Raw genomic sequence first — 57,311 nt, 5'->3', positions numbered from 1 at the left:
TCATTCGTATGAAGCCCTTCATCGAGCACTGTGCCTTGGCACCCCTGCCTGGCAAGGGTGCATTCGCAGGGGCCATCTTGTCCCACGACTTCGTCGAAGCGGCACTGATGCGCCGCGCGGGTTGGGGGGTATGGATCGCCTATGACCTACCCGGTAGTTACGAAGAGCTGCCACCCAACCTGCTCGATGAACTCAAGCGGGACCGGCGTTGGTGCCACGGTAACCTGATGAACTTCAGGCTGTTCCTGGTAAAGGGCATGCACCCGGTTCACCGGGCGGTATTCCTGACGGGTGTGATGTCCTACCTGTCTGCGCCCCTGTGGTTCTTCTTCCTGGTGCTGTCCACGGCCTTGCTGGCGGTCAATACCTTGATGGAACCTACGTACTTCATGGAGCCACGGCAGCTGTACCCGCTGTGGCCACAGTGGCATCCGGATAAAGCCATTGCCCTGTTCTCCACCACGATCGTGCTGCTGTTCCTGCCCAAGCTGCTCAGCATCATCCTGATCTGGGCTAAAGGTGCGAAAGAGTACGGCGGCGGCATCCGCGTTACGCTGTCCATGTTGCTGGAAATGCTGTTCTCCATGCTGTTGGCACCGGTGCGGATGATTTTCCATACCCGCTTTGTGCTGGCCGCATTCCTGGGCTGGGCGGCGACCTGGAACTCGCCACAGCGCGACGATGACTCTACCCCGTGGGGCGAAGCGGTACGCCGGCATGGGCCACAGACGCTGCTTGGCTTGCTATGGGCACTGCTGGTGACTGCCCTTAACCCAAGCTTCCTGTGGTGGTTGGCGCCTATCGTGGTGTCGCTGATGTTGTCCATTCCCGTGTCGGTGATTTCCAGCCGCACGAACCTGGGGCTTAAGGCTAGAAAGGAGAAGATGTTCCTGATTCCGGAGGAGTACGACACGCCGCAGGAACTGATTTCGACTGACGCCTACACAGAAGAAAACCGGGCTCATGCACTGCACCAGGGCTTTGTACGGGCAGTAGTAGACCCTCGTCAGAACGCCCTGGCCTGTGCCTTGGCCACGTCACGTCACGGTCAGGCGCAGCCAGTGGAAGCCATGCGCGAAGCCATGGTAGGCAAAGCCTTGGCCGGTGGCCCAGGTGCACTGGAGGGCAATGCAAGGTTGTACCTGCTTAGTGACCCAGTGGCTCTGAGCCGTCTGCACCACGAAGTATGGGACTCCCACAGCGAGGTCTGGCTGTCGGCCTGGCGAAATTCAGTAGCTGCAGATCCTCATGCGCCTACGCTGCCTATGCAGCCCAGGGTAGGTGGAACATTGGCCAACGCCTGATCCCAGTAGGCTGAAAAAAGATCGCGGGCTTTTTACGAAGCCCGCGATTTTTTTTTGCGTGCCGAGCGCCATTTTGAGGTGGGCATGTTCCCAGGCTTCGCCTGGTCCAACAGGCAGGCGCGATTGGCCTTACAAGCAGTGAAGCCACCGGCTAAACGTGTAAAACGCCTATTAGAACAACCGTGATACCAATGCCGTCACAGCGGTTTCCACACGCAATATGCGCTCACCCATCTGCACAGGCTGGAGCCCCTCCTCCTGGAGCAGCTCTACTTCATAAGGTATCCACCCGCCTTCAGGGCCGATAGCCAAGGTTACAGAGCCTGGGAGCGCGCGCGGGCAGGGCGGGAAATCGCCAGGGTGAGCGATCAGGCCCTGCGTACCTTGAGCCATGGTGGCCAAGCGGTCCTCCACGAAGGGCTTGAATCGCTTTTCAACGATTACCTCAGGCAGCACAGTGTCCCGGGCCTGCTCCAGACCCAGTACCAGGTTCTCACGGATGCTGTCCGGGTGTAGAAAAGGCGTTTGCCAAAAACTCTTCTCCACACGGTAACTGTTGACCAGAATCAGGCGCGGCACGCCGAGGGTCGCAATGGTCTGGAATACCCGGCGCAACATTTTAGGGCGAGGCAGGGCCAGTATCAGGGTCAGGGGCAGCTTGGAAGGTGGCGGGCGATCGAAGGCAACGCTCAGCTCGGCGTGCTCGGTATCCAGCGCGTGGATCACGCCATCGCCCATAAGCCCGTCAAGGCAGCCCACTCGCACGCTGTCTCCAACGGCGGCCCGATGTACTTCGCGCATGTGGGTGAGGCGGCGGCCTGCCAACCGTACGCGGCCCTGGCCGATGAAGTCGGCTGGCTCAAGCAGCAGCAAGTTCATGGGCGAGTCGCGGGCGGCTGGTCGTTGTGGTTTTCAGCGGCGTCGGCTTCTTCACTGCGCTTGCGAATAAGCGCGCCAAACAGCACACCTATCTCAAACAGCAGCCACATAGGGACTGCCAGCAAGGTCTGGGAAAAGATATCGGGTGGGGTAAGGATCATGCCCACCACAAAACAGGCAATGACGACGTAGGGCCTGGCCTTGCGAAGTGCCTTTACCTCTACCACGCCGATCCAGACCAGCAGTACGACAGCAACGGGAATTTCGAATGCCACCCCGAATGCGAAAAACAGGGTCATCACGAAATCGAGGTAACTGGTGATGTCCGTCATCATCGCTACGCCGTCAGGGGTTGCTGCCGCAAAGAACTTGAACATTAACGGGAAGACGATGAAATACGCGAAGGCCATGCCCGCATAGAACAGAAAAATGCTTGATACCAGCAAGGGAATGGCGATGCGCTTTTCGTGGCGGTACAACCCCGGCGCGATAAACCCCCACACCTGGTGCAGAATCATCGGGATCGCCAGGAACAGCGACACTGTCATGGTCAGCTTGAAAGGCGTGAGGAACGGCGATGCCACGTCGGTGGCAATCATGGTGGCGCCGGGCGGCAGGTAGGCCCTCAGCGGGGCGGACACCAAGGTATAGATTTGCTGCGCGAAGGAAAACAGCCCGGCAAATACCAGAAATACCACAGCAACACAGCGCAGGAGGCGGCTACGCAGTTCAGTAAGGTGGGACACCAGCGGCATGGGCTGGTCGTCTTCAGGAATCTGGCTCATGGGGCGGGTTTTGAATCCTCGGGCGCACGGTGTGCAGGTTGGGGCCCAGGCGCGCTGTTACTGTCGGGCTCGGGGCTGGCCTGCGTAGCCGATACGGGCACCGCTGGAGGGGCAGGCGGTGCTGTGGGTACGCCTGAAGAGGGCGTATGAATTGAAGGTGGTGCCTGGTTGGCCGAATGGGGGTCAAGTAGTTTACGAGCGTCCTGCTCAAGCGAAAGAATATGTTCGTTGTGCAACTGTCGACGAATCTCGTCCGCGCCCAACTCCCGTTCGATTTCGGTCTTGATGGAATTGAAGCTGCGCTTGAGTCGGCCAATCCACAGGCCCGCTGTGCGTGCGGCGCCTGGCAGGCGTTCCGGCCCAAGCACCAGCAGGGCTACCAGCCCTACCAGTAACAGCTCGCTAAAACTGATCCCGAACATTGGCTCAGTCCCTGTTGGCGTCTTTGCGCACAGGTTCGTCTACACGCTGATGCTGGCCATCAAAGGTAGTAGGGGCGGGCGGGATAGGCGAAGTGGCCTGTGGATGAACCGGTTGCTGCGGTTCGGCAGGCTTTTCTTCGTCGTTCATCGCCTTGCGGAAACCCTTGATGGACTCACCCACGTCCGTACCCAGGTTTTTCAGCTTTTTGGTGCCGAATACCAGCACGACCACGATAAGAATGACGATCCAGTGTTTCCAGTCGAAGATACCCATGAACAGCTCCGTAAATGAATTGAGGTTCAGGCTGACGGCTGGCGTGCCGCCTTCTCCGCATGGCCCGACAGGCCAAAGCGGCGTTCGAGTTCGTCCAGTACAGCCTGCGGGTGTTGGCCCAGGGCCGCAAGCATTACCAGGCTATGGAACCACAGGTCAGCGGTCTCGTAGATGACATCGCTGCAATCACCACTACGTTCTGCATCCTTGGCCGCGAGAATCGTTTCGACCGATTCTTCGCCCACCTTTTCCAGAATCTTGTTCAGGCCCTTGTGGTACAGGCTGGCCACGTAGGAACTGTCTGCCGAGGCGCCTTTGCGAGATTCCAGCACTTCAGCCACGCGGGCAAGGGTGTCATTCATGGCTATGCCCCTGATAAATCGCAGCCGGGTCTTTCAGAACCGGTTCGACCGTGTTCCAGGCGCCGTTTTCAAAAACTCGATAAAAACAGCTTTCACGCCCCGTATGGCAGGCGATACCGCCCAGTTGTTCAACAGCCATCACGATAACGTCGGCATCGCAGTCCAGGCGCAGCTCATGGACTTTTTGCACGTGCCCGGATTCTTCACCCTTTCGCCACAGTTTGCTGCGGGAACGTGACCAGTAGATGGCGCGGTTCTCCTGCGCGGTGAGGGCAAGGGCCTCGCGGTTCATCCAGGCCATCATCAGGATACGCCCGGTTTGATGATCCTGGGCAATGGCCGGTACCAGGCCATCGCTGTTCCAGTTGATCTCATCCAGCCAGTCTTTCATCGTCTGCTCCAACACATATTCGGCTAGTGTGCCAGCCTCGTCCGCCACTGGCTATCCGCGCGCCACCAGGTACACCCCGGATGCCAGCATGACCCATGCTGGCCAACCCTCCAGGCTGCTGATGGTGCCGGCGGTCACCGCCATGACCGCACCGGCTGCCACCAGGATACCGCCCACCACACGCAGCGCCATTTCTTCGCTGGTGCGCCGCCAGGGCGGGGGTGGGTCGTGGCGGTGTGGCTGGGACATGCGCTCCAGCAGGTCTCGGGTCATGCCCACAATATGTGGGAGCTGCTCGAGTTGGGTCTGGGCATTGGCCAACAAGGTACGCGGGCTCATGCGCTGGCGCATCCAGCGCTCCAGGTAGGGTTGGGCCGTGGCCCATAGGTCCAGGTCGGGGTACAACTGGCGGCCGAGGCCTTCGATGTTCAGCAGGGTTTTCTGCAGCAGCACCAGTTGAGGCTGCACTTCCATGTTGAAGCGTCGAGCGGTCTGGAACAGGCGCATCAGCACCTGGCCAAAGGAAATGTCCTTGAGCGGCTTTTCAAAGATAGGCTCGCACACGGTCCGAATGGCGGCCTCGAACTCGTTAAGCTTGGTTTCGGCCGGCACCCAACCTGAGTCGATATGCAGCTGGGCGACACGGCGGTAGTCGCGTTTGAAGAATGCGAACAGGTTACGGGCCAGGTAGTCCTGGTCTTCAGGCGTAAGGCTGCCCACGATACCGCAGTCGATGGCAATGTAGCGCGGGTCCCAAGGGCTGACCGTGCTAACGAAGATGTTGCCTGGGTGCATGTCCGCGTGAAAGAAGCTGTCCCGGAATACCTGGGTGAAGAAAATCTCTACGCCGCGCTCGGCGAGCAGTTTCATGTCGGTGCGTTGGTCGGCCAGGGTGGCCATGTCATTGACCTGAACCCCGTAGATGCGCTCCATTACCAGTACTTTGGGGCGGCACCAGTCCCAATAGATCTGAGGCACATACAGCAGGTTGGAGTCTTCGAAGTTGCGCCGCAACTGGCTAGCGTTCGCGGCCTCGCGGAGCAGGTCGAGCTCGTCATAGATGGTTTTTTCATAGTCGGCCACCACATCGATGGGATGCAGCAGCCTGGCATCAGCAGACACGCGCTCTGCCAGCCGTGCCAGGATGAACAGCCAAGCGATGTCCTGGCTGATAATAGGGCGCAGGCCAGGGCGAACCACCTTGACCACGACTTCCTCGCCCGTTTTCAACCGTGCGGCGTGCACTTGGGCTACGGAGGCCGATGCCATGGGCTCTACGTCGAAGCGGCTGAACACGCTGGTGATCTTCATCCCTAGTTGGGACTCGATCAGTTGCATGGACTGCTGCGGGTCGAATGGCGGCACGCGGTCCTGCAGCCGCATCAGCTCATCGGCAATGTCTTCAGGCAGCAGGTCGCGCCGGGTAGACAGGATCTGCCCGAACTTGATGAAGATCGGCCCCAGGTCCTGGAGCGCCAACCTCAGGCAAGCGCCTCGGCTGAGCTGGCGGTTGCGGCGAGGGAAAGCCCGCCACGGCATGCCAAAGCGCAACAGGCGCAGCCACCACGGCAGGGGCAGCTCAAGGATAAGGTCATCGAGGCGGAAACGAATGGCAACGCGCAGGATGCGGAACAGGCGGAGTACGGCGGCGAGCAGCTTCATGCGTTATCGCTGGCTTCAAGGGTTCGGAGCAAACGGTCGAAACGCGCTTGCAGGCGGTCGGTATCCAGCTTGAGCTGGTCCAGCTCACGCAGGCGTGCGTCGGCTTCTCGCTTTCCGACCAGGGTTTGGGTTTCTTCGTTCAAGTAATCGGCCAGCGTGGCAAGCATTCGCTCACCGCCGCGTTTTGCCCATTGCGTATGCAGGCGGACATGGCTGCCCAACAGTGCGGCGGGAACCGGCCCTAGCCAGCGTGAGACTTCGTATTCCCAGTCCAGCGACAGGCCTTCCAGCACCGCCGCCAGTTCCATGAGGGCTGCACTGTCGCCGCTCAGGGTGACGTCAGGCGCGTGGAGTACACGCGTCTTGTCCTTTCGCACTGCCAACTGCACAAGCGTGCCCAGGGGCGCACGCAACGTGCAGTCTGCCGGAGCCTCCCAGTGGCGCGCGAGCGTAAGCCCTTCGGGACCCGGAATCACATACAGGCGCTGCAGGGGCTGCACGCAGTCCACCAGGATGACCTGGCCAGCCAGCCGTGCAAGCCGGGGCAGGGCTGTGCTGTCCAGGCGCAAGGTTGCATTGAGGCCTGCCTCGGCAGCGGCCAGCAGGCCGTCCTTGACCATCAGGGCTTGATGCCCCGGTGCAGGGCCACGATGCCAGAGGTCATGTTGTGGTAGGTCACGCGGTCGAAACCGGCATCACCCATCATGGCCTTGAGGGTTTCCTGGTCTGGGTGCATGCGAATGGACTCGGCCAGGTAACGATAGCTCTCCGAATCGTTGGCGATCAGTTTGCCCATCAGCGGCATGAAGGCGAATGAATAGGCGTCATAGGCCTTGGACATAACCTTGCTGGTAGGCTTGGAGAATTCCAGCACCAACAGGCGCCCACCGGGCTTGAGCACGCGGAGCATGGAGCGCAGTGCGTCTTCCTTATGGGTCACGTTACGCAGCCCGAAGGCAATGGTGACGCAGTCGAAGTGGTTATCCGGGAAAGGCAGCTTCTCGGCGTCCGCCTGCACGAACTGCACATTGCCCGCCACGCCCAGGTCCAGCAAGCGGTCCCGGCCTACTTTGAGCATGGACGCATTGATGTCGGCCAGCACCACTTCGCCGGTGGGGCCTACCAGTTGCGAGAACTTGCGTGCCAGGTCACCGGTGCCCCCGGCGATGTCCAGTACACGGTTGCCCATACGCACACCGGACAGCTCGATGGTGAAGCGCTTCCACAACCGGTGCATGCCGCCAGACAGCAGGTCGTTCATCACGTCGTACTTGGCCGCTACCGAGTGAAATACCTCTGCGACCTTTTTCGCCTTCTGGCTTTCAGGAACGTCCTGGTAGCCGAAGTGAGTAGTGGGTTCGGCATCGCTGCCTTTGCGCTGATCGGTCATTATCGCTGTCACCGGAAAAAGTACTCGCCATTCTAATAGGCCGCGATGGCATTTGTCTTGGCGTATGGGGCTTGTGACGATCCGCGTTAAGATACCGGCCAACTTTCCATGATCGAGGCCTTCATGAGCACTATCCGGGTAGAACGCAAGCATCAGCTGGGCAAGGAGGTCGCCAGGCAGAAGGCTGAGCGGTTGGTGGACAAGCTGGTCAGCAAGTACGACATGAATGCCGAATGGAAGGGCGATGTGGTCGAGCTCACGCGCAGTGGCGTGACGGGCCAGGTAGCCGTGGGCGAGGACAACGTAGTGGTTGAGCTCAAGCTGGGCATGATGCTGTCGATGATGGGGCCCATGATCGAGTCAGAAGTCGATCGCGCACTGGACAAGGCACTCGCCTGACCTGGGGCGTCAGCTTGCCTGTAAATACGCAGGCGTCTTTGGGCGCAAGCGGAACGATTGATCGTAAAACTCGACAAATTGCTGGTGCTGGTGGAATACGCCGCCCGCAATCAATGAGGAACGCATCAATGGCTGGCAAGAAAAAAACAGAAAAAGAAGCCGCGTCCCGTGTGGGCGGCATTGAGAAGTCTTCCCGGCAGATCTGGCTGGCCGGCCTTGGCGCTTATGCCAGGGCAAGCGCCGACGGCAGCAAGCTGTTCGACGAGCTGCTCAAGGAAGGGGAACAGGTAGAGAAGCAGGTGCGCACGCAGGCCAGCAAGCCCGCAGACAAGGCCAAGGCCAGCACCCGCTCAAAGGTAGAAGACCTGAAGGAAAAGGCGTTGGGCAAATGGGAGGCGCTTGAAGAGGCCTTCGATAAACGCCTTGATAGCGCCATTTCAAGGTTGGGCGTACCTAGCCGGCATGAAGTCGCCGCCTTGAATGAAAAGGTGGATGTACTCATGGGCGAACTCAAGCGCCTTGCCGATACCAAGGCGCCAAAGGCACCTCCAGCAGCGCCAGCGGGCCGTGCACCCAAGGCCTTGCCAGGTACGCCTGAGAAAGCCGATAAGCCTGCCGCGCCCAAGCCAGAGTTGAAAAAGGTGGTTGGCAAGGCTGCGGCCAAGCCTGCGGCCTCCAGCGCTCCCTCACCCGATGCTGACAAGAAAACCCGCTCCCGCAAGCCTGCAGTGAAAGCCGTGCCGACCGATGCTGTGCCAGCCACTGATAAGGCCGATTCGAACGCCTGAAGTGCAAACCTGGGCACGCCTCTGCTAGCAGAGCGTGGCCCAGGCGCCTCGGCCTCTTGGCGATGACCCCTAGGGCATAAACCTTACGACGGACTCCTGCGGGTCCCGGGATTTACCGGCCGCGTGCAAGGTAGAGAGGTAATCGGCCCACAGGCTGTCATGTCGAGTGGCCAGTTCGTAAAGGTAGTCCCAGGTGTACAGGCCACTGTCATGGCCATCGTCGAAGACCAGTTTAAGGGCGTACTGGCCCGCCGGTTCAACGCCCACCAGTGCCACGTTGAGTTTGCCGTACTGCAAAACAGGTTTGCCGTGCCCTTGCACTTCAGCTGAAGGGGAGTGCACACGCAGAAACTCCGCCGGCAACGTGTAGGCTTCTTCCGGGCCATAGGCCAGGCTTAGTACTTTCGACGCTTTGTGAAGCTTGATGGCGGTGGGGCGCTTGGTCATGGCAACGGCCTGGGCAGGCGGATGAAAAAGGGCCCCGAAGGGCCCCATTGGAACTGTCGAGTTACAGAATATACCGTGACAGGTCTTCGTTTTCTGCCAGCTCACCCAAGTGGCTGTTCACATACTCGGCATCGATACGGATAGGCGAACCGTTCTGCGAACCTGCCAGGTCGCCTGCACTGAAGGACACTTCTTCGAGCAGCCGCTCCAGCAGCGTATGCAAGCGGCGGGCGCCGATGTTTTCCGTTTTTTCGTTCACCTGCCAGGCAATTTCGGCCAGGCGCTTGATGCCGTCACCCTGGAATTCGATGTCCAGGCCTTCGGTTTTCAGCAATTCCCGGTACTGTTCGGTCAAGGAAGCATGGGGTTCGCTGAGAATCCGCTCGAAGTCGCCTGGGGTCAGCGCTTTGAGTTCAACGCGAATGGGCAGCCGGCCTTGCAGTTCGGGAACCAGGTCACTGGGCTTGCTCAAGTGGAAAGCACCCGAGGCAATGAACAGGATATGGTCTGTCTTGACCATGCCCAACTTGGTGTTCACGGTGCAGCCTTCAATGAGTGGCAGCAGGTCCCGTTGAACGCCTTCGCGGGAGACGTCGGCGCCACCTACGTTGCCGCGCTTGGCGACCTTGTCGATTTCGTCGATAAACACAATGCCATGCTGCTCAACGGCTTCCAACGCCTGGGCCTTGAGTTCTTCTTCATTCACCAGGCGCCCGGCTTCTTCGTCACGTACCAGCTTGAGGGCTTCCTTGACCTTGAGCTTGCGGGCCTTGCGCTTGCCCTTGCCCATGTTGGCAAACAGGCTCTGCAACTGGTTGGTCATTTCTTCCATGCCTGGCGGGGCGGAAATGTCCACGCCCATCACTTCAGCCACTTCGATCTCGATTTCCTTGTCATCCAGCTGGCCTTCACGCAGGCGCTTGCGGAACAGCTGGCGGGTGTTGGAATCGCTCGGCGAAGGGTCTTCATTGAAGCCTACGCGCGCGGGTGGCAACAAGGCGTCCAGGATACGTTCCTCGGCGGCATCCTCAGCGCGGTGCTGTACCTTGATCACCTCCTGCTCGCGCAGCAGCTTCATGGCGGCATCGGCCAGGTCGCGGATGATCGACTCTACATCGCGGCCCACATAGCCCACTTCAGTGAACTTGGTAGCTTCTACCTTGATAAACGGCGCATTGGCCAGCTTGGCCAGGCGCCGGGCGATTTCGGTCTTGCCCACGCCAGTAGGGCCGATCATCAGAATGTTCTTGGGAGTCACTTCTGCACGCAGCTCGGCCGGCAACTGCATACGGCGCCAGCGGTTACGCAAGGCAATGGCGACGGCGCGCTTGGCGTCGTCCTGGCCAATGATATGGCGGTTGAGTTCGTGGACGATCTCGCGGGGGGTCATGGACATGGCGTTAAAGGCCTCGGGCATGTCACTGCGCGAGGTCCTGCTCCTCAATGGTCAGGTGATGATTGGTGAACACGCAAATATCGGCAGCAATGTTCAACGCAGACTCGGCAATTTCCCGGGCGGAAAGATCCGTCTTGTTCAATAGCGCGCGTGCGGCTGCCTGAGCGAAGGCGCCACCCGAGCCCATGGCGATAAGGCCATCTTCAGGCTCTACTACGTCGCCATTGCCTGTGATGATCAAGGAGGCATCCTTGTTGGCAACGGCGAGCATGGCTTCCAGGCGGCTGAGCGAGCGGTCGGTACGCCAGTCTTTGGCCAGCTCAACGGCGGCACGTACCAAATGCCCTTGATGCTTTTCCAATTGCGCTTCAAAGCGCTCGAAGAGGGTGAAAGCATCGGCGGTTGCGCCGGCAAAGCCAGCGATGACCTGGCCGTGGTACAGGCGGCGAACCTTCCGGGCGTTGCCTTTCATCACGGTATTGCCGAGGGAAACCTGGCCATCCCCGCCCATGACGACTTTGCCATGGCGGCGGACTGAAACGATGGTGGTCAAGGGAACGTCCTCACGCTGCGGGGCGAAACTGCCCAATGCAGACAGAGATGGGGACGGGAGGAAGGAATTTCAACCAAGGGCCATGCCACAGTTCGCGGGCTGCGCCCACTCCTACACCGCATGCCTGGTGTAGGAGCGGGTGTAACCCGCGAATCCACGGTTACTGGCGGCTTTGCCGCTGTTGTAGCAACAGGTTGTTGAAACCGCTACCGGCGAGCATCTTCTGCGCCGAGGTAAGCTGCTCCCGGTTGCTGAAGGGGCCTACCAGTACGCGATACCAGGTTTCCTCTTTAACAGTGCCCGACTCCACCTGCACGGCCTGGCCCAGCAGAATGATCTGCGCTCGGACCTTGTCGGCGTCCGTTTGCTTGCGGAAAGAACCCGCCTGCAGATAGTACTGGGTGGTAGCGGCCGGTTTGATCACGGCTGGCGCCGGGGGCGGCACCTGGCCCGAAAGCGCCGCCTGGGCACGGGCGGTATCGATTTTGGCCGCTTCAGCCGGAGTGACAGGCGGTTGTGCCGGAACCGGTGGTGTTTTTTCCGGTACGGCCTCAGGCGGCACAATGACTTCCGATTCCGGCAGCAGCGTATAGAAGTCGTATTTGGGCTTGATCTTCTCTGGGCTGGGCGGCGTTTTTTCCTCGGCGGCCTTTGTTGCCACCTTCTGATCTTCGGGCTTGACCCGCTTCACGTCCGTTCGGCCGGGTTCAAGCTTCATCAGAAAGACGATGAATGCGCCGACCGACAGGCCAATGGCCAGCCATAGCCAGCCAGGCACAGGCTTTTTGGCCGGTGCCTGGTTACGACTGGCACCACGCTTGGGTGCAGGTTTTTTTGCCGCCAACTTACATGCGCTCCAGTGTTTCCAGGCCCAGCAATTCCAGGCCCTGTTTCAAGGTAAGGCCGGCCAGTGCCGCCAGGCGCAGCCGGCTTTGCTGCTGCGCGGGGCTGTCGGCCGCAAGAATAGGGCAGTTCTCGTAGAAGCTGGAGAACAGGCCGGCCACGTCATACAAGTAGCTGCACAACACATGCGGGGTGCCTTTGTCGGCAACGTTGCTGAGCGTTTCCCCGAACTGGGCCAGCCTGGCGGCCAGCTCCTGCTCCTGTGGTGCTTCGAGCACTATTTTACCGTCTGCTTCGTCAAAACCCTTGCCCAGTTTGCGGAACACACCGGCCACGCGGGTATAGGCATACAGCAGGTAAGGGGCGGTATTACCTTCGAAATTGAGCATCTGATCGAAGTTGAAGCTGTAATCGCTGGTGCGGTGCTTGGACAGGTCTGCATATTTCACTGCGCCGATGCCTACCACCCGAGCAATGTCACGCAGACGGCTTTCTTCCAGGCCCGGGTTCTTTTCCTTCACCAAGGCATAGGCGCGCTGTTCGGCTTCGTCCAGCAGGTCGATCAGCTTCACGGTGCCGCCATCGCGGGTCTTGAAAGGGCGACCATCGGCGCCGTTCATGGTGCCGAAGCCCATGTGTTCGGTTTTCATGCCGTTGGTAATAAAGCCTGCCCGGCGCGCTACTTCGAACACTTGTTGGAAGTGCAGTGCCTGGCGCTGGTCCACGAAGTACAGGGCGCGGTCTGCCTTGAGCACACTGCTGCGGTAGCGAACGGCTGCCAGGTCGGTGGTGGCATACAGGTAGCCACCGCCGGCCTTCTGAACGATCACGGGCAACGGGTTGCCTTCGGCGTTCTTGAATTCGTCCAGGAACACGCACTGCGCGCCCTCGCTTTCCACCAGCAGGCCCTTGGTTCGCAGGTCCGCTACCACACTGGGCAGGTCGTCGTTGTAGGCGCTTTCACCCATCACATCGTTGGGCGTGAGGTGAACGTTCAGGCGCTGGTAGGTTTTCTGGCAGTGAGACAGAGAAATTTCATTGAAACGCTTCCAAAGGCGCAGGCAGTCCGGGTCTCCAGCCTGCAGCTTCACAACGAGGCTGCGTGCGCGTTCGGCAAACGCCTCGGACTCGTCGAAACGCTTTTTAGCGGCCCGGTAGAAGTTTTCCAGGTCCGACAGCTGATCGCTGTCGGCCGGGCTTTCCTCCAGGTAGGCCAGCAGCATGCCGAACTGCGTACCCCAGTCGCCTACGTGGTTCTGGCGGATAACGGTATCGCCCAGGAACTCCAGCACATTGGCCACCGCGTCGCCGATGATGGTGGAGCGCAGATGGCCCACGTGCATTTCCTTGGCCAGGTTGGGGGCCGAGAGGTCGACGACCACGCGCTGAGGGGCACTGGCTTTACGTACGCCCAGCCGGCGGTCGGCCAAGGCAGCATCCAGGCGAGTGGCCAGCGCTTCGGTGTTCTGGAAGAAATTGATAAAACCTGGGCCAGCAATTTCGGCCTTGCTCAGTTGCGGGTCGGCGGGCAGGGCAGCGATAAGCTTCTCGGCCAGGTCCCGGGGCTTCATGCCAGCGGGCTTGGCCAGCATCATGGCAATGTTGCTGGCGAAGTCCCCGTGGGTCTTGTCGCGTGTGTTTTCGACCTGGATCGCGGGGGCAAGCCCGGCAGGCAGCACACCGTCCTCAACCAGGCGGGCAAGGGCGTGTTGGATCAGCAGGCGAAGGGTGTCTTTCATTGTCGTCTCGTGTGCTGCTAGGTGCGCGGGTGGAAAAACGGAGCATTATCCGTTCATGGGGCGGGCTTGCCAACCTTCGTAGCCATTCAATAGAGGTCGATGGGGTCTATGTCCAACGACCAGCGTACTTGGCGGCCGCCTGGCAGTTGCTCCAGTTGCAGCACCCAGGCGCTGAGCAAGCGATGCAAAGGAGCTCGGGTGGTTGCCTGCAGTAACAGCTGGGAGCGGTAACGGCCTGCACGGCGCTCCATAGGGGCAGGCACCGGGCCGAGCAACTCTACGCTGGGCACGCCAAGGGTATCGCGCACCCGCTCGGCCTCCACGCAGGCCTGCTCTAGAAAAGCTTCTGCCTGGCCGGGTTTGTGGGCTTCGGCCCGCAGCAGTGCCAAGTGGCAGAAGGGTGGCAGGCCTGCGGCCCTACGCTCGCTCAACGCTTGCGCCGCGAAGGCGCCGTAGCCTTCTTCAGTCAACTGTACCAGTAGGGGGTGGTCAGCCATGTGGCTCTGGATGATGGTGCGCCCAGGTTGCTCCGCACGGCCGGCACGCCCGGCTACCTGTACGATCAGCTGCGCCATGCGCTCGGCGGCGCGGAAATCTGCCGAGAACAGGCCACCGTCTGCGTCCAGAATGGCCACCAGGGTCACGCGAGGAAAGTGATGCCCTTTGGCAAGCATCTGGGTGCCCACAAGAATGCAGGGGTCACCCCGTTGCACGCGTGCGTAGAGCTGGGCCATAGCGTCCTTGCGTGAGGTGCTGTCGCGGTCTACGCGCAATACCGGCACCTGGGGAAACAGGGTGCTGAGCCGGTCCTCTGCGCGCTCGGTGCCTGCCCCCACCGGCCGTAGGTCCACCGACTGGCAGGCCGGGCACTGGCGGGGCCGGGGCGCGGAATGGCCGCAATGGTGGCAGCGTAGTTCGCCCGAGCGCAGGTGAACCGTCATGCGGGCATCGCACAAGGGGCATTCAGATAACCAGCCGCAGTCGTGGCACAGCAACGTAGGCGCGAAGCCACGGCGGTTGAGAAAGACCAGCACCTGCTGCCCTTGAGCCAGCACTTGACCAATAGCTTGCTGCAAAGGCGGGCTCATGCCGCTGTCCAGGGGCCTGCTCTTCACATCCAGGCGAAGGTAGCGTGGCGGCAGCGCCCCGCCGGCGCGGTGGTCCATGCGAAGCAACCCGTACCGGCCGCTGTGAGCATTCTGCAGGCTTTCCAGGGAGGGCGTGGCCGAGCCCAGCAGCACTGGAACGTTGTCCAGGCGACCTCGAACGATCGCCAGGTCACGGGCATGGTAGCGAAGGCCTTCCTGCTGTTTATAGGAGCTGTCGTGCTCCTCGTCGACAATGATGATGCCGGGGTTGAGCAAGGGGGTGAATAACGCTGAGCGGGTGCCGATGACAATGTCCACGTCACCGTCACGTGCGGCTACCCACACGTCCAGGCGGTCACGGTCGTTCACGGCCGAATGCATAAGGGCGATACGGGCATTGAACCGTTGCTCGAACCGTTGTAGCGTCTGCGGCCCTAGGTTGATCTCTGGAATAAGCACCAAGGCCTGTTTGCCCGCCTCCAGTACGGCGTGGATCAGTTGCAGGTAGACCTCGGTCTTGCCGCTCCCGGTCACGCCGGCCAGCAGAAAGGCATGGAAATGCCCGAAGCCTGCCTTCACTGCCTCAAACGCGCCTCGCTGCTCAGTGTTCAGTGGCAGTTCCGGTTGTGCCAACCAGTGTGCCTGGCGGCGCGCTGGCGCATGGCTGCGTATTTCTACCTGGGCCAGCCCCTTGGCGAGCAAGGCATCCAGGGCCTCCCTGGCCAGGCCGAGGCGAGGTAGCAGCGAGTGGGCGACACCGTGGGGGTGTTGCGCCAGCGCTGCAAAGGCCTCGCGCTGGCGAGGCGCACGTGCCATACGGGCATCATCGGCACGCACTTGGGGGGCCGCTGCCCAGAACCGCTCCTGCCGTGCTTCTGCAGGTTCCCCTTGGCGCAAAAGGCTTGGTAGCGCCCAGGCCAGCGTGTCGCCAAGGCTGTGCTGGTAGTATTGGGCGGTCCACACGCACAGGTTGAACATGCTGGCCGGGATGGGCGATAGATCGTCCAGCAGTGCCTTGGCGGTTTTGAGCTTGTCGCGGGGCACGTCGGTGTGGTCACTCACTTCCACCAGCACGCCGATCATTTCGCGCTTGCCGAACGGCACGCGCCACCGCATCCCCGGTTGCAGGGTCTCGGCACGCACAGTGGCCGGTGCACGGTAATCGAACAGGCGGCGCAAGGGCGAAGGCAGGGCAAGGCGAAGGATGACGTCGGGCACGGTGTGTTCCATCTGGCAGGCCAGGAAAGCCTAACACTTGAGTTAGACCACCGGTATCCCGCTGCGCTTGCGTGATTGCACGACTCTGTTAATATGCCGCCCCCAGTATGTGCGGTATCCGGCAATGGTGTCGGGTGGCGGCACGACAATCGAGGAATTACCATGAAGCCTGAAATTCATCCGAAATACGAAGCCATCGACGCTACCTGCAGCTGCGGTAACGTGATCCACACCCGCTCCACCCTGGGCAAGCCACTGAGCCTGGACGTGTGCAACGAGTGCCACCCGTTCTACACCGGCAAGCAGAAAATGCTGGACACCGGCGGCCGTGTTGATCGCTTCAAGCAGCGCTTCGGCGTGTTCGGCGCCACGAAAACCAACTAAGGGTTTTCGTGCTGGAGTGCCCCAACGGTGCTTCCAGGCTGATCAAAAAGGCGTCCCTTGTGGGCGCCTTTTTTGTGCCTGCGATTTGCCCCAAATGATGAGAATGGCTGGCTGTACAGAGGGCTACCGATGTTTCGCCAAGCCTGTGTTGTATAGCGTCAGGTTTCTACCACCTGAGCCGAAAGTCGTAGGCGCAGAGCCTTGACAGCGGTGACCGGGTAGTCTTGTCGCGACTTTCCTTTGTGCGTATCCTCGGCGATCCGAAAAGCCCAACAGTCAAGCGGAACGCCATTATGTCAGACCTGAAAACTGCCGCTCTCGAATACCATGCAAGCCCTCGCCCCGGTAAATTGAGCGTCGAGCTCACCAAGCCTACCGCCACTGCTCGTGACCTGTCGCTGGCCTACAGCCCAGGCGTCGCCGAGCCTGTACGCGAAATTGGCCGTGACCCGGAACTCGCTTACAAATACACCGGCAAGGGCAACCTGGTTGCAGTGATCTCTGACGGCACCGCCATTCTTGGCCTGGGCAACCTTGGCCCGCTGGCTTCCAAGCCGGTGATGGAAGGCAAAGGTGTTCTGTTCAAGCGCTTTGCAGGCGTGGACGTGTTCGATATCGAAGTCGATGCTGAAAGCCCCCAGGCGTTCATCGACACGGTGAAGCGTATCTCCATCACCTTCGGCGGTATCAACCTTGAAGACATCAAGGCGCCCGAATGCTTCGAGATCGAGCGCGCGCTGATCGAACAGTGTGATATCCCGGTCTTCCACGATGACCAGCATGGCACCGCGATCGTGACGGCAGCCGGTATGCTCAATGCACTGGAAATTGCTGGCAAAACGCTCGAAGACGCCAAGATCGTCTGCCTGGGCGCAGGGGCGGCGGCTATCTCTTGCATGAAGCTGCTGATCAGCATGGGCGGTAAGGTCGAGAACATCTTCATGATCGACCGTGTAGGCGTGATTCACTCTGGCCGTAATGACCTGAACCAGTACAAGGCGGTGTTCGCGCACGAAACCGATAAGCGCAGCCTGGCTGATGCCCTGGACGGTGCCGATGTGTTTGTCGGCCTGTCCGGCCCTAACCTGCTCAGTGCTGAAGGCCTCAAGAGCATGGCTGCCAACCCCATCGTGTTCGCCTGCTCCAACCCAGACCCAGAGATCGCCCCGGAACTGGCACACGCCACCCGCGATGACGTGATCATGGCCACCGGCCGTTCGGATTACCCGAACCAAGTCAACAACGTGCTGGGCTTCCCCTTCATTTTCCGTGGTGCCTTGGACGTACGCGCCAAGCGCATCAACGAAGAAATGAAGATCGCCGCCGCCTACGCCCTGCGTGACCTGGCCAAGCTGCCGGTGCCTCAGGACGTGTGTGATGCCTACGGTGTGGCAAGCCTGAGCTTTGGCCGCGAGTACATCATTCCAAAGCCTCTGGACGTGCGTCTGATCGAGGTGGTGTCCGATGCTGTCGCCAAGGCGGCCATCGAGACGGGCGTGGCTACCCTGCCATACCCAGCCAACTACCCGCTCAAGAGCGTGGATGACGTGTTCAAAGGCTGATACCTGCCTGCAATAGAAAACCGGCCTTGATGGCCGGTTTTTTATTGCAGAAATACTGCTGGGTATATCTGGTTCGCCCGCTGTGCGGGCTCCCACAGTGTCATGTCAACCCGCCCAGGGGCACCTGCCCCTCAGTTAGAACAGGTCCATAGGCGCGGCTTCGTCGGCTGGCAACGGGCTGCCGGGTGCCGAGCCATTGCCCAGTTCATTGACAGAGGGTGGCGTGTCCTCGCTCTTGAAGAGTTCGAAATACGCATTGGGCGTGGACGGGGTAGCGGCACGGCCGCTGACCGGGTCTACCCTGAGGCTTACTATGCCCTCAGGCTCTGCCTGGGTATGCGGCGGCTTGTCCTTGAGCGCTGCGCCCATATAGCTCATCCAGATAGGCAGCGAGACCGTACCACCGAACTCTTTATGGCCGAGGGTTTCCGGCTGGTCGAAGCCTGTCCACACAGTGGTCATGTAATCGGCGTTGTAGCCAGAGAACCAGGCGTCCTTCGAGTCATTGGTGGTACCGGTCTTGCCAGCGATGTCTGGCCGGTTCAACGCCAGCGCCCGGCGCCCGGTGCCCTTCTTGATCACGTCCTGCAGCATGCTGGTAAGGATATACGTAGTACGCCCATCCACCACGCGTGGTGCGAAGGTGGGTGTAGAAGGCGTGGGCATGCTGTTGCCCGGCTGCACATCGTTACCAATGGCTATTGTCGCCGGCTGGGCGGCAGGTTCACTGGCTTCCTGAGCCTGAGTGGGCACTACAGGCGGCGTAGCTGTAAACAAGGTATCGCCACTGCGGCTTTCGATTTTCTGGATCAGGTACGGGGTGACCTTGAAGCCACCATTGGCGAAAGTGCTCCAGCCCGTTGCGATTTCCATCGGCGTGAGGGTAGCCGTGCCTAGCGCCAGCGACAGGTTGCGCGGCAGGTCCTGGCGATTGAAGCCAAAGCGCGTGATGTAGTCGATAGTGCGATCCACGCCTAGGCTTTGCAGCACACGGATGGACACCAGGTTGCGCGACTTGTACAACGCTTCGCGCAGCCGAATCGGGCCCAGGAACGTGTTGGTGTCATTCTTTGGCCGCCATACCTTGTCCAGGAATTCGTCCACGAACACGATAGGCGCATCGTTCACCAGGCTGGCAGGGGTATAACCGTTATCCAGCGCCGCGCTATAAATGAACGGCTTGAAGCTGGAGCCGGGCTGGCGCTTGGCCTGCATGGCACGGTTGTAGTTGCTCTGTTCGAAGGCGAAACCGCCAACCAGCGCCTTGATGCCACCGTCGTGAGGGTCCAGCGACACGAGCGCGCTCTGGACGGTCGGTACCTGGCTGAATTTGAGGCTGCCATCGGCCAGGCGCTGTACCCGAACCAAGTCGCCAATCTGGGCAACATCTGCCGGCTGCCCAGGTGCACGGCCCTGGCTATTGGTATTAATGAACGGGCGTGCCCATTTCATCGTTTCCCACGGCACGTGTTCGTCTTTGCCGTCCCTGTTCAGCACGGTCAGGCCGGCCTTGTCTACGCGTGTGACAATAACCGGCTCCAGCGTGTTCAGCGTACGCTGGCGAGCCAGCTCTGCCATCCAGGCCTCGCGTGTCTTGCCTGGCAGGCGCGATTCCGGCCCACGGTAGCCATGGCGTTCGTCGTAAGTGACCAAGCCATCAAGCACAGCCTTGTTGGCATCTTCCTGCAGCGTGCTAGGCACCGTGGTCGTTACGCGGAAGCCTTCAGTGTAGGCGTCGCTACCATAACGGCCGACCATTTCGGCACGGGCCATTTCGGCAATGTAAGGTGCATTCACTTCTGGCGTAGGAACGTGATAGCTGGCATTGATTGGCTCGGCCAGCGCAGCCTGGTAGCTGCCCTCATCAATTTTGCCCAGCTTGTACATGCGCCCCAGAATCCAGTCGCGGCGTTCCTTGGCGCGAACCGGGTTGGCCAGAGGGTTGAAGCGCGAGGGTGCCTTGGGCAGGCCTGCGATCATGGCCATCTGGGCCAGGCTGCACTCGCGGATGGACTTGCCGTAATACACCTGTGCTGCGGCTTCGATACCGTAGGCACGGTTACCCAGGTAGATCTTGTTGACGTACAGCTCAAGGATTTCATCCTTGCTCAACTGCCGCTCGATTTGCAGGGCCAACAGAATTTCATTGGTTTTGCGTGAGAAGCTGCGTTCGCTGCTCAGGAAATAGTTTTTAGCGACCTGCATGGTGATCGTACTGCCGCCGGTCTGGATGTGACCGCTGCGTACCAATTGGCCAGCAGCCCTTACCAGGCTTGATGGGTCCACACCATAGTGGTTCTCGAAGTTGTCATCTTCAGCCGATAGCAGAGCTTGAATGAAGTGAGGCGGAATATCGGAAAACTTGATGGGCGACCGACGCATCTCACCAAATTCTGCTATCAATTTGCCGTCGCTGCTGTAGACCCGTAAAGGAATTTGCAGCTGAACGCTCTTGAGGGCCTCCACGGAAGGCAGGCCGGGGCTAAGATACAGATACGCGCCGCTCAGAACGAGCAGAAGCCCGCATACGACCGCGAGGGTGGACCAGCAGAAAAACTTGAGCAGGCGGATCAAGGCTTTCGGATTTCCAGTAAGAATAAGGGCTTGGCGCTTTAAGTGAGCCAAGGCAGAAAATGCGCCCGGCATTATAAGCATTTTGTAGTGGAGCGTCATTTGCGCTTCTGTCAAGACTGCTATTAAATGCCGTTATCATCAACGGTCCGTAAGCCTCGGATAGTGCTAGGGAATTGGGCAGTGCTAGGACTTTTCAGCAAGAAAGCGAACTCGCTTCTGGGGATCGACATCAGTTCCACCTCGGTCAAGCTGCTGGAGTTGAGCCGGGTTGGTGACCGGTTGAAGGTGGAGTCATATGCCGTTGAACCCCTGCCTGCCAATGCCGTTGTAGAAAAGAACATCGCCGAACTCGAAGGTGTGGGCAATGCCCTGATGCGTGTACTGGTAAAGGCCCGTACGGCCACGCGTGGTGTGGCCCTGGCAGTTTCCGGCTCGGCCGTCATTACCAAGTCCATCGAAATGGATGCGGGCATGACCGACGACGAAATGGAGAACCAGCTCAAGCTTGAGGCAGACCAGTACATCCCCTATCCCCTGGAAGAAGTCGCCATCGATTTCGAAGTCCAAGGCCCTTCTGCTCGGAACCCTGAGCGCGTAGAGGTGCTGCTGGCCGCCTGCCGCAAGGAGAACGTGGAAGTTCGCGAAGCTGCCCTGGCTGTGGCGGGCCTCAATGCTCGGGTACTGGATGTGGAAGCCTACGCCCTGGAGCGAGCGTTCGGGTTACTGTCGCCGCAGCTAGGCAATGGCGACCATCCGCTGACGGTCGCCATTGTGGACGTAGGTGCCACTATGACCACCCTTAGCGTGATTCATAACGGCCGCATCATCTATACCCGCGAGCAGTTGTTCGGAGGGCGCCAGCTGACCGAAGAAATCCAGCGCCGTTATGGCCTGAGCATGGAAGAAGCAGGGCTGGCCAAGAAACAAGGTGGCTTGCCAGACGATTACGTGGCCGAGGTGCTGCAGCCATTCCGCGAAGCGGTGGTGCAACAAGTGTCTCGCTCCTTGCAGTTCTTCTTCGCAGCAGGGCAGTTCAACCAGGTCGACTACATCATGCTCGCCGGGGGCACAGCCTCGCTGGCAGGCCTGGACCAACTGATCCAGCAGCGCATAGGCACGCCTACACTGGTAGCCAACCCCTTTGCAGACATGGCACTCAACAGCAAGGTCAATGCCGGTGCATTGGCCAGCGACGCGCCCGCGTTGATGATTGCCTGCGGGCTGGCGTTGAGGAGCTTTGACTGATGGCACGCATCAACCTGTTGCCTTGGCGTGACCAGCAGCGCGAGGAGCGCAAGAAACAATTTCTGATCCTGTTGGCGGCGGTCGTGCTGCTGTGTGGCGGGATAGTCTTTCTGATGGACCAGTACATAAAGGGGCAGATCGACGGCCAGGTGGCGCGCAACAACTACCTGCAGGCCGAAAATACCAAGCTCGACCAGCGCATAAAGGAAATCAGCGAGCTGAAAACCCGGCGCAAGCAATTACTGGCCCGTATGCGCATCATCCAGGACCTGCAAGGCAATCGCCCCATCATTGGCCGCGTATTCGACCAATTAGTGCGCACATTGCCCGACGGCGTGTATTTCACCGACGTGAAAATGAACGGCAAGCAGATCGACATTGCCGGGGCTGCCGAATCCAACAATCGGGTATCGGACCTGATGCGCAACCTGGACGCCTCGCCTTGGCTGGAGGCACCTAGCCTTACCGAGGTCAAGGCCAAGACCGATGCTGAGACCGACCAGACCAACCTGTTCCAGCTGTCCGTTCGGCAGACCGCGCCAACGGTGGAGGAGGACGATAAATGAACCTCTCTGGATGGCTGGACAGCCTGCGCAAGGTCGAGCTGAGCGAGCTGGACATCAACAACGTAGGGTCCTGGCCGGCGCCGGTAAAAGGCATCGCGGCGGTATTGCTCGGGTTGCTGTTGCTGGGGCTGGGCTATTATTTCCATATCGAGGACCTTGAAACGGAGCTGGACAGCCAGGTGCTGCAGGAGCAGACCCTGCGGTCGCAGTATTCGACCAAGGCCTTCCAGGCGGCCAACCTGGATGCCTACAAAGTGCAGATGCAGGAAATGGAAACGTCGTTCGGTGCCATGCTGAGGCAGTTGCCCAGTGACACCGAGGTTCCGGGCCTGCTGGAAGACATTACGCGTACGGGCCTGGGGGCAGGCCTGGAGTTCGAGGAAATCAAGCTGCTGCCTGAAACAGCGCAGCAGTTCTATATCGAGCTGCCGATACAGATCACGGTGACAGGCAGCTACCATGACCTGGCAACTTTCGTAAGTGGTGTGGCCAGCCTGCCGCGAATCGTGACGCTGCACGACTTTGATGTAAAACCGGCCGAGGAAGGGAGTACCTCGCAATTGCGCATGCAGATCCTTGCCAAGACCTACCGCTATAACGACAAGGGGCTGCCTCAATGAGGGCCTGGTTCACTGCAGGGCTGACAGTGGCACTGCTGGCGCTTTCAGGGTGCGACGGCGCTAACGATCACACTGATATCGACGCGTTCATCAAGGAGGTCAACGAAAAGCCCAAAGGCACGATCGAACCCATCCCCAGGTTTCAGACATACCAGGCTTTCACGTACCAGGCCTCGAACATGCGGAGCCCGTTCCAGCCACCGGTCAGGGTGGAGCAGGCAGAGAAACAGAAAGGCTCGCGCAACGTACACCCAGATCCGAACCGCGTGAAGCAGTTCCTCGAAGGCTTCAATATCGAGGATTTCGAAATGGTGGGGATTCTGGCCAACGCTTCAGGCAAATTCGCCCTGATGAAAGGCGGTGGGGGGGTCCACAGGGTCAAGGTGGGCGACTACCTTGGCCAGAACGACGGCAAGATAACTGCCATCAGCGACACAGAAGTCGATGTCATGGAGCTGGTTCCAGACGGCGAAGGGGGGTGGCTTGAACGGCCACGTGCCATTCTGCTCAAGGAACCTTCCTGACAGGTCGGTCAAGCAAGCTCAGTGGAACCAAACAATGAACAGGATTTTCTCCGCCTTTGGCCTCGCGCTGGTCGCGTTGCTGGCATCTCCGGCCCTGCTGGCGGCCACCCTCAAGACGCTCGACGTGGCCGCCTTGCCGGGTGACCGCGTGGAACTGAAGCTGTCCTTCGACAGCCCGGTGACCTTGCCGCGCGGCTATACCACCGAGGACCCTGCCCGTATCGCGCTGGATTTCCCCGGTGTTGTAACGGCGGTTGCCAACCGCAGCCGTGACCTAGGGGTAGGGAATGCGCGAACCCTGTCACTGATCGAGGCCAAGGACCGTACCCGCCTGATCGTCAACCTGGCGACGCTGGTGCCTTACAGCACGCGTGCCGAAGGCAACAATGTATTCGTATTGATTGGCCAGGGCGCCAATGCCGTACAGGCTTCCCGGCCCGCAGCACCTGGAGCGGCCACTGCTGCTCGCCCGGCTGCCGCCTCTGCAAGTACCTCCCGGTCATCTACGCCTGTGCCCGTTGGCAAGGCCATTCGCAGCGTGGATTTCCAACGGGGGTCATTGGGCGAGGGCAATGTGGTCATTGACCTGAGCGATCAAGGCATCAGCCCTGATATCAAGGAGCAAGGCGGCAAGATCATCGTTACCTTCGCCAATACTGCCTTGCCCGACCCGCTGCGCCTTCGCCTGGACGTGAAGGATTTCGCTACCCCGGTGCAATACGTGAGTTCCACGGTAGCCGGCGGTAACGCCACGGTGACCATCGAGCCTTCCGGCGCCTTCGATTACTCCGCCTACCAGGCCGAGAACAAGCTTACGCTCAGTGTTCGCCCGTTGACCAACGAAGACCTGCAACGGCGCAATGCCGACCGGAACGTTTACACCGGCGAAAAGCTTTCGCTCAATTTCCAGGACATCGACGTGCGCTCGGTGCTGCAGCTCATTGCTGACTTCACCAACCTCAACCTGGTGGCCAGCGATACCGTTCAGGGCGGCATTACCCTGCGCCTGCAAAACGTGCCATGGGATCAGGCGCTGGACCTTGTGCTGAAAACCAAGGGCCTGGATAAACGAAAGATCGGCAATGTGTTGCTGGTAGCGCCCGCTGACGAAATCGCCGCCCGCGAGCGCCAGGAGCTGGAGTCCCAGAAGCAGTTGCAGGAGCTGGCTCCCCTGCGGCGCGACCTTATCCAGGTGAACTATGCCAAGGCCGCTGACATTGCCAAGCTGTTCCAGTCCGTCACGGGCGCCAAGGACAACGCAGATGTACGCGGTTCCATCACGGTCGATGACCGTACCAACAGCATCATCGCCTACCAGACTCAGGACAGCCTCGATGAGCTGCGGCGCATTGTGGCGCAGCTGGACATTCCTGTTCGCCAGGTGATGATCGAGGCCCGCATCGTGGAGGCCAACGTAGGGTATGACAAGGCCTTGGGTGTGCGCTGGGGCGGTACATCCAGAGGCCACGGTAATACGACCATCTATGGCCTGGACAACAATGGCGATGAGGCCGGCAACACCGGTAGCGACGTTGGTACCAATGTGCCCTTCGTCGACATGGGGGTTACCGACGCCACCTCCGGCATTGGCCTGGGCTTTGTGACCAGCAACACGCTGATCGACCTGGAACTCAGCGCCATGGAAAGCACCGGCAACGGCGAGGTGGTATCACAACCCAAGGTGGTCACCTCAGACAAGGAAACGGCCAAGATCCTCAAGGGCCAGGAAATCCCTTATCAGGAATCCAGCTCCAGCGGGGCGACGACCGTTTCTTTCAAGGAAGCCGCTCTGTCGCTTGAGGTCACGCCCCAGATCACGCCTGATAACCGTATTATCATGGAAGTGAAGGTGACCAAGGATGCTCCGGATTACCTCCGGCAAGTGCTGGGTGTTCCACCGATTGACAAGAACGAAGTGAACGCCAAGGTGCTGGTCAATGACGGTGAAACCATCGTGATCGGCGGTGTGTTCTCCAACAACCAGACCAAAACCACGGATAAGGTGCCATTTCTCGGCGATGTACCGTATGTTGGCCGACTATTCCGCCGAGACGTGGTCTCGGAATCCAAATCCGAGCTGTTGGTGTTCCTGACTCCGCGTATCATGAATAACCAGGCGATTGCTGTGAGTCATTGATGCTGTGCGAAATCTGATACTCGTTGGGCCGATGGGCGCAGGGAAAAGCACCATCGGCCGTTTGCTGGCCAAAGAACTGCGCTTGCCCTTCCGGGATTCCGACAAGGAAATCGAGACACGCTGTGGTGCCAACATCCCCTGGATCTTCGATCAGGAGGGTGAGGCCGGCTTTCGTGAACGGGAACATGCCATGCTGGCCGAACTATGCGGCCATGACGGTGTGGTGTTGGCTACGGGCGGAGGCGCTGTGATGCGAGACGCCAACAGGCGCATCCTGCGCACTGGCGGCAGGGTGGTGTATCTTCACGCTTCCGTAGAGCAGCAGGTAGGGCGCACTGCGCGCGACCGGAACCGGCCGCTGTTGCGTACCGCCAACCCCGAAGCGACGCTGCGAGCCCTGTTGGAGGTTCGCGACCCGCTGTACCGGGAGATCGCCGACGTGGTGGTCGAAACCGATGAGCGGCCTCCCCGGATGGTAGTAATGGATATTCTCGACCGCCTGAGGCACCTGCCGCCTCGGTGATATTTTCGGCCCACTGGATGAGCGGCCCAACGCCTGGATTTGCAAAACGATGCACACACTCAAGGTTGAACTGGCTGAGCGTAGCTATCCGATTCATATCGGCGAGCACCTGCTGAGCACTCCCGAACTATTCCTGCCCTACTTGGCTGGGCGGCAGGTGGCGATTGTCACCAACGAAACGGTCGCGCCGCTGTATCTGGAGCAGTTGAGCAAAGCGCTGGAAGGCTGTTCGGTGCTTCCGGTTGTGCTGCCTGATGGCGAAGCCCACAAGAACTGGGAAACGTTGCAGCAGATTTTCGATGCGCTGTTGGGGGCACGCCATGACCGTCGTACCACGATTATCGCCTTGGGCGGGGGAGTGGTTGGCGACATGGCCGGTTTTGCCGCCGCGTGCTATCAGCGTGGGGTGGACTTCATCCAGGTACCCACGACGTTGCTCTCCCAGGTGGACTCTTCGGTGGGCGGCAAGACCGGCATCAACCACCCGTTGGGCAAGAACATGGTGGGCGCGTTCTACCAGCCACAGGCCGTTGTGATCGATACGGCCACCTTACGCACACTGCCGCCACGGGAGCTGTCCGCAGGGTTGGCGGAAGTCATCAAGTACGGGCTGATTCATGACCTGCCGTTTCTGGCCTGGCTGGAAGAAAACATGGCCGCGCTGGTGGCTGTGGACCAAACGGCACTGACCGAAGCCATTAGCCGCTCATGTGCTGCCAAGGCAGTGGTGGTGAATGCCGATGAGCGAGAGTCCGGTGTTCGCGCTACCCTGAATCTCGGCCATACGTTCGGCCACGCTATCGAGACCCAGATGGGTTATGGTGTGTGGCTTCACGGGGAGGCAGTGGCGGCAGGCACGGCCATGGCGCTTGAGATGTCCATGCGCTTGGGCTGGATCGATGCCGCGGCCCGCGACCGTGGCATTCGCTTGCTGGTGCGTGCTGGCTTGCCCGTGGTGCCGCCGGTTGAAATGAGCGCCGATGATTTCCTTCGCCACATGGCTGTAGACAAGAAAGTGCTTGATGGGCGTATGCGTCTGGTGCTGCTGCGTCAATTGGGCGAGGCCGTTGTGACGGATGACTATGCCCCCGAGATACTCAAGGCCACGCTGACGGCGGATTACAGCGCTATTGTGGCTCAGCTTCGAGGTTAACGAGAGTTCGATGACAAGTTTGCATGCCGATGAGGCCTTCCTCGGTCACTACCAGTTGGAACACGACCCCTTCGCTGCAAGGGTGCCTGGTTTCAAGTTCTTTCCTGCCCAGCGCAAGCCGGTACTTGGTCAACTGCACCACTTGGCGCGCTACAGCCAGTTGATGCTGGTGGTAACCGGCCCACATGGGAGCGGGAAGACCCTGCTGCGCCAGGCCCTGGTTGCCAGTACCAACAAACAGTCGGTTGTCAGCGTTGTGATCTCAGCACGCGGCGCCGGCAGTGCAGCAGGCGTATTGAGCCAGATTGCACAAGGTACGGCCACGGGCGAAGCGGAGGTAGACAGCATCCTCAACCGCGTTGTGCAGCTGGGCCTTACCGGGCAGGAAGTTTACCTGCTGGTGGACGATGCGGAACAACTCGACGAATCCGGGCTCGAAGCCCTGCTGGAGCTAGCAGGTGGCGTGCCTGAAGGGCGCCCGCACGTATTTCTGTTCGGCGAGCCGTCGGTAGTACCGGTGCTGGAGCAGCTGGATGCTGGCCCCGAGCGTTACCACGTCATCGAGCTTCAGCCTTACACTCTGGAAGAAACACGTGAATACCTGGCACAGCGCCTGGAAGGTGCTGGTAAAGGTATTGCATTGTTCAGCAACGAGCAGATCGCGGACATTCACGAATCCTCTGCCGGGTGGCCTGGGCCTATCAACCAGGCCGCGCGGGATTCGCTGATCGAGGCAATGATCGCCAGTCGCTCCGCGGGTAAGCGACCCTCCATAGGACTAAAAATGCCTAAGAAATACCTGCTGGCCCTTTCTGCTGTAGTGGTGATTGTCGTCGCCGCCGCAGGCTTGCTATCGGGTCATAACAAGGCGCCAACGCCCGGCGCCGAGCAGGCCCAGTTACCTTTGGGCCAAGGTCAGCCTGGCAGTGCGCAACCTAACCAGGACGGCAACCCTGCCATCGAGTTCGCTGGCAACTCCAAACCCCTGCCGCTCAACGGTCAGCCTGTAATGCGTGAGCCTTTGGCCTCTGCAGCAGGGGCTGAAGACGACGACGCACCGCCTGTAGAAGATACAGGGTCTGATCAACCACCTATGGTCACTACCAGTGCACCGCCTGCGGGTGCTACACCAGGCCCGGCCACTACGCCTGTGCCCGTGCCTGCCACGCCGCCAGCCAAGCCAGTAGAGCCCGCCGTAGCGGCAAAACCGGCTCCGGCCCCCAAACCGGCACAGCAACTGGCCATGGCCAAGCCTGCACCCGTTAAGCCGCCTGTTGAGAAGGCTGTCGAAAAACCAGTCGCCAAAGACCTGGGCGCCAGCTGGTATACCGCGCAGTCGCCTGGTAACTATGTCGTGCAGATATTCGGCACCAGTTCCGAAAGCGCTGCCCAGTCTTACGTGCGTGAGCAGGGCGGCGAATACCGCTACTTCAAGAAAACACTGCAAGGCAAGCCACTGTACGTAGTTACGTATGGCAGCTTTAGCAACCGCTCTGCAGCGGTTGATGCCATCAAGAACTTGCCAGCGAAGGTTCAGGCTGGTAAACCTTGGCCTAGAACTGTCGCCAGCGTCCAACAAGAGCTTGCTTCAGCCCGCTGAAGGCCCAGCGGCGCCATCCGCGCCGCTCTCCTGACGTCCCCGAGTCAACTCAAAGCCCACTGCGCACCCCGCCGTGGGCTTCGTGCCCTTCAAAGTGCCCGCCGGCCACAAGCCCTCTGATGCGAAGCCAATAATCCATTGACTCAGGCTGCCCTGCTACATCATAAAGGCAGTTAATTTCGTTCAGATTGGCGACATCAAAATACATTGGTTCGTCATCAAATTTGTGGCACACAGCCCTGCTGTGTACAATGACTGCCCTTTTGCCTCTGCAAAGCTGACGCTCGTTCGGCGCAGAAGGTAAGCGGTTGGAATTAAAGAGCATTTGCCCCTTTGAGCGGCAAGCCTGGTGAGAACGTGTCTATGAAAACAGGTCTGTATAATCCCGAAGAATTCAAGGACAACTGCGGTTTCGGCCTCATTGCCCACATGACCGGCGAGGCTAGCCACAACCTGTTGCAAACAGCCATTGAGGCCCTGACCTGCATGACCCATCGCGGCGGTATCAACGCCGATGGCAAAACAGGCGATGGCTGCGGCTTGTTGATGCAGAAACCTGACCAGTTCCTGCGGGCCATTGCCAAGGAACACTTTGGCGCCGAACTGCCACGGCAGTATGCCGTGGGCATGGTGTTCCTTAATCAGGACGACGCCCGCGCCGACGCTGCCCGGGAAAACATGAACCGTGAAATCCTCGCCGCTGGCTTGCAGCTCATTGGCTGGCGCCAGGTGCCGATCAATACGTCGGTACTGGGCCAACTGGCCCTGGAACGACTGCCGAAGATCGAGCAGGTATTCGTAGGTGGGGAAGGCCTGACTGACCAAGCCTTTGCGATCAAGCTGTTCAGCGCACGGCGCCGCTCTTCGGTATCCAATGCCGGGGACACAGACCATTACATCTGCAGTTTTTCGCAGAAAACGATCATCTACAAAGGCCTGATGATGCCCGCCGACCTGGCGGCCTTCTTTCCAGACCTGAGCGATGAACGGCTGCAAACCGCGATCTGCGTGTTCCACCAGCGTTTCTCTACCAACACTTTGCCCAAGTGGCCACTGGCACAGCCTTTCCGGTTCCTGGCCCATAACGGTGAAATCAATACCATCACCGGCAACCGTAACTGGGCCCAGGCCCGGCGTACAAAGTTTGCCAATGACTTGATCCCAGACCTGGATGAGCTAGGCCCATTGGTCAACCGGGTTGGCTCGGACTCCTCCAGCATGGACAACATGCTTGAGCTGATGGTCACCGGTGGCATCGACCTGTTCCGCGGTGTGCGCATGCTGATTCCACCAGCCTGGCAGAACGTCGAAACCATGGACCCTGACCTGCGCGCCTTCTACGAATACAACTCCATGCACATGGAGCCCTGGGACGGCCCGGCTGGCGTGGTCATGACCGAAGGGCGCCACGCCGTCTGCCTGCTGGACCGCAATGGCCTGCGGCCTGCGCGCTGGGTCACGACCCGCAATGGTTACATCACCCTGGCGTCTGAAATTGGCGTGTGGAACTACAAGCCCGAAGATGTGATTGCCAAAGGCCGTGTAGGGCCAGGCCAGATCTTTGCCGTGGATACCGAAACCGGGCAGATCCTCGATACCGATGCCATTGATGACCGGCTCAAGTCGCGCCACCCGTACAAGCAGTGGTTGCGCCGCCATGCGCTGCGTATCCAGGCCAAGATGGACGACCACGACCATGGTTCGGATTTCTACGATACCGACCGCCTGAAGCAATACATGAAGATGTACCAGGTCACCTTCGAAGAACGCGATCAGGTCATGCGCCCATTGGGTGAGCAGGGGTACGAAGCAGTAGGCTCCATGGGCGACGACACGCCTATGGCGGTGCTGTCCCAGCGGGTACGCACCCCTTACGACTACTTCCGCCAGCAGTTCGCGCAGGTGACCAACCCGCCAATCGATCCCTTGCGTGAAGCTATCGTGATGTCGTTGGAAATCTGCCTGGGCGCAGAGCGCAACATTTTCCAGGAGTCGCCGGAGCATGCCTCCCGGGTGATTCTCAGCTCGCCGGTGATCTCGCCTGCCAAGTGGCGTGCGCTGATGAACCTGGACCGCGAAGGTTTCGACCGCCAGCTGATCGACCTCAATTACGATGAGCATCTGGGCCTGGAAGCCGCCATTCGTAACATCGCGGACCAGGCCGAGGAAGCGGTGCGCGGAGGCAAGACCCAGATCGTGCTCAGCGACCGGGCCATCGCCCAAGGCAGGTTGCCTGCTCATGCGGCCATGGCCGTAGGTGCGGTGCACCACCGGTTGGTAGAAAAAGGCCTGCGTTGTGACAGCAACATCCTGGTGGAAACGGCTACAGCGCGTGACCCCCACCATTTCGCGGTACTGATAGGCTTTGGTGCTTCGGCGATCTATCCCTTCCTGGCATACGAAGTGCTCGGTGACCTGATTCGCACCGGGGAAGTGCTAGGCGATCTGTTCGAGGTGTTCAAGAACTACCGCAAGGGTATTACCAAAGGTTTGCTGAAAATCCTCTCCAAGATGGGGATTTCCACGGTCACCTCCTACCGAGGTGCGCAGCTGTTCGAAGCGATCGGCCTGGCGGACGAAGTGACCGAACTGTGTTTCCGTGGCGTGGCCAGCCGCCTCAAGGGGGCTCGTTTCATTGACCTGGAAGCAGAGCAGAAAGCCTTGGCTGCCGAGGCCTGGAGCCCGCGCAAGGCAATCCAGCAAGGTGGCCTGCTCAAGTTCGTGTATGGCGGTGAATACCATGCCTACAACCCGGATGTTGTGAACTCGCTTCAGGCTGCCGTGCAGCAGGGTGATTACGCCAAGTTCAGGGAGTACACGGCGCTGGTGGACAAGCGTCCGGTCTCGATGCTGCGCGACCTGCTCAAGGTCCGTGAAGCTGAACAGCCGTTGCCACTGAGCGACATCGAGCCTCTGGAAGCTATTCTCAAGCGCTTTGACTCGGCGGGTATTTCCCTGGGCGCCCTGTCACCAGAGGCCCATGAGGCATTGGCTGAGGCCATGAACCGCCTGGGTGCACGCTCCAACTCCGGCGAGGGCGGTGAAGACCCAGCCCGCTACGGCACCGTACGTAGCTCCAAGATCAAGCAGGTGGCTACCGGCCGCTTTGGCGTGACGCCTGAATACCTGGTGAACGCCGAGGTATTGCAGATCAAGGTGGCCCAGGGGGCCAAGCCGGGTGAAGGCGGGCAGTTGCCTGGTGGCAAGGTCAATGGCCTGATCGCCAAGCTGCGTTATGCCGTGCCTGGCGTTACCTTGATTTCACCGCCGCCGCACCACGACATCTATTCGATCGAAGACCTGTCGCAGCTGATTTTCGACCTTAAGCAGGTCAACCCGGCGGCCCTTGTGTCGGTCAAGCTGGTCTCGGAAGCCGGGGTAGGCACCATTGCGGCTGGCGTGGCCAAGGCCTACGCCGATCTGATCACCATCTCCGGCTATGACGGCGGCACCGGGGCTTCGCCGCTTACCTCCATCAAGTACGCGGGCAGCCCGTGGGAGCTGGGCCTGGCTGAAACCCACCAGACCCTGCGCGGGAACGACCTGCGCGGCAAGGTTCGAGTACAGACTGACGGTGGCCTGAAAACAGGCCTGGACGTGATCAAGGCTGCAATTCTGGGCGCAGAAAGCTTCGGCTTTGGCACGGCGCCCATGATCGCCCTGGGTTGCAAGTACCTGCGTATCTGCCACTTGAACAACTGCGCTACCGGAGTGGCCACGCAGAACGAAAAACTGCGCAAGGACCACTACATTGGCACAGTAGACATGGTGGTGAATTTCTTCACCTTCGTGGCCGAAGAAACCCGCGAGTGGTTGGCACGGCTGGGTGTACGCAGCCTGGGCGAGCTGATTGGCCGCACTGACCTGCTGGACGTATTGGCTGGCGAAAGCGCCAAGCAGAACCACCTCGACCTTACCCCGCTGCTGGGCAGTGACCATGTACCGGCCAACAAGCCGCAGTTCTGCGAAGCCGAACGCAACCCCCCGTTCGACAAGGGGCTGGTGGCGGAGAAAATGGTCGAGCTGTCGCTCGCCGGTATCGAAGCGCGCACGGGCGGCGACTATGCCATGGACCTGTGCAACTGCGACCGCTCCATCGGCGCACGTGTATCAGGCGAAATTGCCAAGCGTTATGGCAACCAAGGCATGGCCGATGCGCCGGTGACCTTCCGCTTCCAAGGCACGGCGGGGCAAAGCTTTGGCGTGTGGAATGCCGGCGGCCTGAACATGTACCTTGAAGGCGACGCCAACGACTATGTGGGCAAGGGGATGACGGGTGGCAAGCTGGTGATCGTGCCGCCCAAGGGTAGCCCGTTCAGGACCCAGGACAGCGCCATCATCGGCAATACCTGCCTGTATGGCGCCACCGGAGGCAAGCTCTTTGCTGCCGGTACCGCCGGCGAGCGGTTTGCCGTGCGCAACTCCGGTGCTCACACAGTGATAGAAGGCACGGGCGACCACTGCTGTGAATACATGACAGGAGGCTTCGTCTGCGTGCTGGGCCGAACCGGTTACAACTTCGGCTCGGGCATGACTGGCGGCTTCGCCTATGTGCTGGATCAGGACAATACCTTCGTAGACCGGGTGAACCATGAGCTGGTAGAAATCCAGCGTATCAGCGGCGAGGCGATGGAAGCCTACCGTAGCCACCTGGAAGGGGTGCTGGCCGAGTATGTGGCAGAAACCGATAGCGAATGGGGCCGTAACCTCTGGGAAAACCTGGACGACTACCTGCGCCGCTTCTGGCTGGTGAAGCCAAAGGCTGCGAGCTTGAAGTCGCTGTTGTCCAGCACCATTGCCAGCCCTCAATAACGCCCTGGCGGGCGAGCCCCAAGCGGCAAGTTACAAGCTGCAAGCTTGAGGCGCGCTCTCCCGAACACCGAATTTTTGCTTGCAGCTTGAAGCTTGCAGCTTGAAGCTGCGCCGTGAGGCGCCTATATGTCAGAACGTTTGAGTAACGACTTCCAGTTCATCGAGGTCGGCCGTAAGGACCCGAAGAAAAAGCTGCTGCGCCAGCGCAAGAAGGCGTTCGTGGAGATCTACGAACCCCTCAAGCCACAACAGGCCGGTGAGCAAGCCCACCGTTGCCTGGGCTGTGGCAACCCCTATTGCGAATGGAAATGCCCTGTGCACAACTTCATTCCCAATTGGCTCAAACTGGTCTCGGAGGGCAATATCCTGGCTGCGGCTGAGCTTGCCCACCAAACCAATACCCTGCCCGAAGTGTGCGGCCGCGTGTGCCCACAGGACCGCCTGTGCGAAGGCGCCTGTACGCTCAATGACGGCTTCGGCGCGGTCACCATCGGTTCGGTAGAGAAATACATTGCCGACACAGCCTTTGCCATGGGCTGGCGCCCGGACATGTCCAAGGTCAAGCCTACGGGCAAGCGCGTAGCAATCATTGGCGCCGGCCCGGCTGGCCTAGGCTGCGCCGATGTGCTGGTACGCGGTGGTGTAACGCCTGTGGTGTTCGACCGCAACCCGGAAATCGGCGGCCTGCTGACCTTCGGCATCCCTGAGTTCAAGCTTGAAAAGTCCGTGCTCAGCAACCGCCGGGAGATCTTCACCGGCATGGGCATTGAGTTCCGCCTCAATACCGAGGTAGGCAAGGACATCACCATGGATCAGTTGCTCGCCGAGTACGACGCCGTATTCATGGGCATGGGCACCTACACCTACATGAAAGGTGGCTTCCCCGGCGAAGACTTGCCAGGCGTACACGATGCGCTGGACTTCCTGATTGCCAACGTGAACCGTAACCTGGGCTTTGAAAAGGCGCCGGAAGACTTCGTGGACATGAAGGGCAAGCGCGTGGTGGTGCTCGGTGGTGGCGACACGGCGATGGATTGCAACCGTACCTCCATTCGCCAAGGCGCCAAAACCGTGACCTGCGCCTACCGCCGTGACGAGGCCAACATGCCAGGCTCTCGCCGTGAGGTGAAAAACGCCAAGGAAGAGGGCGTACGCTTCCTCTATAACCGGCAACCTATCGCCATTGTGGGCGAAGACAAGGTAGAAGGCGTGAAGGTGGTGGAGACGCGTTTGGGTGAACCCGATGCACGCGGCCGTCGCAGCCCAGAGCCGATTCCTGGTTCGGAAGAGATTCTGCCGGCCGATGCCGTAGTGATCGCGTTTGGCTTCCGCCCCAGCCCGGCCGACTGGTTCAACCAGCACGCCATCCAGCTGGACAGCCAGGGCCGTGTGGTTGCCCCCGAAGCCGGTGGCCAGTACCGGCACCAGACCAGCAACCCCAAGGTCTTCGCAGGTGGAGACATGGTACGCGGCTCGGACCTAGTGGTTACGGCCATTTTCGAAGGCCGCACGGCGGCTGAAGGCATCATGGATTACCTGCAGCTCTGAAAGGGTAATGGGGGCAATAAATAAAAGGCACGGCGCCATGCCGTGCCTTTTATGTTGGTGTCTGAGAAAATACCGATACTTTTTTTCCGGATACCCTCATGACTCCTTTGAAAAACGACCGCTTCCTGCGCGCCTTGCTCAAGCAACCGGTAGACGTGACCCCGGTGTGGATGATGCGCCAGGCCGGCCGCTACCTGCCCGAATACCGCGCCAGCCGCGCCAAGGCAGGTGACTTCATGAGCCTGTGCAAGAACCCGGCGTTTGCTTGCGAAGTCACCCTGCAGCCCCTGGAGCGCTACCCACTGGATGCTGCCATCCTGTTCTCGGACATCCTCACCATTCCCGATGCCATGGGCCAGGGCCTGTATTTCGAAACCGGCGAGGGGCCGCGTTTTCGCAAGGTAATCAACACCGAAGCAGACATCGACGCGTTGCCAATTCCTGATGCCCAAAAAGACCTGGGCTATGTGATGGATGCTGTGAGTACCATCCGCCACGCCCTCAATGGCAGCGTTCCCCTGATCGGTTTTTCCGGTAGCCCATGGACGTTGGCCACTTACATGGTTGAAGGCGGCTCGTCCAAGGACTTCCGCAAGACCAAAGCCATGGTGTACGACCAACCTCAGGCCATGCACACACTGTTGGACAAGCTCGCGCAGTCTGTAACGGCGTACCTGAATGGCCAGATCCTCGCAGGTGCCCAGGCGGTGCAGATTTTCGATACCTGGGGGGGCAACCTGTCATCAGCTGCCTATCAGACGTTCTCCCTGGCCTACATGAAGCAGATCGTAAGCGGCCTGATTCGTGAGCATGACGGCCGCAAGGTGCCGGTCATTCTGTTCACCAAGAACGGTGGCTTGTGGCTGGAATCCATTGCCGATGCGGGTGCAGACGCCCTGGGCTTGGACTGGACCTGCGACATCGGCGACGCTCGCCGTCGCGTGGGTGACAAGGTGGCGCTGCAAGGCAACATGGACCCTAGCGTGCTCTATGCAAAACCCGCGGCCATTCGCGCCGAGGTGGGGCGTATTCTGGCCAGCTACGGGCACGGCACCGGCCATGTGTTCAACCTGGGCCACGGCATTACTCCGGAAGTAGACCCAGCCCATGCTGGTGCCTTTATCGACGCGGTGCACGAGCTGTCGGCCGGTTATCACGGCTGATAAGCGTCTTGAAACGGTGCTGTGCCAGCCTGAGCATGTGGGCCCCTAAGGCTTTCCAATCAGTGCGATAGCGCGAATGCGCACGGCACTGAGTTCAGCGGGTAAGACCTTGCCCTTGAATTCGGCCTTGCGCGCTCGCCAGTCCAGGCTCTTGACTTGATCTGCAAGCACTGCACCTGCACGTTCACCGCTGATTTCAACTTCAAACGGATACCCCTTGAGCTGTGTTGTCATTGGGCAACACAGCATCAAGCCGGTTTTGCCATTGTAATTTGACGGGCTTAATACAAGGGCTGGGCGATGGCCTGCTTGTTCATGGCCGGCCTGAGGGTCAAAGTAGAGCCACACAATATCCCCGGAATCCGGGATATAACGGCGAACCATTAAAACGTTTCCTTGCCAACGGCATTGCCAAAGTCAGCCTCGGAATGCATGTTGTCTGAGGTGATACCTGCAACCAGTGAATCCAGATCAATCTCACTGGGGTATACCGGCTCGATAACGACTCGGCCTCCTTCAGCACGAACGTCCACCAGCGTATCAAGCGATAGCTTCGCAAGCTTCATTACCGCAGCTGGAATGCGGACAGATGGGCTGTTTCCCCACTTTTTAATAAGTACGTGCATACGACGCCCCTAATGCGTATCAACAATGAAGATACGATACCGATCCTTGGGCTCGGCATCAACCTGAAGACATGAACTCAAGTGGGGTCTTCCCCCTCTTTAGCCTTACCGGTAGGCGATAAGATTGTTTCAGATTAAGTCCTAAAGAAGTCCGGCGCGTAAGCCTTTAGCGTACGCGGCCTTCGGTTAAGCATCACAACCCGAAGGCATCGTGACTGTTAGAGGACTTATCAGATGAAAGGATTTTTCAAGCCGCACCAGTTGGCACTGGGGGTGTGCGCCGCCATTGTCGCAGGGCAGGCAGCCGCCCATGGCTACTTGTCGTACCCCCCTTCCCGTGCAGCGCTTTGTCAGCAAGGGCTGAACGCCAATTGCGGGGCTGCTCAGTACGAGCCTCAGAGTGTCGGTGAAACCGACAAAGGCTTTCCTGCCCTTGGCCCGGCCGATGGCCAACTGGCCAGCGGCGGTAAGTCGCTGGGAAGCTCGCTTGATGTCCAGTCCGCAGGGCGCTGGACCAAGACCGAACTGGCTGAACGCGACGTGACGTTCGACTGGCAATTTACTGCGGCACACCCGGCCACCAAGTTCGAATACTACATCACCCGTCAGGGCTGGAACCCGAACGAGCCCCTTACCCGCGCGGCGCTGGATGCAGAGCCTTTCTGCAGCTTCGATACGGGTAACCAAGTGCCTATCGAAGGTGCCGCTGGCGGCAGCGGCCCGCTCAAGAACAAGCACGCATGCACCTTGCCTGCAGACCGTACCGGCTACCATGTGGTGTACGGGATCTGGACCGTGGGCGATACCGCAGCGGCCTTCTATAACGTTGCGGATGTGGACATTACCGCAGAAACCGGCCCAGCCCCTATCGACGGCTGGAAAGGCGTGGCCAACATTCCCGCCGTTCAAGTGTTGCTGCCAGGTGATACCGTGACAGCCCGTGCTTTCCGTAGCGGCACTGAAAGCCCCGAACACAGCATTACGCTGGACATTGCGTCCGCTGAGCAGGGCCAGCCAGCTAACTGGGCTTTCGACCTGGCCACGAAAATCAACGCAACCCAGCAGTTGATACGCGCCGGCATGCGTGATGAAAGCGGCAACATCGAGCCGGTACGCGGCGCCAACAGCATCTACGCCAAGGCCGACTCAGGCGTCACCAACTACCAGATGGGCTTCGACCTCAAGCCAGACCTGGACGCGCGCCTTTCCTTGGAGCAACTGCAACCCGCCTACGAGCTGGTGAAAGGCCAGGCCGAACTGAGCCTGACTGTTCGCACCAACCGGCGCCTGAATATCGAAGCCGGCGTGTATGACACCCAACACAAGCCTGTAGGTACGCTACGGCAGGTGGTAGAGCCGGGTGACAGCCCGCTCAGCCTGAGCGTACGCGGCATGCCAGGCGATTACCGCCTCACGGTGATCGGTAGCAGCGAGGATGGCCGGGCGAACCTGCAGGTCAGTGAAGCCGTTCAGCTGACCGGCGATGGGGCCGCTGACTACGACAACGTGTTCCCCAACGGCCTGGGCAACTACAAGGCAGGCACGCGTGTACTGCAGCCGAAGAACGAGCAGGTATACGAGTGCAAGCCGTTCCCGGCCGAAGGCTGGTGCAACATCTACAGCGCGACCGCCAGCCAGTATGAGCCTGGTGTAGGCAGCCATTGGGAAGACGCCTGGATCGCTCGCTAATAAGGCTGGACTGCGTTGCCTTGGCGCAAAACCAAGGCAACTTGGAGTGATGTTGTGAACCCCTTACCCTATTCGACAACCCATAAACTGCTGCACTGGCTTAATGCCGGGATCATTCTGTGGGCGCTGCTGGCAGGCTTCTACGTGGCACTTCTGCCGGTAGCGGCCGACGTAAAACACTGGGTGGCCTGGGTCAACGTCTCGCTCACGACGCTGATGATCCCCCTGTTCATATGGCGCTGCCTGCTGGCTTTCCGGCGGCGTGGACGGGCTGTGGCGCAACCCCCGGCACTCATGGGCCGCCTGGCAACAGCCGTGCACCTGTTGCTGTATTTCACCATCACGGTAGTGCTAGTTACCGGGGTGTTGATGATGGAACGCCCAATCGTCGTGTTCGGCTGGTTTGCGCTGCCCCAGCCGCTCCAATCTCCCGCGCTCACCGGTGGGTTCCATACCGTACATATCGCCAGCTGTTATGTACTGGCTGGCCTAGTGGGCGTGCATGTACTGGCCGTCCTCAAGCATGCATTGGCTGGCCAACCGGTACTGAGGCGCATGTGTTGACCGTTATGGAGGGGCGTGTTGCCTGGGTATTGCCTGTGTTGGCGGCGATAGGCATGGCGGCGGCAGCTTATCGCCTCTGGCGCCTGCCGTTGCCTGCAACGCCGACCCTGCCAGCCCCCCTGCAAGTCACCCAACCTCCAGCGGCTGTTTCACCGCAGGTGCTCGCCAGGCTGTTCGACCTGCCACCCGAACAGCCCTTGGCTCACGCACCATCGGCATTGAAGCTCAAAGCCAGTGTGGTCGCCGGTGAGCACTCACGCATTCTGGTGGAGCACGCTGGCATTGTGCGCGCCTATGGCATGGGTGAAAGGTTGCCGGATGGTAGCCAGGTGCGAGCCATTGAAGCGGGGCGGGCTCAGTTATGGCAGGCCGGGAAGGCAGTGGTATTGTCCTTGGCCTCTAGCCTTGAAAACGCCCGCTATCTCACACCGCTCTCGTCGCAGGTGCCGCAGCCATGACACCTGCAATCAGAGGGGCAATGCTCCTGTTATCGATGCTGATAGGGAGCATCGCCCAGGCCGCCCCACAAACCTGGATGCTGGCCATGGAGGATGCCGATGTCACCCACGTGGCCGTGGAAGTGGCCAACATTCTGGGGTTGACGGCCATTGTGGACCCTAAGGCCAAGGCACGGCTGACCTTGCGCGCCGACCAGCCAATGGACCGTGAACAGGTACGTGCGCTGTTCTACGCGGTGCTTGAAAACAGCGGCCTGGCGGCGGTGGAAGATCAAGGCAGGCTGCTGATCGTTCCAGCCGCCGAGGCCAAGGCACGGGCCAACAGCGCTACTGCACTGGGCGTGGTCACCCGCGTGCTAGCGCTCAATAGCGCCAATGCCAGTGACCTTGCTGCGCTCCTTAAACCTCTGGTGTCGGCACATGGCTACGTGGGGCCCTCCGCCTCCGCCAACGCACTGGTCATCACGGATACAGCGGCCAATGCCCAGCGCGTACTGAACCTTGCTGCACGGTTGGACAGTGGCGAGCAGGTAGGCCATGAGGTGATGCCATTGCAGCACGCAGATGCCGAGGAGTTGGCTGGGATACTCAAGCAGGCCTCCCAGCGCAAGGGTGATGACACGACCCGCGTGATCGCCGATGCGGCAGGCCGAAGGCTGGTACTGTTAGGCCCACCGGCGGTGCGTCAACGCTTGCAAACGCTTGCCCTTAGCCTGGACGTTCCCCGTGCGGCCAATAGCAATGCAGCCGTTATGCACCTGCGACATAGCGATGCTCGGCAACTGGCTGACGTGCTCGATCCTCTTGGGCAACAGGCAGGCGAGCCTCAGGCAGGCCTGCCCACTGAGCGTGCTGGTAAGGCTCAGGTCGCCAGTGTGCGCGCAGACGAAAGCCAGAATGCCTTGGTGATGATCGGCCCCGCAGCAGCCATCCGTACCTTGCAGGCCTTGGTAGAGCAGCTCGACCAGCCGCGGGCTCAAGTGATGATCGAGGCGGCCATCGTTGAAATAAGCGGCGATACCAGCGAAGCCCTAGGGGTGCAATGGGGCTTGCAACGGGGAGATCTCGGAGGCTCCACGAGCTTCCCGGGGGCTGGCATTTCGCCTGTCGGTGTCTTGGCCGATGAGCTGCCACTACCGGATGGGGGCTTGCTGCGCCTGGGTAACGACCGGTTCCGCCTGCTGGTCTCCGCGTTGGCCAGCAATGTGAACAGTAATTTGCTGTCCACGCCCAGCCTGATGACGCTGGATAACCAAGAAGCAGAAATTCTGGTGGGCCAGAACGTGCCTTTCCTGACAGGTAGCTATACCACCGGTAACAGTGGGGCGGACAATCCCTTCACCACAGTGGAGCGCAAGGACATAGGCATCAAGCTCAGGATCCGCCCTCATATCAATGATGGCGATGCCATGCGGCTTGAGATTGAGCAGGAGAACTCGGAAGTTGCGCCTACGACAGATGCCGCCGTCAAGGACCTGATTACCAACAAGCGCAGCGTGAAAAGCACCATCCTGGCGCGAGACGGGCAGATCATCGTGTTAGGTGGGCTTATCAAGGACAGCGTGCGCCAGACGGAAAGCGGCGTGCCAGGCCTCAAACGCCTTCCGTGGATAGGCCGGCTATTCAGCTGGCGACGCGACACCCAGGTCAAGACCAACCTGATGGTGTTTCTACGCCCGACGGTAATGCGGGACGCCGCTGCCCAGACAGCCTTGGCCGATCGCCAGTGGCGGCGTGCGCAAGCCGTGGAAACCGAGGTCATTGAGCGGGCTGATGACCGGCGGTTACCCCTTGATCCGCAGACCCTGTTCGATGGAAAGCGCCTTGAAGATCAATGAGCCACTGCCGCCTCAAGTCCCATTTCGCTACGCCCGGCAAGCTGGGGTGTTTATCAGTGGCACGGCGTCTGCGCCGGTATTGATGTGTCGCAGCTTGCCCTCCTGGGCCACCTGTTCTGAGGTGCGGCGCTGGCTGGGCGGCGAATACACGTTGTCTGTGCTGGGCGAGCCTGCCTTCGACCAAGCCGTCGCACGTCATTACCAAGGCACCGAAGGCGACGCGCTGAACGTGGCCGAGGGATTGCAGCAGGACCATGACCTGGACCGGCTGGCCGTGGACCTGCCTCACAATATTGACCTGCTCGAAGATGAGGCACAGGCGCCAGTCATTCGGTTAATCAACGCCTTGCTGGCACAAGCGATCCGTGAGCAGGCTTCTGACATTCACCTGGAGACCGAAGACAGTGCTGTAGTGGTTCGCCTGCGGGTAGATGGTCAATTGCGCGAAGTGCTGCGGACCCGGCGCGAGGCATCGGCGGCCTTAGTGTCCCGGCTTAAGGTAATGGCGGGCCTGGACATTGCTGAAAAGCGTGTGCCTCAGGATGGCCGCATCGCCTTGCGCCTGGCTGGCCATGATATTGATATTCGTGTGTCTACCTTGCCTTGTGTCCAGGGGGAGCGCGTGGTACTGCGCTTGCTGGATAAAAGCGCGGTATTGCTCAGCCTGGACCACATCATGCCGCCGGGGAATGACCTGAACCGGCTCAAAGGTGTATTGGCGCGCCCCCATGGCATCTTTCTGGTAACCGGGCCTACAGGGTCCGGCAAAACCACCAGCCTGTACGCGGCCCTGGCCAGCATACGGGAGCAATCGCGCAACATCCTTACAGTGGAAGACCCCGTGGAGTACCAACTGCCGGGTGTTGGGCAATCCCCCGTCAATACGCGCACGGGCATGACATTCGCCCGCGGCCTGAGGGCCATCCTGCGTCAGGATCCGGACGTGGTCATGGTGGGTGAGATTCGTGATCGTGAAACGGCCGAAGTGGCCATACAGGCCTCACTCACCGGGCACCTGGTGCTATCGACCTTGCACACCAACAGTGCTGTAGGCGCCATTACCCGTTTGCTGGACATGGGCGTGGACGCTTACCTATTGGCATCCAGCGTAGTTGCCGTGCAGTCGCAACGCCTGGTGAGGTTGCTGTGCGTGCATTGCCGCCAGCCGACCGGTAGCGGGCAGTATGAAGCTGCAGGTTGTGCGCAGTGCCATCACGGCTATCGAGGGCGCATGGCACTGTACGAATTGATTGAGGTGGACGCAGCGCTGACCCGTGCCATACACGAAGCCGCCTCGGAACAGCAGTTGGAGCACCTGGCCAGGCAGCAATCACCAGGCCTTGCTGAAGCGGGCCTGCGGGCTGTAACGGCAGGGCTGACCAGCCTGACCGAAGTACGCAGGGTGGTAGAGGTAAAGCCGTGAACCGGTACCGTTTCCACGCCTCGGACGCCCAAGGCAACCTTCACAAGGGTATCGAAGCGGCCGCTAACCCCCATGCCCTGCGCCAGGCACTGCGCCGGCGTGGCCTGATCCCCCGGCAGGTTGCCCCGGTAGGCGCACACCTGTACCCACGTACGCCTCGGCTCCGTGTAGCAGAGCTTACGCTGGCCACACGCCAACTGGCCACGTTGCTACAGGCGGCAGTGCCGTTGGCCAATGCGCTGGAAGCGGTGATACGGCAGCTGCAGTCGCCTTCGGCTACCCGTGTTATTCAGGCGTTGCACAATGGCGTGCTGGAAGGCAGAAGCCTGGCGGCGGCCATGGCCGACCAGCCACGCGTGTTCTCTAGCCTGTACCGCGCAACCGTACAGGCCGGAGAACAATCGGGCCACCTGGGCAAGGTACTGGAACAGCTGGCCGATCATTTAGAGGCCCGGCAACTGGCGCAGCAGCGCATTCGCACCGCGTTGGTGTATCCCACGTTACTGCTATTGGTCAGCACTGTGATTGTGGGTTTTCTGCTGGGTTATGTGGTGCCAGACATTCTGGCGCTGTTCACCGGCAGCGGCCAGGCACTGCCGTTGCCTACGCGCCTGCTCATGCACCTGACTGAAGCAGTCGGCCTGGCCTGGCCCTACCTGATTGCCACCCTCACAGCACTCACCTTGGGCGGTCGTGTGGCACTTCGCAGGCCAGCGGCGCGGGCTTGGCTGCACGGTCAATGGCTGCGGGTCCCCTTGCTGGGCAGCACCCTGCGCAATGCCGAGGCGGCCCGCTACATCAGTACCCTGGCGATCATGTTGGGCAGTGGCGTCACGCTATTGGCCGCCTTGCGCATCGCCAACGCGGTGGTGACCAACCTGGCCTTGCGCAACCGCCTGGCAGATGTTGCCCAGCGGGTCGCAGAGGGCGGTTCACTGGCCGCTGCGCTGGGCGCGACCGATGCCATCAGCCCATTGATGTTGCAGTTGATTGCCAGTGGTGAACAGTCCGGCGACCTGTCCGGGCTTATGCAGCGCGCTGCCGAGCAGCAGGAGAAGCTGCTGGCCAATCGGATCGCCCTTGCCCTGAGCCTGTTCGAACCGCTCATGCTCGTAGGCATGGGCCTGGTGGTGATGTTTATCGTGATGGGCGTGCTGTTGCCCATTCTCAGCCTTAACCAACTGGTGACTTGAATGCGTCAACCTAATCGCGCAGCCCGCGCTCAGCGGGGCTTTACTCTGATTGAAATCATGATTGTGGTGGTCATCATCGGGGTGCTGGGCGCCTTGATCGTGCCACAGTTCATGGACCGCCCCGATCAAGCGAAGGTGACTGCCGCGCGCAGCGACCTTAAAGCCATTGCAACGGCCTTGGAAATGTACCGCCTGGACAATGGCCACTACCCTACCACCGAGCAAGGGTTGCAGGCACTGGTCGCACGCCCTGACACCGACCCGCCAGCGCCGCACTGGAGCCCGCGTGGCTATTTACGCCAAGTGCCCGTAGACCCCTGGGGCTCGCCGTACCGCTATACCCTCAAGGACAACGCCATCGAGCTGCTCTCCCTAGGTGCGGACAAGCAGCCCGGCGGTACAGGGAGCGCAACTGACCTGGAGGCATGGGCGCCTTGAAGGCGAATAACGCAGGCGGCTTCACCCTGCTTGAACTGCTGGTCGTGCTTATTGTGATAAGCCTGCTGGCAGGCACAGTAAGCCTGGCTATGGGCCCAGACCCTCAGCGCGAAGGGCGCCAGCAGGCCGCAGAACTTGGGAACCAACTCACCGCGTTACGTCAGCAGGCAGTACTGCTGGATCAGCAGCATGCCATCGCCCTGACTCAAACCCGCTGGTGCGCCATGGTGTTGCAGGCGGGGCGCTGGGTGCCTTTGCAGCGCCCCCGCCAGCTTCCTGCTGGCTTGGCCTGGCAGCTGCGCATCGAAGGGCAGGCCGTAGCCTTGCCCACGGACGTGCCCGAAAGGCCCCAACTGCTGGCGCTGGCCAGCGATGAATTGACGGCTTTCGAGCTGAGCGTGCAAGCGGATCAGCAAACCTACGTTGTGCTACGCAGTGACGGGGTAACGGACCCGGAGCCTGGCCCATGAACGGTACGCGTGGGTTTACCCTGGTCGAACTGCTGGTAGCTTTGGCGGTGTTTGCCACGCTTGCAGCTGCCGTATTGGCAGCCGTTCACTGGGCAACGCTGGCCCAGCAACGGCTGGAAGCGCGCTGGTTTGCAAGCCTTGCGTTGGACAACCATCTGGCGGCGCTTACCCTAGAGCTGGTAGCGCGCGATACCCGAAGCCAACCGGTGCAACTTGCCGGGTATCAGTGGTGGCTAGAGCAACAGGCAACCCCTGCCGGCGACTTGCATGTGCAAGTGCGTGAAACACCAGGCGGCGACATGCTGGACAGCTGGCAGGGTGTGGTCAATGCGCCATGAGTCAAGGGGCTTTACGCTGGTGGAGCTTCTGATAGCCGTAGCGCTGTTCGGAGTGCTGGGTATTGCCTGTGCACGGCTGTTCGAGCTGGCGACGCGTGCCGAACAGCGCATTACGCAACGGGGCCAGGCACTGCGTGAGCTACAACGTACCCTGGCGGCCATCGACCATGACAGCCTGCACGCGAGTGCTTGGTACACCCCTTTGTACCTGGACAGCCGTCAACTCACGTTAGGCAGCGCAGGCTGGCGTAACCCGCTGGACCTACCGCGCAGTGAAATGCAGGTGGTGAGCTATCGCGTCAGCGACGGCACCTTGTGGCGGCATGCCCGTGGCGACAACGGTGCAGTTACGCAACGGCCACTGCTTCACGGGCTTATGGCCGCGCAATGGCACGTGCTGGATGCCAGCCATGCCTGGCAGAAGGCCTGCCTGCCGCCTTGCCAGGCACAAGCTGTACGCCTGACCTTGAAGCACGCGCTGTTCGGCACCGTCACGCGTGTATTCCCCTGGCCGGAGCGCCGGCTGTGAGGCGCGAGCAAGGTATGGCCCTGTTAAGTGTATTGCTGGTGATGACGTTGGCCTTATTGCTGATCGAAACACTGATTCGCCAGCAACGCATCACCTTGGCGGCAACCTCAACACAGTTAGACGTTTCCCAGCTGCGCCGGGCCCTTATGGCCGGCGAGGCAATGGCTATCCGGCGTTTGCCGCGCTGGGAAAAGGGCAAACCGCCCATGGTTCACCTAGGGCAGCCTTGGGCTGAGCCCTATACCTGGGTGCTGGAGGATGGCACCCGAGTGCACCTAACGACGAAGGACCTGGCAGGCCGCTTCAACCTGGGCGTGTTGACTGGCAATCGTCCAAGGCGGGGGGCAGTCTCGCAATTCGAGCAGCTGCTGGCGGCTCTTGACCTTCCGGCTGTACCGCTCTCTGCCGTTCAGGTATCAGGTTGGCGTGACCTCAGCCAATGGCGGCTGGTGCCCGGCGTCACCCGGCCTTGGCTTGAACGGCTAAGCCCAGCAGTGGCCTGGTTGCCCGAGGCGGCGAGGTTGAACGTCAACACGGCCGCTGCACCGGTATTGGCGAGCCTAGGCATTCCCTTGAGCGTTGCACAACGTCTTGTCAGGGACCGGCCGCGCCAAGGGTTCAGCACTCTCCAGGCCTGGCGCCTGCAGCCGGGCCTGGAAAACATACCGCTGGCTGCTAACGACCTGGGGCTGACCAGCCGATGGTTCCGGCTTGAACTGCTTGCCGAGAAGCACCAACGCCGCTTGCGCCTGTTGACCGATATTGAACTGGCGCCTGCAGATGGCCACCCCCGCATCCTAAGGCGCGGGTTACGCGCCCCAGACGAGAATGGGCCCGCCTCATGACAACCTGGCTATACCTGTTGCCTCAACGCTGCGAGGCCCTTGCATCACAGCCCTGCTGGGTATTTAGCCCAACCGTGGGAAACCTTGAAGCGCCCTTGGCACATGCGGCCCATTTGCTAGGCAGGCAACGGGTTAACGTCATCTTGCCTGTTGAGCGGTTCAGCTGGCACCTGTGCGCACCGTGGAAAGAGCGCCGTGCACCTACGCCTGAGGCATTGCTGTTCGAGCTAGAAGAACAACTGCTTCAGCCACTGGAAAGCCTGCGGGCTTGGCGCGGGCAACGTGATGCCCAAGGGCGGTATGCCGCCTGGGTCACCGACCGTGAGCACCATGCGGCGCTAGCTCATGGCCTGCGCAGCGCCTTGCCAGGCATCAGCGCCCTCTATATCGATGCAGACCTGTGTGGGCCGCAGGAGCCCGGCGCAGTATGGTGCGCCAACCGTTGGCTCATAGGCGGGGAGGGCTTGCCAAGGCTGGCCGCGACGGATGCCTGGCTAAGCGCGCTGGAACGTACCCTAACTCAGCCAATCCCCCGTTTGTACGCACCTGAGACAGGGTTGGAATACATGGAACAGGTGCTGAGCACTGCGCCTAGCGGTATTGACCTGCTCGAAGGCGCCGGCCGCCTGGCCTACCGGCCCTATGGCCTTGCGCTTGCGCTGGCTACAGGCTGTTTCGCCCTGATGTGCGCGGCCGATTACCGTACCGGTACGGCACTGCTGGCGGGCAATCAAACGCTTGCTCAATACAATGAGCAGCGTGTGGCTCAGCTGTTCCCTGGCCAGCCCTTAACACCGGCGCTGTTGGCGCGGCTATCACACGCTAAAGCCGGTCAAGTGTCCTCTGCCTTATCAACGCTTGGGCCATTGCTGCAGCGCATGGATGCGACGCCAGGGTTGCAGCTTCATGCCGTGTCTTTGGCTCCAGGCAAGCAGTGGCGAGTAGCGCTGAGCGCGCAGCGTCTTCAGGACGTTCAGGCGCTAGAGCAGGGCACCTGGCGGGTGATGGATGTGGCAGCGCAGGGCAGTCGCTGGCGTGGCACGCTTACGGAGGGCGGAAAGTGAACCTGACGGGGTGGGGGCTTCGATTGTCCGTTCGCGAACGCAGGGGGCTGATACTGGCAGCCGTGGTATTGGTCGTTGCTGGGGCATGGCGAGGCGTATGGCTTCCGCTGCAGTGGCGCAACGCAGCAGCACTGGACCAGCAGGCTGAGCAAAAGGCGCTGGCCCACCAGCTTGCCGGTATTTCCCCAGCCCAGGCTGGCGGTAACCCGTTAACGGCGCAGCAGCTTCACCAAACCGCGTTGGACGCCGGGGTGCAGTTCAAGCGCCTGGATGTGTCCGGTAATCGTGCTCATTTGAGTGTGCAGGGTACAGCTGGCACCGTTTGGCCATGGCTCGAAGCGGTCGATCGTTATCGCATAGCGTTCGAACAGCTGGACCTGACAGCGGGCGGTGGTCAATTGCAGTTGACGTTAACCCTGTCTGGCCTGGCCCAGCCTGATTAAGTTTGGATTCATCTCGCGGGGTTACGCTTTGTTCATTCCAGCACTGATGAGGCTACTTGCATGAAACTTCGTTATCTTTCGATCTGTGTTCTGCCACTGCTTGGTATGGCCGGTTACAGCCAGGCTGCAGGTTATACAGGCCCGGGTGGCCAGGCCGCCAATACAGGGGCCACAGCGGCGGCCGCAGTCGACACCGCCAAAGCTGCGACGGCTGCACCGGATGATACCCCGGCAGTGCTGGAAGGCCATATCGTCAAGAAGCTTGCTATTCAGGGCCGGGATAACCGGTATGAGTTCAAGGACGCTACCGGCACAATCCAGCTGGATATCGACAACGACAAGTGGCCGTCGGATGTTACCGACCAGCAGCGCGTACGCGTTATCGGTGAGGTGGACATGGATAACGGCAAGCAAGAAGTAGACGTTGACGTGATCCAGGTACTGAAATAAACCGCAGTGTGTTCAGAAAACCGGCTCAGGCCGGTTTTTTATTGCCTGCCAGCACCGGCAGCCTGGCCAGCTTGACCGCTACCGCCAGGGCCACCACAAGCAGCATGCCAATAAACACGCCAATACCGTTCCAGCCGCCGTAGTGCCACGCTACACCACCCAGGGTGCCGGCAAGGCTGGACCCTGCGTAATAGCTGAACAGGTACAGCGAGGACGCCTGCCCTTTGGCAACGGTCGCACGTCGGCCGATCCAGCTGCTGGCCACCGAATGGGCGCCGAAGAAACCAAAGGTGAACACCAGCATGCCCGCAAGAATGGCGCCCAAGGGGTGAAGCAGGGTAAGGCCTAGCCCCAGCAGCATCACAGCAATGGCAACCCAGAACACATTCCGCCGGCCGAACCTGTCGGCCAAGGCCCCTACTTGCGCTGAACTGTAGATGCCTGCCAGGTACACCACCGATAGCAGGCCCACCACCGCCTGGCTAAGCGCATAGGGGTCGGCCAGCAAGCGATAGCCAATGTAGTTGAACAGCGTTACGAAGCCACCCATGAGTAGAAAGGCTTCCAGGAACAACCAAGGCAAGCCTGCATCACGGAAATGCACGGTAAAGCCATCAAGCAGGCTGCGCGGGTTCAGCGCACGGCTGGTGAAATTACGCGATGGCGGTAAAACCTTTACGAATACGATGGCGGCGATCAATGCCAATACGCCTATCACCAGTGTTGCGGTGTGCCAGCTCACATAGTCGATCAGCACGCCCAGGATCAGCCGCCCCGACATGCCCCCAATGGCATTGCCGCCGATATACAAGCCCATGGCCAAGCCAATGTGGTCGGGGTGGATTTCTTCACTCAGGTAAGTCATGGCCACCGCTGCGACACCGCTGAGCGATAAGCCCAGCAAAGCCCGCATCAGCAGTACGGCCGGCCAGCTAGGCATCAAGGCGCTGGCGAGGGTACACAGCGCTGCGCTGAACAAGGCGGCAACCATGACCGGTTTGCGGCCCATACGGTCGGACAGGGGACCCGTTATCAACAAACCTATGGCCAGCATGCCGGTGGACACTGAGAGCACCAGGCTGCTTTGCGCCGCATTGATCGAAAATTCGCGGGACAGCAACGGCATCATGGGCTGAACGCAATAAAGCAGCGCGAAGGTTGCGAACCCCCCGCAGAACAAGGCGAGTACTGTTTGCACGAACAGCGGTGTGCCCTTTTCAGTCCAGCATGCCATGGAAGCATCCCCGGACGGTGCTACGGCAGAAACGGGCTTGGCCACGGCAGTTTTCACAGGATGCCTTCGTTAGTATTGAATGAAAAAAGCATATAGCCCCTAGAACATGACTTCCAATATATTATTCGACCTGTTTGATAGGTTGCGGATATCAGTATGGAGTTGCGTCACCTTAGGTATTTCATTGCCGTAGCGGAATGCTTGCACTTCGGACGAGCTGCAGCGCTGCTTGGCATCAGCCAGCCACCCCTGAGCCAGCAGATTCAAGCCTTGGAGCAAGAACTGGGCACACGGCTGTTTGATCGTACCAACCGGCGCGTGGCCTTGAGCGAAGCGGGGCGGTTGTTCCTGGATGAGGCACGCCAGGTGCTGACACAGGTCGATAAAGCGGCTGACGTCGCGCGTCGCGCTCAACTAGGTGAACTGGGCGAGTTGAAAGTGGCGTTCACGTCGTCCGCCCCGTTCAACTCCAGTATTTCGACTGCCATCCGCGGCTTCCGCCAGGCTTACCCAGCTGTTCACCTGCATTTGCAAGAGATGAGCAGCCAGGATGTAGCCGACGCATTGCTGGAAAAACGTGTGGACGTTGGTTTGATGCGCCCTTTGCCCCTGGCCGATGCCCTGCACGCCGTGGAGCTGTTTCGCGAACCCCTCGTAGCCGTGGTGAATGCAGGCCATCCATTGGCAATAGCACCAGGCGATGGGTTGTACATGACAGCGCTGGCCGAGGAGCCCTTTGTGTTCTTCCCGCGCAGCTATGGCAGTGGGCTGTACGCCCAATTGTTAAGCCTGGCCAGGGAAGCGGGCTTCAACCCCCACATCGCTCAAGAGGCCAGCGAAGCCATGACGATCATCGGCCTCGTATCGGCGGGGCTGGGCGTGTCGGTATTGCCTGCGTCCTTTCGCTCTATTCGCATCGATGGTGTGGCGTACCGGCCGTTGCTCGATCCGGCAGCGGAGTCCGCCGTATGGCTGGTACGCCACACGGAACCCGGCTCGGCCATGGCTGAGGCTTTCACTGCACTTTTGCTAGGCCACCGTTGAGCAAGGTGGCATTTGCCCCGCTTTCACGGTACATATCATTGAGCAAGGTCAATGACTGGAGGCAGGTGCAATGCGGCGTGTGGTATTCAATCAGAAAGGGGGTGTCGGCAAATCCAGCATCGCCTGCAACCTGGCGGCAGTCAGTGCCAGTGCCGGTTACCGAACGCTGTTGATCGACCTTGATGCCCAGGCCAACGCCACACAGTACCTGACTGGGCTGGCAGGTGATGAGGTGCCTGCCGGGATCGCGGCGTTCTTCCGTAACACGCTGGCCTCAGGCGCGTTCGGCAAAAAGAACGCAGTGGATATCTACCAGACGCCTTTTGACAACCTTCACCTGATCACCGCCACGGCCGAATTGGCGGACCTTCAGCCCAAGCTTGAGGCCAAATTCAAGATCAATAAGCTGCGCAAGCTGCTTGACTCGCTGGATGAAGACTACGAGCGCATTTACATCGACACACCGCCCGCGCTGAATTTCTATGCCGTTTCCGCCCTGATCGCTTCCGACCGTGTACTGGTGCCCTTTGACTGCGACAGTTTTTCTCGCCAGGCCCTATATGGGCTGATGGACGAGATCCGCGAACTACGAGATGAGCACAACGAAGCCCTCACCATTGAAGGCATTGTGGTCAACCAGTTCCAGCCGCGTGCAGCCCTGCCCCAGAAAATGCTGGACGCGTTGATCGCGGTAGGCTTGCCCGTATTACCGGCCTACCTCAACGCCTCGGTGCGCATGCGCGAATCCCACGAGGCAAACCAGCCCCTGATCTATTTCGACCCGCGGCACAAGCTGACGCAGCAGTTCGTAGCCTTGCATGACCTGTTGGAGGGGCACTAATGAGAACGCTTGGCCTAATGGGCGGAATGAGCTGGGAATCGACCGCCACCTACTACCGGTTGCTTAACGAAGGTGTACGGGACCGTCTGGGCGGTTTGCATTCGGCGCCACTAATTGTGCATTCCGTAGATTTTGCCCAAGTCGCCGCTATGCAGAAGGCCGGTGAATGGGAGGCTGCAGGTTCTCTGCTCGCCGATGTCGCTCAAGGTCTAGAGCGGGCAGGTGTCACGGCACTGCTGCTGGCGACAAACACCATGCACAAAATCGCTGAGCTCATTGAAAGCGCAGTCAACATTCCCTTGTTGCATATAGGCGATGCTGTAGGTGCCGAGTTGCAGAGCCAAGGCATCAATACAGTTGCCTTGATCGGTACCCGGTTCACCATGCGCGAGCCATTTTATCGAGAGCGGTTGTTTGAGCGCTTTGGTCAGCGAGTGCTATTACCAACCGATGCCGAAATGGACGAAATCGACCGGGTCATTTTCTCCGAGCTGTGTTGTGGGCAAACCCTCCCCCAATCCAAGACCTTTTACCTAAAGTGCCTTGAACGGCTGCATGCCGAGGGGGCGGAGGTAGCGATCCTTGGCTGTACTGAAATCGGCTTGCTGGTCGGTGATCAGGATACGCGCCTGCCATTGGTTGATAGCACGGCGGCGCATGTGCGGATGGGGCTGGCATGGATGATGAGTCAGGACTGATCAGGGCGTAGCAGGGTAAACGCTCACGCTCATGGGCAATCAAAGCCTGGCGCCTACAGGTCAGTACTAACAGTGATAAGCAGGTTTCAACACACCCCACCCGCCGCATACCCAGACGCCCACGCCCACTGGAAGTTGAAGCCGCCCAAGTGGCCGGTCACATCCAGCACCTCCCCGATGAAATACAAGCCTGGGCTTTTCATGGATTCCATGGTTTTTGAAGACACCTCACGCGTATCCACACCGCCCAGTGTGACTTCTGCCGTGCGGTAGCCTTCCGTACCGGCCGGCACCAGTTCCCAATGACCCAGTTGATCGGCCACGGCCTGCAATTGCGCGGGCGTGTACTGTTTCAGAGGGCGGGATTCGAACCAGGTGTCGCACAGCAACTGGGCCATCTTGCGTGTGAACAAGTCGCCCAGCAGGGTGCGGAGCTCAGCGTTGGGGCGTTCGGCCTGGGCGGCCTGGAGCCAACTCAGCGCGTCATGATCAGGTAGCAGGTTGAGCGTAACCTTGTCTCCGGCTGCCCAGAACGACGACACCTGAAGCATTGCCGGGCCGCTCAGGCCCCGGTGGGTGAACAGCAGGTTCTCGCGGAAGCTGTGGCCGTTGCAACTGGCGATGCAGTCCACCGATGTGCCTGACAGCTCGGTGCACAGGGCCTTGAGCTGATCGGTGATGGTGAAGGGCACTAGCCCGGCACGTGTGGGCAATACGGTATGGCCAAACTGCCGCGCCAATTGATAGCCGAAACCTGTAGCGCCCAGGGTGGGGATGGACAAGCCGCCGGTGGCGATCACCAGCGACGTACATGCCAGCGCACCGCCGCTGGTGAGCACACGGTAGCCCCCTTCAACGGCCTTGACCTCTTGAACACTGGTATTGAGCCGCACTTCGGCGCCTGTGCGTTTGCATTCGGCCAGTAGCAGGCCAAGGATGTCGCTGGCCTTGTTGTCGCAGAACAGCTGCCCCAGTTTCTTTTCGTGATAGGGCACGCCATAGCTTGCCACCAAGTCAATGAAGTCCCACTGGGTGTACCGGGCCAACGCGGATTTGCAGAAATGGGGGTTCTGGGACAGAAAATTCCCAGGCTCTGTGTACATATTGGTGAAATTGCAGCGCCCACCGCCCGACATGAGAATCTTCTTGCCGGCCTTGTTAGCATGGTCAATCACCAGTACAGAGCGCCCACGCGCTGCTGCCGTGGCCGCGCACATCAGCCCCGCTGCACCTGCACCGATTACGATAACGTCTGGTGTCACAGCTGGCGTACTCGTAGGGAGCGGCCTTTGATCTTGCCATTATTGAGGCGAGACAGCGCCTGCTTGGCCACGCCACGCTCAACCGCCACAAAGGCTTGGTGGTCGAAGATCGCGATCTTGCCCACCTGGGCGCCGGGGATGCCAGCGTCGCCGGTGAGTGCGCCCAGAATGTCACCTGGCCTAACTTTGTCCTTGCGTCCGCCAGCAATACACAGCGTGACCATAGGCGGTATCAGCGGGCCCTCTCCCTGGTGTTTCAGCTCTTCAAGTGGGCGCCAGCTGATCTGGGCCTGCTGAAGCGCTTCGATGGCCTGTGCACGATGGGCCTCGGCGGGGGCTACCAGGCTCACGGCAATACCGCTCTCGCCTGCGCGGCCGGTACGGCCGATGCGGTGTACATGGATTTCTGCGTCCCGGGCCAGCTCCACGTTAAGCACCAGGTCCAGGCCCTCAATGTCGATACCCCGTGCGGCGACATCGGTGGCCACCATCACGCTGGTGGAGCGGTTGGCAAACAGTGCCAGTACCTGGTCCCGGTCGCGCTGCTCCATATCGCCATGCAACGCGCTGGCACTGATGCCTTTACTTGTGAGCAGGTCGGTCACGTCTTGGCACTGCTGGCGGGTGAAGCAGAACGCTACGCAGGATTGTGGCCTGAAATGCCCCAGCACTTTGAGCACGGCGCTCAAGCGGTCCTCGGCCGCCACTTCGTAGAAGCGCTGCTCGATCTTCACGTTGCTGTGCAACGAGGCCACCTTGACCGTGCGCGGGTTACGCATGAAGCGAGCTGCCAGGGTCTCGATACCCTTGGGGTAAGTGGCCGAAAACAGCAGGGTCTGACGGCGGCTAGGTGTCTGCTCGATGATTGCCGAGATGGCATCCACAAACCCCATGTCCAGCATGCGGTCAGCTTCATCCAACACCAGTGTGTTCAAGCCGCTGAGCACCAGTGTGCCTTTGTCCAAGTGCTGCTGCACCCGGCCTGGCGTACCTACGATGATATGTGCGCCGTGTTCCAGCGAGCCCACCTGGGGGCCAAAGGGCGTACCACCGCACAGGGTCAACACCTTGATGTTGTCTTCGCTGCGGGCCAGGCGGCGGATTTCCTTGGCCACTTGGTCGGCCAGTTCGCGGGTAGGGCACAGCACCAGGGCCTGGCAACCAAAGTAGCGTGGGTTGATGGGGTTCAGCAGCCCGATACCAAAGGCGGCGGTTTTACCGCTGCCGGTACTGGCTTGGGCGATCAGGTCGGCACCCTCGAGAATGGCCGGCAGGCTCTGGGCCTGGATCGGTGTCATTTGCGTGTAGCCCAGCGATGCCAGGTTAGTGAGCATCGCAGGTGACAGGGGCAAGGTTTCGAAGGCGGTGGCGGTCATGGAGCGGTCCTGCACAAAAAAATGTTGCGCAGTCTAGCAGCCTATGGCCGTTCTCCCTATGCATCCGGGCCGGGTGGCGGACGAACTGCGCGACGCCCAACTTCCGGGGACAGCTGCACGAAAATGGTGGCCGCAAACATGGCCATCAGGCCAATGGTGAGGAAGGTCCAGTGGAACGCCCCCAAGATGCTCTCAACCCCTTCTTCGCTCACCACCGATGACTCAAAGCCACCCAGTAGCGCGCCAGCACAAGCTACGCCCAGGCTCATGGACAGTTGGGCGACCACCGCCAACAGGCTGTTGCCGCTGCTGGCTTCCTGATCCCCAAGGTCGATCAGGGTAACGGTGTTCATGGCCGTGAACTGCATGGAGTTGATGGCCCCCAGCACTGCCAGGTGAATCATAAGCAACGTGTAGGGCGTTTGAGCATCCACCAGCCCCAGGCTGGCCAGCATCACGCCCAAGGCTACGGTATTGGTGGTGAGTACCTTGCGGTATCCAAAGCGCCCGATTAGCCGGCCCGCCAAGGGCTTGGCCACCATGGCTGCGGCAGCCAATGGGATCATGCTCATGCCGGCCAGAGAAGGTGAATAGCCCATACCCACTTGTAGCAGCAGCGGCACCAGAAACGGCAAGGCGCCCGAGCCCAACCGAGCAAAGAGGTTGCCCAGAATGCCCACGGCAAAGCTGCGGGTGCGGAACAGGCTGGCAGCGAATAAAGGCGCGTCTACATGTACCGCACGCAGCCAGTACGCCGCCAGGCACGCCATGCCGGCGAACAGCAGCAGCATGACCCGCAGGTGGGGCAGGTGCAGCTCACCCAGCCCTTCCATGGCGATGGTGATCAGCACCATCGCCGCGCCGAACAGGCCAAAGCCGAGCCCATCGAAGCGGGTGCGTTCACCGCCTGGCAGCTCTGGCAGCAGCTTGTGCACTGCCCAGCAGCCCAGAATGCCCACGGGCAGGTTGATCAGGAAGATCCAGTGCCAGGTCAGGTACTCCACCATCCAGCCGCCCATGGTAGGGCCGATCAATGGCCCCAGCAGGCCTGGCACCGTGATAAAGCTGAGGATGCGCACCAGCTCCGAACGCGGGTAGGCCCGCAATACCACCAACCGGCCTACCGGCAGCAGCAACGCACCGCCCAGGCCTTGGAGAATGCGCGCAGTCACCAGCATAGGCAGGGTAAAGGACACTGCGCACAGCAAAGAACCTACCGTGAAGATCCCGATGGCGGTCATGAACACGCGCTTGATCCCAAAGCGGTCCGCTACCCAGCCCGAAGCCGGTATCAGCAGTGCAACGGTGAGCATGTAGGCGATGACCACCGACTGCATGCGCAAGGGGTCTTCGGCCAAGTCGCGAGCCATGGCGGGGAGGGCGGTATTGAGGATGGTGCCATCAAGCGACTGCATGAAGAAGGCGATGGCCACCACCCAGGGAATCCAGCGGGCGGTGGCGGGGTCGAGCGTAGCGTGGGTAGGCATATTACCTCTCGGATGGTAAGGCCACGCTCAGCCCCGTATGCGCTAGAGCGTCAGTTTCAGGCTGCTGACCAGCGCGCCGGGCAGGCGGCTCGAATCGGTGTGGCGTTGTTCGTAGGTATCGCTGGAAACGATCAGTTCGCGTTCCTGGGTCAGCCCTAGCAGCTTGTCCCCTAGCAGATCATAGACGCTGTCGTCGAAGCGCATGGTGTCGACCGGGCCTACGATCTGACCGTCCTCTACCCAGAAAGTGGCAAAGCGTGTCAGCCCGGTCAGGCGTGCAGCAGGCAGGTCCGAATAATTGAGGTACCACAGGTTGTTGATGTACAGGCCGCGGTCAAGGGCCGCCGGCACCTCCGCCAGGGCCAGCACCCCGGCAGCCATGTCTAGCGCGACTGGCGCTTCACCTGCATCAGCCCCATTGTAGGGCAACCCGTATTCGGTGGCGCTGCGGCTATTGGCCAGGCGCCCGCTGGCCTGGCCTGCGGTAATCAGAGGCACATCGTGGCGTGGCCTGCCTTCGGAGCTGAAGGCGGGGCTTAATGACCCAGTGACCTGTTCACGCAGGGTCACAGCGGGGTTAAGGCTAAGTTGCCTCGCGTAGAGCTTTTGCAAAGGGCTGGCCTGGCTGGCAAGGGCCTGTGCCGAAAAGC

Annotated in this window: 56 protein-coding genes (2 of these 56 cut by a window edge); 33 read left to right on the top strand and 23 right to left on the bottom strand. The window is 60.3% G+C overall.

What is annotated here, in order from left to right:
- Positions 1–1,304: the 3' portion of a glucans biosynthesis glucosyltransferase MdoH gene (gene mdoH / locus HBH25_RS07430; protein WP_168083051.1), read on the top strand. 1,264 nt of this gene lie to the left of the window's left edge; the window shows 1,304 of its 2,568 coding nt (coding positions 1,265–2,568); its start codon lies off the left edge, out of view; its stop codon occupies positions 1,302–1,304.
- Between the two features lie 171 nt (positions 1,305–1,475).
- On the opposite strand, the gene HBH25_RS07425 is transcribed toward mdoH, so the two are convergent.
- Genes HBH25_RS07425 through ubiE form a run of 9 tightly spaced genes read right to left on the bottom strand, consistent with a single transcriptional unit; the run spans position 1,476 to position 7,469 of the window.
- Positions 1,476–2,183 carry a 16S rRNA (uracil(1498)-N(3))-methyltransferase gene (locus HBH25_RS07425; protein WP_168083049.1) on the bottom strand — a complete coding sequence of 236 codons (708 nt, stop codon included), beginning with the start codon at positions 2,181–2,183 and terminating at the stop codon, positions 1,476–1,478.
- Positions 2,180–2,968 (bottom strand): twin-arginine translocase subunit TatC, encoded by a 789-nt coding sequence (gene tatC / locus HBH25_RS07420; RefSeq protein ID WP_168083047.1) that lies wholly within the window; start codon positions 2,966–2,968, stop codon positions 2,180–2,182. Before tatC ends, HBH25_RS07425 begins: the two co-directional genes overlap by 4 nt.
- Complete coding sequence (gene tatB, locus HBH25_RS07415) at positions 2,965–3,390, bottom strand: Sec-independent protein translocase protein TatB (protein ID WP_168083045.1); 426 nt, start codon at positions 3,388–3,390, stop codon at positions 2,965–2,967. Before tatB ends, tatC begins: the two co-directional genes overlap by 4 nt.
- Before the next feature lie 4 nt (positions 3,391–3,394).
- Positions 3,395–3,664, bottom strand: coding sequence for a twin-arginine translocase TatA/TatE family subunit (locus HBH25_RS07410; RefSeq protein ID WP_168083043.1), 270 nt, complete (start codon positions 3,662–3,664; stop codon positions 3,395–3,397).
- A 26-nt stretch (positions 3,665–3,690) separates the two neighbouring features.
- Complete coding sequence (locus HBH25_RS07405; RefSeq protein ID WP_168083041.1) at positions 3,691–4,026, bottom strand: phosphoribosyl-ATP diphosphatase; 336 nt, start codon at positions 4,024–4,026, stop codon at positions 3,691–3,693.
- A complete protein-coding gene (hisI, locus tag HBH25_RS07400) occupies positions 4,019–4,417 on the bottom strand; it encodes a phosphoribosyl-AMP cyclohydrolase (protein WP_168083039.1) in 399 nt (132 codons plus the stop codon). The genes HBH25_RS07405 and hisI overlap by 8 nt, the downstream gene beginning before the upstream one ends.
- Before the next feature lie 51 nt (positions 4,418–4,468).
- Entirely contained in the window at positions 4,469–6,079 is a 1,611-nt protein-coding gene (ubiB, locus tag HBH25_RS07395; protein WP_168083037.1) for a ubiquinone biosynthesis regulatory protein kinase UbiB, read from the bottom strand.
- Positions 6,076–6,699, bottom strand: coding sequence for a ubiquinone biosynthesis accessory factor UbiJ (locus HBH25_RS07390; RefSeq protein WP_168083035.1), 624 nt, complete (start codon positions 6,697–6,699; stop codon positions 6,076–6,078). The genes ubiB and HBH25_RS07390 overlap by 4 nt, the downstream gene beginning before the upstream one ends.
- On the bottom strand, positions 6,699–7,469 hold the full coding sequence (ubiE, locus tag HBH25_RS07385) for a bifunctional demethylmenaquinone methyltransferase/2-methoxy-6-polyprenyl-1,4-benzoquinol methylase UbiE (protein WP_168083033.1): 771 nt from the start codon (positions 7,467–7,469) through the stop codon (positions 6,699–6,701). Before ubiE ends, HBH25_RS07390 begins: the two co-directional genes overlap by 1 nt.
- A 123-nt stretch (positions 7,470–7,592) precedes the next feature.
- Between ubiE and HBH25_RS07380 the strand changes: the two genes are divergently transcribed.
- A complete protein-coding gene (locus HBH25_RS07380) occupies positions 7,593–7,868 on the top strand; it encodes a polyhydroxyalkanoic acid system family protein (RefSeq protein WP_168083031.1) in 276 nt (91 codons plus the stop codon).
- Positions 7,869–7,996: 128 nt separating this feature from the next.
- Positions 7,997–8,656, top strand: a complete 660-nt coding sequence (locus HBH25_RS07375) for a phasin family protein (protein WP_168083029.1) — start codon at positions 7,997–7,999, stop codon at positions 8,654–8,656.
- A gap of 69 nt (positions 8,657–8,725) precedes the next feature.
- Here the strand turns inward: HBH25_RS07375 and HBH25_RS07370 are convergent, their stop codons facing one another.
- The 6 genes from HBH25_RS07370 to HBH25_RS07345 all read right to left on the bottom strand — a co-directional run bounded on the left by HBH25_RS07370 (position 8,726) and on the right by HBH25_RS07345 (position 15,940).
- Entirely contained in the window at positions 8,726–9,103 is a 378-nt protein-coding gene (locus tag HBH25_RS07370) for a gamma-butyrobetaine hydroxylase family protein (RefSeq protein ID WP_168083027.1), read from the bottom strand.
- 61 nt (positions 9,104–9,164) lie between these two features.
- Positions 9,165–10,499 (bottom strand): ATP-dependent protease ATPase subunit HslU, encoded by a 1,335-nt coding sequence (gene hslU / locus HBH25_RS07365; protein ID WP_168083509.1) that lies wholly within the window; start codon positions 10,497–10,499, stop codon positions 9,165–9,167.
- A 22-nt stretch (positions 10,500–10,521) separates the two neighbouring features.
- Positions 10,522–11,052 (bottom strand): ATP-dependent protease subunit HslV, encoded by a 531-nt coding sequence (gene hslV / locus HBH25_RS07360; protein ID WP_040260526.1) that lies wholly within the window; start codon positions 11,050–11,052, stop codon positions 10,522–10,524.
- 160 nt (positions 11,053–11,212) lie between these two features.
- The gene (locus tag HBH25_RS07355) at positions 11,213–11,896 is read right to left on the bottom strand and encodes an SPOR domain-containing protein (RefSeq protein ID WP_168083025.1); all 684 of its coding nucleotides are present in this window, start codon (positions 11,894–11,896) and stop codon (positions 11,213–11,215) included.
- Position 11,897: 1 nt separating this feature from the next.
- A complete protein-coding gene (gene argS / locus HBH25_RS07350) occupies positions 11,898–13,634 on the bottom strand; it encodes an arginine--tRNA ligase (RefSeq protein ID WP_168083023.1) in 1,737 nt (578 codons plus the stop codon).
- Between the two features lie 86 nt (positions 13,635–13,720).
- Positions 13,721–15,940, bottom strand: coding sequence for a primosomal protein N' (locus tag HBH25_RS07345; protein WP_168083021.1), 2,220 nt, complete (start codon positions 15,938–15,940; stop codon positions 13,721–13,723).
- A 162-nt stretch (positions 15,941–16,102) separates the two neighbouring features.
- Here HBH25_RS07345 and rpmE point away from each other — a divergent pair, with 162 nt between their 5' ends.
- Both rpmE and HBH25_RS07335 read left to right on the top strand, forming a co-directional pair.
- Positions 16,103–16,324 carry a 50S ribosomal protein L31 gene (rpmE, locus tag HBH25_RS07340; RefSeq protein ID WP_168083019.1) on the top strand — a complete coding sequence of 74 codons (222 nt, stop codon included), beginning with the start codon at positions 16,103–16,105 and terminating at the stop codon, positions 16,322–16,324.
- Positions 16,325–16,617: 293 nt separating this feature from the next.
- Positions 16,618–17,886, top strand: coding sequence for a malic enzyme-like NAD(P)-binding protein (locus tag HBH25_RS07335; protein ID WP_168083017.1), 1,269 nt, complete (start codon positions 16,618–16,620; stop codon positions 17,884–17,886).
- Positions 17,887–18,021: 135 nt separating this feature from the next.
- Here the strand turns inward: HBH25_RS07335 and HBH25_RS07330 are convergent, their stop codons facing one another.
- Positions 18,022–20,460, bottom strand: a complete 2,439-nt coding sequence (locus tag HBH25_RS07330) for a penicillin-binding protein 1A (RefSeq protein ID WP_168083015.1) — start codon at positions 20,458–20,460, stop codon at positions 18,022–18,024.
- Between the two features lie 180 nt (positions 20,461–20,640).
- Here HBH25_RS07330 and HBH25_RS07325 point away from each other — a divergent pair, with 180 nt between their 5' ends.
- From HBH25_RS07325 to hemE, 11 genes are all read left to right on the top strand, one after another.
- Positions 20,641–21,705 (top strand): pilus assembly protein PilM, encoded by a 1,065-nt coding sequence (locus HBH25_RS07325; protein ID WP_168083013.1) that lies wholly within the window; start codon positions 20,641–20,643, stop codon positions 21,703–21,705.
- Complete coding sequence (locus HBH25_RS07320) at positions 21,705–22,271, top strand: PilN domain-containing protein (RefSeq protein ID WP_168083011.1); 567 nt, start codon at positions 21,705–21,707, stop codon at positions 22,269–22,271. The genes HBH25_RS07325 and HBH25_RS07320 overlap by 1 nt, the downstream gene beginning before the upstream one ends.
- Positions 22,268–22,891: a type 4a pilus biogenesis protein PilO gene (pilO, locus tag HBH25_RS07315; RefSeq protein ID WP_168083009.1), complete on the top strand. Its 624-nt coding sequence runs from the start codon at positions 22,268–22,270 to the stop codon at positions 22,889–22,891. The genes HBH25_RS07320 and pilO overlap by 4 nt, the downstream gene beginning before the upstream one ends.
- Positions 22,888–23,415 (top strand): pilus assembly protein PilP, encoded by a 528-nt coding sequence (locus HBH25_RS07310; protein WP_168083007.1) that lies wholly within the window; start codon positions 22,888–22,890, stop codon positions 23,413–23,415. Before pilO ends, HBH25_RS07310 begins: the two co-directional genes overlap by 4 nt.
- A gap of 34 nt (positions 23,416–23,449) precedes the next feature.
- On the top strand, positions 23,450–25,552 hold the full coding sequence (locus HBH25_RS07305) for a type IV pilus secretin PilQ (RefSeq protein WP_168083005.1): 2,103 nt from the start codon (positions 23,450–23,452) through the stop codon (positions 25,550–25,552).
- 4 nt (positions 25,553–25,556) lie between these two features.
- On the top strand, positions 25,557–26,075 hold the full coding sequence (gene aroK / locus HBH25_RS07300) for a shikimate kinase AroK (RefSeq protein WP_168083003.1): 519 nt from the start codon (positions 25,557–25,559) through the stop codon (positions 26,073–26,075).
- 49 nt (positions 26,076–26,124) lie between these two features.
- Complete coding sequence (aroB, locus tag HBH25_RS07295) at positions 26,125–27,228, top strand: 3-dehydroquinate synthase (RefSeq protein WP_168083001.1); 1,104 nt, start codon at positions 26,125–26,127, stop codon at positions 27,226–27,228.
- 10 nt (positions 27,229–27,238) lie between these two features.
- Positions 27,239–28,828, top strand: coding sequence for an AAA family ATPase (locus HBH25_RS07290; RefSeq protein ID WP_168082999.1), 1,590 nt, complete (start codon positions 27,239–27,241; stop codon positions 28,826–28,828).
- A 363-nt stretch (positions 28,829–29,191) separates the two neighbouring features.
- Positions 29,192–33,640 carry a glutamate synthase large subunit gene (gene gltB, locus HBH25_RS07285; RefSeq protein ID WP_168082997.1) on the top strand — a complete coding sequence of 1,483 codons (4,449 nt, stop codon included), beginning with the start codon at positions 29,192–29,194 and terminating at the stop codon, positions 33,638–33,640.
- A 126-nt stretch (positions 33,641–33,766) separates the two neighbouring features.
- Complete coding sequence (locus HBH25_RS07280) at positions 33,767–35,188, top strand: FAD-dependent oxidoreductase (protein WP_168082995.1); 1,422 nt, start codon at positions 33,767–33,769, stop codon at positions 35,186–35,188.
- Positions 35,189–35,286: 98 nt separating this feature from the next.
- Complete coding sequence (hemE, locus tag HBH25_RS07275) at positions 35,287–36,351, top strand: uroporphyrinogen decarboxylase (protein WP_168082993.1); 1,065 nt, start codon at positions 35,287–35,289, stop codon at positions 36,349–36,351.
- 45 nt (positions 36,352–36,396) lie between these two features.
- On the opposite strand, the gene mazF is transcribed toward hemE, so the two are convergent.
- Entirely contained in the window at positions 36,397–36,735 is a 339-nt protein-coding gene (gene mazF / locus HBH25_RS07270; RefSeq protein ID WP_168082991.1) for an endoribonuclease MazF, read from the bottom strand.
- Positions 36,735–36,977 (bottom strand): AbrB/MazE/SpoVT family DNA-binding domain-containing protein, encoded by a 243-nt coding sequence (locus HBH25_RS07265; protein WP_168082989.1) that lies wholly within the window; start codon positions 36,975–36,977, stop codon positions 36,735–36,737. The genes mazF and HBH25_RS07265 overlap by 1 nt, the downstream gene beginning before the upstream one ends.
- Positions 36,978–37,211: 234 nt before the next feature.
- Between HBH25_RS07265 and gbpA the strand changes: the two genes are divergently transcribed.
- From gbpA to HBH25_RS07195, 14 genes are read left to right on the top strand one after another with little or no spacing between them, the layout of a single operon-like run.
- Positions 37,212–38,666, top strand: a complete 1,455-nt coding sequence (gene gbpA / locus HBH25_RS07260) for an N-acetylglucosamine-binding protein GbpA (protein ID WP_168082987.1) — start codon at positions 37,212–37,214, stop codon at positions 38,664–38,666.
- Between the two features lie 54 nt (positions 38,667–38,720).
- Entirely contained in the window at positions 38,721–39,230 is a 510-nt protein-coding gene (locus tag HBH25_RS07255) for a cytochrome b (protein ID WP_168082985.1), read from the top strand.
- A complete protein-coding gene (locus tag HBH25_RS07250) occupies positions 39,224–39,688 on the top strand; it encodes a hypothetical protein (protein WP_168082983.1) in 465 nt (154 codons plus the stop codon). The genes HBH25_RS07255 and HBH25_RS07250 overlap by 7 nt, the downstream gene beginning before the upstream one ends.
- Positions 39,685–41,526: a type II secretion system secretin GspD gene (gene gspD, locus HBH25_RS07245; RefSeq protein WP_168082981.1), complete on the top strand. Its 1,842-nt coding sequence runs from the start codon at positions 39,685–39,687 to the stop codon at positions 41,524–41,526. The genes HBH25_RS07250 and gspD overlap by 4 nt, the downstream gene beginning before the upstream one ends.
- Positions 41,519–42,949, top strand: coding sequence for a GspE/PulE family protein (locus HBH25_RS07240; RefSeq protein ID WP_324616870.1), 1,431 nt, complete (start codon positions 41,519–41,521; stop codon positions 42,947–42,949). Before gspD ends, HBH25_RS07240 begins: the two co-directional genes overlap by 8 nt.
- Complete coding sequence (locus HBH25_RS07235; RefSeq protein ID WP_168082977.1) at positions 42,946–44,142, top strand: type II secretion system F family protein; 1,197 nt, start codon at positions 42,946–42,948, stop codon at positions 44,140–44,142. Before HBH25_RS07240 ends, HBH25_RS07235 begins: the two co-directional genes overlap by 4 nt.
- Entirely contained in the window at positions 44,143–44,580 is a 438-nt protein-coding gene (gene gspG / locus HBH25_RS07230) for a type II secretion system major pseudopilin GspG (RefSeq protein ID WP_168082975.1), read from the top strand. It begins immediately after the preceding gene.
- Positions 44,577–45,050, top strand: a complete 474-nt coding sequence (locus HBH25_RS07225; RefSeq protein ID WP_168082973.1) for a prepilin-type N-terminal cleavage/methylation domain-containing protein — start codon at positions 44,577–44,579, stop codon at positions 45,048–45,050. The genes gspG and HBH25_RS07225 overlap by 4 nt, the downstream gene beginning before the upstream one ends.
- Positions 45,047–45,388, top strand: coding sequence for a type II secretion system minor pseudopilin GspI (gene gspI, locus HBH25_RS07220; protein WP_168082971.1), 342 nt, complete (start codon positions 45,047–45,049; stop codon positions 45,386–45,388). Before HBH25_RS07225 ends, gspI begins: the two co-directional genes overlap by 4 nt.
- Positions 45,378–45,917, top strand: a complete 540-nt coding sequence (locus HBH25_RS07215; RefSeq protein WP_168083508.1) for a type II secretion system protein GspJ — start codon at positions 45,378–45,380, stop codon at positions 45,915–45,917. Before gspI ends, HBH25_RS07215 begins: the two co-directional genes overlap by 11 nt.
- 14 nt (positions 45,918–45,931) lie before the next feature.
- Complete coding sequence (locus HBH25_RS07210; protein ID WP_168082969.1) at positions 45,932–46,762, top strand: type II secretion system minor pseudopilin; 831 nt, start codon at positions 45,932–45,934, stop codon at positions 46,760–46,762.
- Complete coding sequence (locus HBH25_RS07205; RefSeq protein ID WP_168082967.1) at positions 46,759–47,826, top strand: hypothetical protein; 1,068 nt, start codon at positions 46,759–46,761, stop codon at positions 47,824–47,826. Before HBH25_RS07210 ends, HBH25_RS07205 begins: the two co-directional genes overlap by 4 nt.
- 23 nt (positions 47,827–47,849) lie before the next feature.
- A complete protein-coding gene (gene gspM, locus HBH25_RS07200) occupies positions 47,850–48,269 on the top strand; it encodes a type II secretion system protein GspM (RefSeq protein ID WP_168082965.1) in 420 nt (139 codons plus the stop codon).
- A 60-nt stretch (positions 48,270–48,329) separates the two neighbouring features.
- Positions 48,330–48,719, top strand: coding sequence for a NirD/YgiW/YdeI family stress tolerance protein (locus tag HBH25_RS07195; RefSeq protein WP_168082963.1), 390 nt, complete (start codon positions 48,330–48,332; stop codon positions 48,717–48,719).
- A 25-nt stretch (positions 48,720–48,744) separates the two neighbouring features.
- On the opposite strand, the gene HBH25_RS07190 is transcribed toward HBH25_RS07195, so the two are convergent.
- On the bottom strand, positions 48,745–50,010 hold the full coding sequence (locus HBH25_RS07190) for an MFS transporter (RefSeq protein ID WP_420708443.1): 1,266 nt from the start codon (positions 50,008–50,010) through the stop codon (positions 48,745–48,747).
- Positions 50,011–50,109: 99 nt separating this feature from the next.
- Between HBH25_RS07190 and HBH25_RS07185 the strand changes: the two genes are divergently transcribed.
- The 3 genes from HBH25_RS07185 (at position 50,110) to HBH25_RS07175 (ending at position 52,536) form a co-directional block, all read left to right on the top strand.
- Positions 50,110–50,997 carry a LysR family transcriptional regulator gene (locus HBH25_RS07185; RefSeq protein ID WP_168082959.1) on the top strand — a complete coding sequence of 296 codons (888 nt, stop codon included), beginning with the start codon at positions 50,110–50,112 and terminating at the stop codon, positions 50,995–50,997.
- Between the two features lie 70 nt (positions 50,998–51,067).
- Positions 51,068–51,838, top strand: coding sequence for a ParA family protein (locus HBH25_RS07180; protein ID WP_168082957.1), 771 nt, complete (start codon positions 51,068–51,070; stop codon positions 51,836–51,838).
- The gene (locus tag HBH25_RS07175) at positions 51,838–52,536 is read left to right on the top strand and encodes an aspartate/glutamate racemase family protein (protein WP_168082955.1); all 699 of its coding nucleotides are present in this window, start codon (positions 51,838–51,840) and stop codon (positions 52,534–52,536) included. The genes HBH25_RS07180 and HBH25_RS07175 overlap by 1 nt, the downstream gene beginning before the upstream one ends.
- Positions 52,537–52,622: 86 nt before the next feature.
- On the opposite strand, the gene HBH25_RS07170 is transcribed toward HBH25_RS07175, so the two are convergent.
- The 4 genes in view from HBH25_RS07170 to HBH25_RS07155 are tightly spaced (at most 56 nt apart) and all read right to left on the bottom strand, a layout consistent with a single transcriptional unit that may run on beyond the window.
- Positions 52,623–53,753, bottom strand: coding sequence for a BaiN/RdsA family NAD(P)/FAD-dependent oxidoreductase (locus tag HBH25_RS07170; protein WP_168083507.1), 1,131 nt, complete (start codon positions 53,751–53,753; stop codon positions 52,623–52,625).
- A gap of 41 nt (positions 53,754–53,794) precedes the next feature.
- Entirely contained in the window at positions 53,795–55,174 is a 1,380-nt protein-coding gene (gene dbpA / locus HBH25_RS07165) for an ATP-dependent RNA helicase DbpA (protein ID WP_168082953.1), read from the bottom strand.
- Between the two features lie 56 nt (positions 55,175–55,230).
- A complete protein-coding gene (gene mdtD / locus HBH25_RS07160; RefSeq protein WP_168082951.1) occupies positions 55,231–56,661 on the bottom strand; it encodes a multidrug transporter subunit MdtD in 1,431 nt (476 codons plus the stop codon).
- A 42-nt stretch (positions 56,662–56,703) separates the two neighbouring features.
- On the bottom strand, positions 56,704–57,311 hold the final stretch of the coding sequence (locus tag HBH25_RS07155) for a metallopeptidase TldD-related protein (RefSeq protein WP_420708453.1). Its footprint extends 712 nt past the window's final position; 608 of the gene's 1,320 nt are visible here — the last part of the coding sequence; its start codon lies beyond the right edge, outside the window; the stop codon is at positions 56,704–56,706.

This window comes from Pseudomonas quercus, assembly GCF_012033695.1.
GTDB lineage: Bacteria > Pseudomonadota > Gammaproteobacteria > Pseudomonadales > Pseudomonadaceae > Aquipseudomonas > Aquipseudomonas quercus.
The sequence above is the reverse complement of the archived record's forward strand: the minus strand, read 5'-3'. Positions and strand labels throughout refer to the sequence as shown.

Bases quoted from the DNA above. Each gene is read 5' to 3' on its own strand.
- HBH25_RS07265 (WP_168082989.1), bottom strand. From the start codon at position 36,977: ATGCACGTACTTATTAAAAAGTGGGGAAACAGCCCATCTGTCCGCATT.
- HBH25_RS07425 (WP_168083049.1), bottom strand. From the start codon at position 2,183: ATGAACTTGCTGCTGCTTGAGCCAGCCGACTTCATCGGCCAGGGCCGC.
- gspI (WP_168082971.1), top strand. From the start codon at position 45,047: ATGAACGGTACGCGTGGGTTTACCCTGGTCGAACTGCTGGTAGCTTTG.
- ubiB (WP_168083037.1), bottom strand. From the start codon at position 6,079: ATGAAGCTGCTCGCCGCCGTACTCCGCCTGTTCCGCATCCTGCGCGTT.
- HBH25_RS07305 (WP_168083005.1), top strand. From the start codon at position 23,450: ATGAACAGGATTTTCTCCGCCTTTGGCCTCGCGCTGGTCGCGTTGCTG.
- mazF (WP_168082991.1), bottom strand. From the start codon at position 36,735: ATGGTTCGCCGTTATATCCCGGATTCCGGGGATATTGTGTGGCTCTAC.
- HBH25_RS07195 (WP_168082963.1), top strand. From the start codon at position 48,330: ATGAAACTTCGTTATCTTTCGATCTGTGTTCTGCCACTGCTTGGTATG.
- tatB (WP_168083045.1), bottom strand. From the start codon at position 3,390: ATGTTCGGGATCAGTTTTAGCGAGCTGTTACTGGTAGGGCTGGTAGCC.
- HBH25_RS07390 (WP_168083035.1), bottom strand. From the start codon at position 6,699: ATGGTCAAGGACGGCCTGCTGGCCGCTGCCGAGGCAGGCCTCAATGCA.
- HBH25_RS07215 (WP_168083508.1), top strand. From the start codon at position 45,378: ATGCGCCATGAGTCAAGGGGCTTTACGCTGGTGGAGCTTCTGATAGCC.
- argS (WP_168083023.1), bottom strand. From the start codon at position 13,634: ATGAAAGACACCCTTCGCCTGCTGATCCAACACGCCCTTGCCCGCCTG.
- HBH25_RS07290 (WP_168082999.1), top strand. From the start codon at position 27,239: ATGACAAGTTTGCATGCCGATGAGGCCTTCCTCGGTCACTACCAGTTG.
- HBH25_RS07405 (WP_168083041.1), bottom strand. From the start codon at position 4,026: ATGAATGACACCCTTGCCCGCGTGGCTGAAGTGCTGGAATCTCGCAAA.
- gbpA (WP_168082987.1), top strand. From the start codon at position 37,212: ATGAAAGGATTTTTCAAGCCGCACCAGTTGGCACTGGGGGTGTGCGCC.
- hisI (WP_168083039.1), bottom strand. From the start codon at position 4,417: ATGAAAGACTGGCTGGATGAGATCAACTGGAACAGCGATGGCCTGGTA.
- mdtD (WP_168082951.1), bottom strand. From the start codon at position 56,661: ATGCCTACCCACGCTACGCTCGACCCCGCCACCGCCCGCTGGATTCCC.
- rpmE (WP_168083019.1), top strand. From the start codon at position 16,103: ATGAAGCCTGAAATTCATCCGAAATACGAAGCCATCGACGCTACCTGC.
- HBH25_RS07205 (WP_168082967.1), top strand. From the start codon at position 46,759: ATGACAACCTGGCTATACCTGTTGCCTCAACGCTGCGAGGCCCTTGCA.
- gspD (WP_168082981.1), top strand. From the start codon at position 39,685: ATGACACCTGCAATCAGAGGGGCAATGCTCCTGTTATCGATGCTGATA.
- hslU (WP_168083509.1), bottom strand. From the start codon at position 10,499: ATGTCCATGACCCCCCGCGAGATCGTCCACGAACTCAACCGCCATATC.
- pilO (WP_168083009.1), top strand. From the start codon at position 22,268: ATGAACCTCTCTGGATGGCTGGACAGCCTGCGCAAGGTCGAGCTGAGC.
- tatC (WP_168083047.1), bottom strand. From the start codon at position 2,968: ATGAGCCAGATTCCTGAAGACGACCAGCCCATGCCGCTGGTGTCCCAC.
- HBH25_RS07210 (WP_168082969.1), top strand. From the start codon at position 45,932: ATGGCCCTGTTAAGTGTATTGCTGGTGATGACGTTGGCCTTATTGCTG.
- HBH25_RS07175 (WP_168082955.1), top strand. From the start codon at position 51,838: ATGAGAACGCTTGGCCTAATGGGCGGAATGAGCTGGGAATCGACCGCC.
- HBH25_RS07375 (WP_168083029.1), top strand. From the start codon at position 7,997: ATGGCTGGCAAGAAAAAAACAGAAAAAGAAGCCGCGTCCCGTGTGGGC.
- HBH25_RS07180 (WP_168082957.1), top strand. From the start codon at position 51,068: ATGCGGCGTGTGGTATTCAATCAGAAAGGGGGTGTCGGCAAATCCAGC.
- gltB (WP_168082997.1), top strand. From the start codon at position 29,192: ATGAAAACAGGTCTGTATAATCCCGAAGAATTCAAGGACAACTGCGGT.
- aroB (WP_168083001.1), top strand. From the start codon at position 26,125: ATGCACACACTCAAGGTTGAACTGGCTGAGCGTAGCTATCCGATTCAT.
- ubiE (WP_168083033.1), bottom strand. From the start codon at position 7,469: ATGACCGATCAGCGCAAAGGCAGCGATGCCGAACCCACTACTCACTTC.
- HBH25_RS07170 (WP_168083507.1), bottom strand. From the start codon at position 53,753: ATGTGCGCGGCCACGGCAGCAGCGCGTGGGCGCTCTGTACTGGTGATT.
- HBH25_RS07335 (WP_168083017.1), top strand. From the start codon at position 16,618: ATGTCAGACCTGAAAACTGCCGCTCTCGAATACCATGCAAGCCCTCGC.
- hemE (WP_168082993.1), top strand. From the start codon at position 35,287: ATGACTCCTTTGAAAAACGACCGCTTCCTGCGCGCCTTGCTCAAGCAA.
- HBH25_RS07410 (WP_168083043.1), bottom strand. From the start codon at position 3,664: ATGGGTATCTTCGACTGGAAACACTGGATCGTCATTCTTATCGTGGTC.
- dbpA (WP_168082953.1), bottom strand. From the start codon at position 55,174: ATGACCGCCACCGCCTTCGAAACCTTGCCCCTGTCACCTGCGATGCTC.
- HBH25_RS07310 (WP_168083007.1), top strand. From the start codon at position 22,888: ATGAGGGCCTGGTTCACTGCAGGGCTGACAGTGGCACTGCTGGCGCTT.
- HBH25_RS07370 (WP_168083027.1), bottom strand. From the start codon at position 9,103: ATGACCAAGCGCCCCACCGCCATCAAGCTTCACAAAGCGTCGAAAGTA.
- gspG (WP_168082975.1), top strand. From the start codon at position 44,143: ATGCGTCAACCTAATCGCGCAGCCCGCGCTCAGCGGGGCTTTACTCTG.
- HBH25_RS07280 (WP_168082995.1), top strand. From the start codon at position 33,767: ATGTCAGAACGTTTGAGTAACGACTTCCAGTTCATCGAGGTCGGCCGT.
- HBH25_RS07320 (WP_168083011.1), top strand. From the start codon at position 21,705: ATGGCACGCATCAACCTGTTGCCTTGGCGTGACCAGCAGCGCGAGGAG.
- HBH25_RS07185 (WP_168082959.1), top strand. From the start codon at position 50,110: ATGGAGTTGCGTCACCTTAGGTATTTCATTGCCGTAGCGGAATGCTTG.
- HBH25_RS07380 (WP_168083031.1), top strand. From the start codon at position 7,593: ATGAGCACTATCCGGGTAGAACGCAAGCATCAGCTGGGCAAGGAGGTC.